50 protein-coding genes and 4 pseudogenes (1 of these 54 only partly in view) are annotated in these 57671 nt (G+C 50.4%); 18 read left to right on the top strand and 36 right to left on the bottom strand.

The window, feature by feature from the left end:
- Nucleotides 1–318 precede the first annotated feature (318 nt).
- Complete coding sequence (locus tag RI501_RS03075) at nt 319–1092, top strand: C40 family peptidase (protein WP_313820304.1); 774 nt, start codon at nt 319–321, stop codon at nt 1090–1092.
- 54 nt (nt 1093–1146) lie between these two features.
- On the opposite strand, the gene RI501_RS03070 is transcribed toward RI501_RS03075, so the two are convergent.
- Together RI501_RS03070 and RI501_RS03065 are read right to left on the bottom strand one after the other, a co-directional pair.
- The gene (locus tag RI501_RS03070) at nt 1147–1575 is read right to left on the bottom strand and encodes a Spx/MgsR family RNA polymerase-binding regulatory protein (RefSeq protein ID WP_057733755.1); all 429 of its coding nucleotides are present in this window, start codon (nt 1573–1575) and stop codon (nt 1147–1149) included.
- 498 nt (nt 1576–2073) lie between these two features.
- On the bottom strand, nt 2074–2229 hold the full coding sequence (locus RI501_RS03065; RefSeq protein WP_313823122.1) for a helix-turn-helix domain-containing protein: 156 nt from the start codon (nt 2227–2229) through the stop codon (nt 2074–2076).
- A 124-nt stretch (nt 2230–2353) separates the two neighbouring features.
- On the opposite strand from RI501_RS03065, the gene RI501_RS03060 reads away from it, so the two are divergent.
- On the top strand, nt 2354–3523 hold the full coding sequence (locus tag RI501_RS03060; RefSeq protein WP_313819991.1) for an IS256 family transposase: 1170 nt from the start codon (nt 2354–2356) through the stop codon (nt 3521–3523).
- Nucleotides 3524–3537: 14 nt separating this feature from the next.
- Here RI501_RS03060 and RI501_RS03055 read toward each other — a convergent pair whose 3' ends face one another.
- The 5 genes and pseudogenes from RI501_RS03055 to RI501_RS03035 form a co-directional block, all read right to left on the bottom strand.
- Complete coding sequence (locus RI501_RS03055) at nt 3538–4413, bottom strand: AraC family transcriptional regulator ligand-binding domain-containing protein (protein ID WP_313820303.1); 876 nt, start codon at nt 4411–4413, stop codon at nt 3538–3540.
- Between the two features lie 11 nt (nt 4414–4424).
- On the bottom strand, nt 4425–5207 hold the full coding sequence (locus RI501_RS03050; RefSeq protein ID WP_313820302.1) for an SDR family NAD(P)-dependent oxidoreductase: 783 nt from the start codon (nt 5205–5207) through the stop codon (nt 4425–4427).
- A 250-nt stretch (nt 5208–5457) separates the two neighbouring features.
- The gene (locus RI501_RS03045) at nt 5458–7278 is read right to left on the bottom strand and encodes a glycoside hydrolase family protein (RefSeq protein ID WP_313820301.1); all 1821 of its coding nucleotides are present in this window, start codon (nt 7276–7278) and stop codon (nt 5458–5460) included.
- 167 nt (nt 7279–7445) lie between these two features.
- Nucleotides 7446–7829, bottom strand: a complete 384-nt coding sequence (locus RI501_RS03040; RefSeq protein WP_313820300.1) for a MarR family winged helix-turn-helix transcriptional regulator — start codon at nt 7827–7829, stop codon at nt 7446–7448.
- Nucleotides 7830–8342: 513 nt separating this feature from the next.
- Nucleotides 8343–9170, bottom strand: a pseudogene (locus RI501_RS03035) (alpha/beta hydrolase).
- A gap of 289 nt (nt 9171–9459) precedes the next feature.
- On the opposite strand from RI501_RS03035, the gene RI501_RS03030 reads away from it, so the two are divergent.
- The 3 genes from RI501_RS03030 (at nt 9460) to RI501_RS03020 (ending at nt 11651) form a co-directional block, all read left to right on the top strand.
- Nucleotides 9460–10491 (top strand): aldose epimerase family protein, encoded by a 1032-nt coding sequence (locus tag RI501_RS03030; protein WP_313820299.1) that lies wholly within the window; start codon nt 9460–9462, stop codon nt 10489–10491.
- A gap of 132 nt (nt 10492–10623) precedes the next feature.
- A complete protein-coding gene (gene rpsN / locus RI501_RS03025) occupies nt 10624–10893 on the top strand; it encodes a 30S ribosomal protein S14 (protein WP_057733768.1) in 270 nt (89 codons plus the stop codon).
- 236 nt (nt 10894–11129) lie between these two features.
- Nucleotides 11130–11651 (top strand): hypothetical protein, encoded by a 522-nt coding sequence (locus RI501_RS03020; RefSeq protein WP_313820298.1) that lies wholly within the window; start codon nt 11130–11132, stop codon nt 11649–11651.
- Between the two features lie 60 nt (nt 11652–11711).
- Here the strand turns inward: RI501_RS03020 and RI501_RS03015 are convergent, their stop codons facing one another.
- From RI501_RS03015 to RI501_RS02995, 5 genes are all read right to left on the bottom strand, one after another.
- Nucleotides 11712–13985, bottom strand: coding sequence for a glycoside hydrolase family 65 protein (locus tag RI501_RS03015; protein ID WP_313820297.1), 2274 nt, complete (start codon nt 13983–13985; stop codon nt 11712–11714).
- Nucleotides 13986–14112: 127 nt separating this feature from the next.
- Nucleotides 14113–15483, bottom strand: a complete 1371-nt coding sequence (locus RI501_RS03010) for an SLC45 family MFS transporter (RefSeq protein ID WP_313820296.1) — start codon at nt 15481–15483, stop codon at nt 14113–14115.
- A gap of 558 nt (nt 15484–16041) precedes the next feature.
- Complete coding sequence (locus RI501_RS03005) at nt 16042–17007, bottom strand: LacI family DNA-binding transcriptional regulator (RefSeq protein ID WP_313820295.1); 966 nt, start codon at nt 17005–17007, stop codon at nt 16042–16044.
- Nucleotides 17008–17133: 126 nt separating this feature from the next.
- Nucleotides 17134–18450, bottom strand: coding sequence for a sensor histidine kinase (locus tag RI501_RS03000; protein ID WP_313820294.1), 1317 nt, complete (start codon nt 18448–18450; stop codon nt 17134–17136).
- Nucleotides 18440–19132, bottom strand: coding sequence for a response regulator transcription factor (locus RI501_RS02995; protein WP_313820293.1), 693 nt, complete (start codon nt 19130–19132; stop codon nt 18440–18442). Before RI501_RS02995 ends, RI501_RS03000 begins: the two co-directional genes overlap by 11 nt.
- A 611-nt stretch (nt 19133–19743) precedes the next feature.
- Here RI501_RS02995 and RI501_RS02990 point away from each other — a divergent pair.
- Nucleotides 19744–22464: a YfhO family protein gene (locus RI501_RS02990; RefSeq protein ID WP_313820292.1), complete on the top strand. Its 2721-nt coding sequence runs from the start codon at nt 19744–19746 to the stop codon at nt 22462–22464.
- Nucleotides 22465–22528: 64 nt separating this feature from the next.
- Here RI501_RS02990 and RI501_RS02985 read toward each other — a convergent pair whose 3' ends face one another.
- A complete protein-coding gene (locus RI501_RS02985; protein WP_313820291.1) occupies nt 22529–22708 on the bottom strand; it encodes a hypothetical protein in 180 nt (59 codons plus the stop codon).
- 188 nt (nt 22709–22896) lie between these two features.
- The gene (locus RI501_RS02980) at nt 22897–24090 is read right to left on the bottom strand and encodes a cation:proton antiporter (protein WP_313820290.1); all 1194 of its coding nucleotides are present in this window, start codon (nt 24088–24090) and stop codon (nt 22897–22899) included.
- Nucleotides 24091–24344: 254 nt separating this feature from the next.
- On the opposite strand from RI501_RS02980, the gene RI501_RS02975 reads away from it, so the two are divergent.
- Nucleotides 24345–24545, top strand: a complete 201-nt coding sequence (locus RI501_RS02975; RefSeq protein ID WP_313820289.1) for a YjzD family protein — start codon at nt 24345–24347, stop codon at nt 24543–24545.
- A gap of 530 nt (nt 24546–25075) precedes the next feature.
- Nucleotides 25076–25987, top strand: coding sequence for an AEC family transporter (locus RI501_RS02970; protein ID WP_313820288.1), 912 nt, complete (start codon nt 25076–25078; stop codon nt 25985–25987).
- A gap of 180 nt (nt 25988–26167) precedes the next feature.
- On the opposite strand, the gene RI501_RS02965 is transcribed toward RI501_RS02970, so the two are convergent.
- The 10 genes from RI501_RS02965 to RI501_RS02920 form a co-directional block, all read right to left on the bottom strand.
- Nucleotides 26168–26860 carry a GTP pyrophosphokinase gene (locus RI501_RS02965; protein WP_313820287.1) on the bottom strand — a complete coding sequence of 231 codons (693 nt, stop codon included), beginning with the start codon at nt 26858–26860 and terminating at the stop codon, nt 26168–26170.
- A 12-nt stretch (nt 26861–26872) separates the two neighbouring features.
- Complete coding sequence (locus RI501_RS02960; RefSeq protein WP_313823121.1) at nt 26873–28084, bottom strand: MFS transporter; 1212 nt, start codon at nt 28082–28084, stop codon at nt 26873–26875.
- A 390-nt stretch (nt 28085–28474) separates the two neighbouring features.
- Nucleotides 28475–28930: an IS200/IS605 family transposase gene (gene tnpA / locus RI501_RS02955; protein WP_313820286.1), complete on the bottom strand. Its 456-nt coding sequence runs from the start codon at nt 28928–28930 to the stop codon at nt 28475–28477.
- A gap of 254 nt (nt 28931–29184) precedes the next feature.
- A complete protein-coding gene (locus RI501_RS02950; RefSeq protein ID WP_313820285.1) occupies nt 29185–29562 on the bottom strand; it encodes a DUF1634 domain-containing protein in 378 nt (125 codons plus the stop codon).
- Complete coding sequence (locus RI501_RS02945) at nt 29562–30407, bottom strand: sulfite exporter TauE/SafE family protein (RefSeq protein ID WP_313820284.1); 846 nt, start codon at nt 30405–30407, stop codon at nt 29562–29564. Before RI501_RS02945 ends, RI501_RS02950 begins: the two co-directional genes overlap by 1 nt.
- Nucleotides 30408–30752: 345 nt before the next feature.
- A complete protein-coding gene (locus RI501_RS02940; RefSeq protein ID WP_313820283.1) occupies nt 30753–31610 on the bottom strand; it encodes a LysR family transcriptional regulator in 858 nt (285 codons plus the stop codon).
- 13 nt (nt 31611–31623) lie between these two features.
- Complete coding sequence (locus RI501_RS02935; RefSeq protein ID WP_396442506.1) at nt 31624–32520, bottom strand: alpha/beta hydrolase; 897 nt, start codon at nt 32518–32520, stop codon at nt 31624–31626.
- The gene (locus tag RI501_RS02930) at nt 32507–33796 is read right to left on the bottom strand and encodes a PTS transporter subunit EIIC (RefSeq protein ID WP_313820281.1); all 1290 of its coding nucleotides are present in this window, start codon (nt 33794–33796) and stop codon (nt 32507–32509) included. The genes RI501_RS02935 and RI501_RS02930 overlap by 14 nt, the downstream gene beginning before the upstream one ends.
- 153 nt (nt 33797–33949) lie before the next feature.
- Complete coding sequence (locus RI501_RS02925) at nt 33950–35053, bottom strand: hypothetical protein (RefSeq protein ID WP_313820280.1); 1104 nt, start codon at nt 35051–35053, stop codon at nt 33950–33952.
- A gap of 201 nt (nt 35054–35254) precedes the next feature.
- Nucleotides 35255–35728 (bottom strand): S-ribosylhomocysteine lyase, encoded by a 474-nt coding sequence (locus tag RI501_RS02920; protein WP_313820279.1) that lies wholly within the window; start codon nt 35726–35728, stop codon nt 35255–35257.
- Nucleotides 35729–35930: 202 nt separating this feature from the next.
- Here RI501_RS02920 and RI501_RS02915 point away from each other — a divergent pair, with 202 nt between their 5' ends.
- Complete coding sequence (locus RI501_RS02915; RefSeq protein WP_313820278.1) at nt 35931–36926, top strand: LCP family protein; 996 nt, start codon at nt 35931–35933, stop codon at nt 36924–36926.
- A gap of 143 nt (nt 36927–37069) precedes the next feature.
- Here RI501_RS02915 and RI501_RS02910 read toward each other — a convergent pair whose 3' ends face one another.
- The 6 genes and pseudogenes from RI501_RS02910 to RI501_RS02885 all read right to left on the bottom strand — a co-directional run bounded on the left by RI501_RS02910 (nt 37070) and on the right by RI501_RS02885 (nt 43163).
- Nucleotides 37070–37903 carry a DUF1129 domain-containing protein gene (locus tag RI501_RS02910; RefSeq protein WP_313820277.1) on the bottom strand — a complete coding sequence of 278 codons (834 nt, stop codon included), beginning with the start codon at nt 37901–37903 and terminating at the stop codon, nt 37070–37072.
- Between the two features lie 286 nt (nt 37904–38189).
- The gene (locus RI501_RS02905) at nt 38190–38453 is read right to left on the bottom strand and encodes a metal-sensitive transcriptional regulator (RefSeq protein ID WP_313820276.1); all 264 of its coding nucleotides are present in this window, start codon (nt 38451–38453) and stop codon (nt 38190–38192) included.
- Entirely contained in the window at nt 38453–38779 is a 327-nt protein-coding gene (gene trxA, locus RI501_RS02900; protein WP_313820275.1) for a thioredoxin, read from the bottom strand. The genes RI501_RS02905 and trxA overlap by 1 nt, the downstream gene beginning before the upstream one ends.
- 123 nt (nt 38780–38902) lie before the next feature.
- A complete protein-coding gene (locus tag RI501_RS02895) occupies nt 38903–40255 on the bottom strand; it encodes an FAD-dependent oxidoreductase (protein WP_313823119.1) in 1353 nt (450 codons plus the stop codon).
- Between the two features lie 597 nt (nt 40256–40852).
- Nucleotides 40853–41755: pseudogene (locus tag RI501_RS02890) on the bottom strand (alpha/beta hydrolase).
- Nucleotides 41756–42308: 553 nt separating this feature from the next.
- Complete coding sequence (locus RI501_RS02885) at nt 42309–43163, bottom strand: DegV family protein (RefSeq protein WP_313820274.1); 855 nt, start codon at nt 43161–43163, stop codon at nt 42309–42311.
- A 487-nt stretch (nt 43164–43650) separates the two neighbouring features.
- Here RI501_RS02885 and RI501_RS02880 point away from each other — a divergent pair.
- The 3 genes and pseudogenes from RI501_RS02880 to RI501_RS02870 form a co-directional block, all read left to right on the top strand.
- Nucleotides 43651–44166 (top strand): annotated as a pseudogene (locus tag RI501_RS02880) (Nramp family divalent metal transporter); the annotation flags it as partial.
- Between the two features lie 92 nt (nt 44167–44258).
- A complete protein-coding gene (locus RI501_RS02875; protein WP_042521211.1) occupies nt 44259–45119 on the top strand; it encodes an IS982 family transposase in 861 nt (286 codons plus the stop codon).
- Nucleotides 45120–45127: 8 nt separating this feature from the next.
- Nucleotides 45128–46003 (top strand): annotated as a pseudogene (locus RI501_RS02870) (divalent metal cation transporter); the annotation flags it as partial.
- A 72-nt stretch (nt 46004–46075) separates the two neighbouring features.
- Here RI501_RS02870 and RI501_RS02865 read toward each other — a convergent pair.
- The 4 genes from RI501_RS02865 to RI501_RS02850 all read right to left on the bottom strand — a co-directional run bounded on the left by RI501_RS02865 (nt 46076) and on the right by RI501_RS02850 (nt 50197).
- A complete protein-coding gene (locus tag RI501_RS02865; RefSeq protein WP_313820273.1) occupies nt 46076–46951 on the bottom strand; it encodes a hypothetical protein in 876 nt (291 codons plus the stop codon).
- A gap of 160 nt (nt 46952–47111) precedes the next feature.
- Nucleotides 47112–47861, bottom strand: coding sequence for a glucose 1-dehydrogenase (locus RI501_RS02860; protein ID WP_313820272.1), 750 nt, complete (start codon nt 47859–47861; stop codon nt 47112–47114).
- A gap of 152 nt (nt 47862–48013) precedes the next feature.
- Nucleotides 48014–49432 carry an NAD-dependent succinate-semialdehyde dehydrogenase gene (locus tag RI501_RS02855; protein WP_313820271.1) on the bottom strand — a complete coding sequence of 473 codons (1419 nt, stop codon included), beginning with the start codon at nt 49430–49432 and terminating at the stop codon, nt 48014–48016.
- A gap of 192 nt (nt 49433–49624) precedes the next feature.
- Nucleotides 49625–50197 (bottom strand): TetR/AcrR family transcriptional regulator, encoded by a 573-nt coding sequence (locus RI501_RS02850; protein ID WP_313820270.1) that lies wholly within the window; start codon nt 50195–50197, stop codon nt 49625–49627.
- A gap of 183 nt (nt 50198–50380) precedes the next feature.
- On the opposite strand from RI501_RS02850, the gene RI501_RS02845 reads away from it, so the two are divergent.
- A protein-coding gene (locus RI501_RS02845; protein ID WP_096109514.1) for an IS5-like element ISLpl3 family transposase occupies nt 50381–51156 on the top strand; the annotation gives its coding sequence in 2 pieces (ribosomal slippage) (nt 50381–50705 and nt 50705–51156; 777 coding nt in all).
- 409 nt (nt 51157–51565) lie between these two features.
- Here RI501_RS02845 and RI501_RS02840 read toward each other — a convergent pair.
- On the bottom strand, nt 51566–52768 hold the full coding sequence (locus RI501_RS02840) for an NAD(P)/FAD-dependent oxidoreductase (protein ID WP_313820269.1): 1203 nt from the start codon (nt 52766–52768) through the stop codon (nt 51566–51568).
- A gap of 328 nt (nt 52769–53096) precedes the next feature.
- Between RI501_RS02840 and RI501_RS02835 the strand changes: the two genes are divergently transcribed.
- The 4 genes from RI501_RS02835 to RI501_RS02820 all read left to right on the top strand — a co-directional run bounded on the left by RI501_RS02835 (nt 53097) and on the right by RI501_RS02820 (nt 56220).
- Complete coding sequence (locus tag RI501_RS02835; RefSeq protein WP_313820268.1) at nt 53097–53744, top strand: SDR family oxidoreductase; 648 nt, start codon at nt 53097–53099, stop codon at nt 53742–53744.
- Between the two features lie 250 nt (nt 53745–53994).
- Nucleotides 53995–54924: an ABC transporter ATP-binding protein gene (locus RI501_RS02830; RefSeq protein ID WP_313820267.1), complete on the top strand. Its 930-nt coding sequence runs from the start codon at nt 53995–53997 to the stop codon at nt 54922–54924.
- On the top strand, nt 54911–55615 hold the full coding sequence (locus RI501_RS02825; RefSeq protein ID WP_313820266.1) for an ABC transporter permease: 705 nt from the start codon (nt 54911–54913) through the stop codon (nt 55613–55615). Before RI501_RS02830 ends, RI501_RS02825 begins: the two co-directional genes overlap by 14 nt.
- Nucleotides 55616–55629: 14 nt before the next feature.
- Nucleotides 55630–56220, top strand: a complete 591-nt coding sequence (locus RI501_RS02820) for a TetR/AcrR family transcriptional regulator (RefSeq protein ID WP_313820265.1) — start codon at nt 55630–55632, stop codon at nt 56218–56220.
- A gap of 446 nt (nt 56221–56666) precedes the next feature.
- Here RI501_RS02820 and RI501_RS02815 read toward each other — a convergent pair whose 3' ends face one another.
- Nucleotides 56667–56954: a hypothetical protein gene (locus RI501_RS02815; protein WP_313820264.1), complete on the bottom strand. Its 288-nt coding sequence runs from the start codon at nt 56952–56954 to the stop codon at nt 56667–56669.
- Nucleotides 56955–57154: 200 nt separating this feature from the next.
- On the opposite strand from RI501_RS02815, the gene RI501_RS02810 reads away from it, so the two are divergent.
- Nucleotides 57155–57671, top strand: the 5' portion of a protein-coding gene (locus RI501_RS02810) for an IS30-like element ISLsa1 family transposase (RefSeq protein WP_011373852.1). The gene runs 404 nt beyond the window's last position; 517 of the gene's 921 nt are visible here — the first part of the coding sequence; the start codon lies at nt 57155–57157; its stop codon lies beyond the right edge, outside the window.

Here is a 57671-nt window from a genome sequence, read left to right as displayed (position 1 = left end):
TTTTCCTAACCCACCACTTATCAAATCCATTTTTTCAATATGTATATTCAGCATAGTTTATGCAAAAAGGTCCCAATATGTAGTTAATTATGAAAACGATACCTTCGAAAACTGACCATCCCCGCAGCCGCCAAAAGATTGACCCTATCGTGATGAATTTCCCCTAGCTTAACGCCAACTTAAAATATGACATCTCTGCCCTAAAGCGTAATCGCAATGATATTTACCCGCAATTACTCTGTAAAGCCCAAGGACTATCTTAGGAAATGTACTCAAGCAACCGACTAAAACTTTACATACGAGGGATGGATAATTGCGATGAAAATCAAACAACTTAGCCTGACGGTCGCTGCCGCGGCAGCCTTCTTACCCGTCTGGGGACTGACCACAACCGCGTCCGCCAACACCACGAACACCATTAACAGCACCAGTAACATGTCCGATACACAATACGTGCGTAAAAGTGCGACCGGTTGGACTTACAACCTCGGGGGCACGGCCAGCAACATGACCTTTGGCAAGAAAACCCACTACCTAAAGAACTACCCCCACACCACGTGGCACGCCACCAAGAAGCGCTACATTACCAAGAAAAATGGCGTTAAGTATCTTTATTACTACGTCACGAATGGGCGCAAAACCGCGTCGGGGTGGATCTGGCACGGTTACTTACAAAAGAAGAGCTATCAACACACCAGTTCGAACACCACGACTAAGGGAACCGGGTCTTACGCATCCATTTTAAAGGTTGCCCAGGCCCAGCTAGGTAAGCCGTACGTCTACGGCGGTAACGGCCCAAGTTCCTTCGACTGCTCCGGCTTCACCAAGTACGTCTTTAACCACGCCATTGGCCAAACGTTACCCCGAACGGCGCAGGCCCAATACAACGCCTACGACCACGTCAGTGCTAGCAACGCCAAGGCTGGCGACCTGATCTTCTTTGGGACCAGCACCAGTAACATCACCCACTGCGGGATTTACCTGGGGAACCACAAGATGATTGACGCCCAACTTCGCGGTGTCGTCACCGAAGCCACCAACGTTTCCTGGTGGCACACCGTCGGCTACGCCCGTCCCGCCACGTTAAGCTAACCCGTTCCACAAAAAAAGCGGCTTACCATAAGGTAGCCGCTTTTTTGTTCTATTCTATGCTGGTGAGACGTTCAGGGACTTCTTGGTCCCGTTTAAAATCTTGAAGAAATTAGCCAATTCCTTCTTCCGGTAAGAGGCCGGCACAAACTCCCGAATGGTTTCCAGATCGAAACCGGTGGCTAACTTATTGCGGTCCACCACGATTGGGTTCTTTAAGATGCCCGGATTGGTCTGTAACAATTCAACCAATTCGTTCATCCCCATGTCTTGGACCGAATTAGGTAAGGCCTTATAGGCTTTGGAACGCGTCGAAATCAAGTCGTCCGTCCCGTCTTCAGTCAGTGATAACATGTATAGAATTTCATCCCGGGTTAAAGGTTGTTTTTTAATGTCCCGTGCCGTAAAGATGGCATCGTGATTTGCTAACCACTTCATTGCTTTGGTGACAGCGGTTGTTTTAGCGTGAAAGTACATTTTGATCATAGAATCGCCCTCCAATGATGTGCTTGTCGATGAGGTACTTGAGATTTAGCACTCTTTTGTTTGAGTGCTAATTTATGTTAATCATTGTACACCACAATCGGCGATGATGAAACCCATTAGTCTTAACTTACTGACCTTTTAACCTTTTCTCAATTTTTAATTGAAAAAAGCGGGTTTCTCAAGGCTATACCCCCACTTTAGCAGGCGAATCAGAGGACTTTTTGCCGGAAACGTGAAGTTTTCTTGAAGATACTCCTAAATTGAAAACCTTTTACCGGTAGTTTCTTAATTGTCTCCCGAAGTTGCCTAACATCGCTCTAGATGCTTACCCTTAGTCTACCGAACGGACAGCACCAAAAACTTGATTGATATCAAGTTTAGCGCTGATTTTCCGTTTAGGCTTAAACGCCACCCAGCACTTACAAATTGTTCTGATTGAGCGAATCCTAAGTTAGTGTCCCTAGCTGCCCGCTAACACTAGTCTCACATCACTTGCCTTCAGTTTGCTTTAAGCTGTTGCCGGTAGTCGCTAAGGCTGATTCCCGTCCAAAGCGTAAACGCCCGTAAGAACGAATTAACTTCCAAATAGCCTAAAAGATAGGCAATCTCATCAGCAGACAATGTCGTATTTTGAAGATAGCTTTTAGCCAACATTTCACGCACAGGGAGCGTAAAATATCTTGTGTAAACGCTGATTCATTTATGTAATAGAAAAGGGAACGTCTTCCCTGTATGATTAAAGGTACCTACACCACAATCACAAAGGAGACGTTCCCATATGAATGAGCTTAGCACAGAAATCATGTCAGCACTAGCGAAAAAGGAAGATGTTGGTGAAATTATTCGTCAGGCCGTTGAGCAAGCCGTTAATGGCTTGCTTAAAACTGAACTCACAGCCTTCCTAGGCTACCAGGCATACCAACGTCCAGATCAAGCTACTAATTACCGTAACGGTGTTTATGAACGCCAATTGACGACAAAATACGGTGAGATTACCGTTCAGGTCCCACGGGACCGAGCAGGTCAATTTGAGCAACAAACGATTGATCGTTATCAGCGACGGACTGACAGCCTGGAAGATATGGTCATTCATCTGTATCGTCGGGGAATTACGACGAAAGAAATTGCCGAACTGATGGAAAAGATGTACGGCAGCTATTACACCCCAGCCACCATGTCGAACATTACGCAGAATGTGGCCGAACAGGTCGAACGTTTCCATCAGCGAAAGTTAGCTGATAAGTACGCAGTCGTGTACGTCGATGCGACTTACGTGCATCTACGGCGGGATACGGTGGAGAACGAAGCGGTCTACATCATGATTGGCATTCGTCCCAATGGACGTAAGGAAGTTCTCAACTACACTATCGCACCAACCGAATCAAAGACTATCTGGGAGGAACAACTCCAAACAATCAAAGACCAAGGCGTCCAGCAAGTCCTTTTATTTGTGGCCGACGGTGTCATTGGCTTAACCGATGCAGTCACACAATACTTTCCCAAAGCAAAGCTCCAGCGTTGTCTCGTCCATGTAGCTCGTAACTTTACAGCCAAGGTTCGGGTCAGTGACCGTAAGCCGATCAATGATGCCTTTCGTGATGTTCGCCAATCAGCTACGGCAGTAGCTGCAAAACAAGCCTTAACGGTTTTTATCGATAAGTGGGGTAAAAAGTATCCTAGCCTTAAGAAGCTTGCGCAAGAGGAGAATTTATTTACCTATTACGCTTTCCCCAAGGCCGTTCGTCATAGTATTTACTCAACCAACCTAATCGAATCTTTTAACAAGGTCTTCAAATCCAATCTCAGGAAGAAGCAACAATTTCCAAACGAGGATTCTCTAGCAAGGTTTACCGTCACTCAGTGTTTAGATTATAACGACCGCAATACCAATCGGACGCATCGCGGTTTTGCCAGTTGCCGGGACACTTTCGACTCAATGTTTGAGTAAACTAACTTAGAAGACTAGTCATACAAAGACGAGTTTACACAAGATTCTTGACACACCCCACGCACACCATTAAGCTGTTTTTGAAAGCTAGTCGCTTCGTTTTTTAGTTTACGTTGTAACGTTCGTTTACTAACGTTCAATTTACCAGCAACGTCTTCAATGGTACTTTCGCCCGCCGGTAATAGGTCAACCAACGCACTCCGCACTTGGGCACTAAACGACTCATCCACTTCCAGTTCGGCTAAACGGCGCTTTAATTCGGGAGTTAGGTAGGACCGTAGCGCCGCGTTATCGGTTAAAAACGGGCGCTCAAGATCAGCCAATTTAAACGTGATGCTGTCGACCTCGCCCACCGTCGGGTTAACCTTCAGGGCCGCGCTAATTGGCTGGGCAATGTCCGGAAACGTCGTGGTGATTTTCAAGGGAACAACGTTTTCCTCAGTTGCCTTGGTGATCAAATTGATTAAAAAGAGTAGCTCACTAACCGTGTAAAATTTCGACGTAATTGACAATGCGTTCAACGATTTCAACGTCACCGTGACCGCTTCCCGTTCTGTCCTGATTTGATAGCCAATGGGACCAATCAAGGGTTTGTATTGCCCTAATCGCTCAATGAATTTCATCCCGTTCTCGCTACAATAAGCGGCTAAGATGGGGGCCGAAAAAGTCTCGATATCGTCGTACGTCGCCAGGGTTATCAGGGTTTGCGGATTGGGCGCCTGCTTGGCGATGGTATCCATTAAATGATAATACTCCTGCTCAGTCAATCTGATTTGTTCATGCGTAAAAAGATTCTCAGGCAGTTTCGCCGCCTTTAACACTTTCTCCACGTTAAACCCATACTGGGTTAATAACTGCCGGTATTGACCGTTGATAATAAACTTTTTCATGAAAACTCACCCTAATTTGAATTTGATTGTTGGTTGGCGACAAATCCCATAATTGCCTTCTTAGGCAGGATAGGCATTAACCCGACGAATGGGCGCTGCATTGCCGATAACCCCGCAAAGACGTTTAATTTGCCGGCCAACATTCCCTGGTACCCCGCTTGGGCAACGTCTGCCGGTAATGCGCCGTGGGCAAACATTTTAGTTTGGGTTAATCCCCCCGCCTTGGCAAAGCCCGTTTCAATGGCGCCCGGCATCAACGTGGTCACGGTCACCCCGGTATCCTTGACCTCATAAGCAATCGCATTGCTGAGCGATGTCACGTAAGCCTTAGTAGCGTAATACTCCGCCTGTAAGGGACCCGGAATCAAGGCGGCCGACGACGACACATTTAAGACCTTACCCGCCCCCCGTTTAACGAACTCCGGAATGAACAGCTTCATGAGTTTAGTAGGTACTAACATGTTGACTCGCATCATTGAAACGTCTTGCGCCATCGTGCGTTCGACAAACACGCCTTGCCCACCTAAGCCGGCATTATTCACCAGATAATCAATTTGAATGCCCTTAGCCGTCACGTGATCAAAAATTTGTTCGGCAGCCGTTTCCGTCGAAAAATCTACCACAATGGTTTCCACCCTTACAGCATAACGGTTTTCGACCATGGCCTTTAAGTTCGCTAGTTTCTGCGGATTGCGTCCCACGAGAACTAAGTCCTTACCAGCCGTCGCAAATTTTTTGACAAATTCACGGCCTAATCCACCAGTCGCCCCCGTAATCAAAGCTGTTTTTTTCATTTGAATTTCCTCCATAAATCGTTTGTGTTCTTAACTGATGGCTATACTATAATCCGCTGATTGGCTTGGCAGAACATCAATCCACGACAAGGATGCATCAAATAGCACCACGTTGCTACCAATTTGTGCCCACCCCACGTTAAGAGGCCTTAAAATCAGTGTTTCAACCTACCTGCATCCCATACCTTGGTCAACTCAAAAAAAGTAGCCTGCCACCCGTAGGTAACAGACTACTTGTTAAGTTGACCGTTTAAGAGTTTAAATCAAAGGCACTGGCCCGTGTCCAGAGACCATTAGCCATCTGGTAGTACACGGTTTGGTTGCCGTTAGAATCCGTCCGGTAAGCCCGGTGCGTAATCGTTACGCGCCGGTCGCTGATATCGGCCGTGGTCCCCTTTTGCTTAGCCAAGGCCGAGTCGTTAAAGACCTTGTTGTAGACCGGATAAATCTTCATCAAGTTGAGATCCCGGCTGTACTCTTCAATATCGATCTTGTCGAACTGCAGAGCCCCCTTACGAATCCAGTACTTCGTGGTTGAATTCTTGGAGAAGCGAATCCGGTACCACTTGCCACTATCGGCCGTGGCCCGCATATCCAGGTAAACCCGCTTGTTCTTTAACTTCTTCCAGTTGTACTTCATGATGTTCCAGTTTTTGTGACCGCGAATGTGATTGTACAGCGAGTAAGTCTTATAGTTCGACTTTAGCTGGGCATGTTGCGTGTTCAACCCACCCACGTAAGTTTCTTTCTTGTTGGTCTGAGGCCGTTTCTTGAGCTTCTGCCCCTTATTCGGCTTGACCGTGGTTTGCGTGATGGTTGGCGTCGAGACTGACGTGGCCACCGGCTTGGCGACCTTGATCTTATTGTGACTAATCTGCATCCCCGCACCCGTCAGGGGGAAGTTCCCCTGGACGAACGGAATCCCCTTCTTTTGTGTCGTCACGTTGTTGTTTTCAATCGTCACGTTGGTCATTGGATTGTCCGTCGTCCCACTATCCAAGTAAACGTACTGCTTGGTAGGGTTGACGTTAGTAAACGTGTTATCCGTGATATTCAGGTTAGTCATCTTGTAGTCCGGTTGGGAGTTGTACAGGTAAATGTAGTTCCCAGAACCCAAGACGTGTTGGTTGATGAACTTATTGCCCGTGATGTAGAGGTCCGAGACACACTTAAAGTGAATCGTGGCCACCCCATCATCGAGCAATGGCTTAGGATCAACCACCGTGTTATTGGTAAAGTAGACGTCGTGAATAATGCCGGCTTGCCCCTTGTTATACACCGCGTGTTCCCCAATGGGGTTCGGCGCGTAGGATTGCACCTGCCCCGACTTCCGGGAAACCGGGAGGAACTTGTTATGATCCACCGTCACGTTATACGACGGTAAATTATCGTATTTATCGCCGGCCAACTTGTAAGACATGGCCTTCTTGTTCGAATAGTCGACCTGAATGGCTTCCTTGTAGTCCATCGAGCCGTTAAACCCGGTAAAGACCGAATTCTTAACGGTCACGTCATGGCTCCCATCGATATCGATGTAGTGCCCAGTAGGCGATTCCGCATTATCGAAGACACAGTTGTTAAACGTCACGTCCTGAGCGTGGTGAATGCTTTGAACAAACACACTTTGGCCCGCAGAGGTGTTATCCCCCTGGAAGGTTGCCCCGTTCCAGGTGACGTTCGCAATCCCGCCATCGTAACCGGCTTGCGGACTAGGATAGGCGATGTTCAGCCGTTGACCGTTGGTAATCCGGAAAACGGCGCCCTTATCAAAATTAAACGTCATATTGCCGTGTAACACAATGTGCCCCGCGTTAAAGACGTAGGTCCCCTTTGGCACGTGCACCGTGACCCCATCGCTATTATCATACTTATCAATCAGTGCCTGAAAAGCATCGTTATTAATGGTCTTCGAATCACCGACCATGCCTTGATGAACCGCATTAACCGTAGTTGCCGCGTGAGCGACCACCGTGGTGTTTGGCGCTAACGTCGTGTTCCAAGCGGTAAATCCGAGCAGCGTCACCCCCATCGTCACGGCTGCTAGCAGGTAGTGCTTACCCCTCAATTTCAAAAAACCCCTCCATTCGTTTCCAAAAAATCCTTCAACACTTTCATTATAACTAAGACATGAAAGCGTTGGGTCAACTTAACCCAATTGTTACACGATTGAAAGATTTTTGCGATGGAGAGGCTTTTAATTAATTGCTGTCTATTAAGTTAACTAGTTTAATAACATGACTACATCATCTTCGAAATATCGGCATGCAGTTGGTTTAACCGGTCGACGACTTGGCCGCGAACCTGGGTGTAAACCTTGACGCCTTCTGGGGTCAGCTTCAAGTTATGTTGCCGCCGGTCGACCTTCGAAGCAATACTTTCGATTAGGCCCGCCCGCAACAACCGGGAGATTTGACCGGAAATCATGGATTTGGACACGCCAATTTGGTTAGCAAATTTCGTTGGCGTGAAATCGTCTCGTTGATCCGTAATGGCGTGTAGCAAGTTGAATTGTTCCAAAGAAATCGTAATTTCGTCGGTTTTGATGGTCGTTACCGGCCGCATAATTTTTTGTAATTGGGAAAACCATTCTAAAGATTGACTCAGCTCGTTCGTTTGCGTCATAGATACTACTCTTCCTTTCAAATATGTCATTTCGGTTTTGAAGATGTTACTATTATTACCCACTAACCATTCATTATAACCGTTATTTTCAGCATTTATGTTACCGTTTGATTAATAGTTTATAGCATTGTGAATGGAAACTCTAGTATTCTGCCCGAATTTAACGGGGATTTAACGATTTCTGCGTCGTTGAAATCTACTTGTAACCTGCGCCTGCTGCACCGCAGCAATTTACGGTCGAAGCGCCGGGCATTAGACCAGTAGCCATAACGGTCACTGGCAGTCACTACGGCCACCATCGTCAGCGGGGATGCCCCTATGAACAACGCTCACAACGGTGGGTTCACCGCCATCGACGCTATTCTAAACCCGCAAGGTTAAATCGAGCTAAACTTTTCAAGGGCCGGGGACAAACATCTCAGGTGCAGTGGCGCCAAACCTTTGGTGTCACTACTAGTTTTGCTTAACATCGTCAGCCAAACAATCCCAGTACCGGATATTCATACTCCCCAGCTAATTGCCGTTGGTCCCATTCTCGTTGACCCACAACAACTGGGCAATTAATTGCCACATGGTCAACGCAGAATGCAACCGTCCGTGCCCGATCCCCCAAACGGGATGTTCGGTGTACTGAATCGGGCTATGGGCAACCACCTCGCGTAACGCCGTGGCCTGGTGAACCGGAACTTGGCCGTCCGTGGCATGCCGGGCTAAGCGACCGTACACGTTATGAATTTCGGCGCCCGCATTCGCCCATAAGTTATGCCGCAAGGCGAGTAACCGTTGGTAAGCGGGATCTTGCTGGTCAGCCTGACTTTCGTCGACCGGCGTCCCCAAAAGAACTAACCGGCGTAAGCGGGGCAATGACGGATCCGCCCCGTCTCGGACTAGGCTTTGAACCATGGCGCTACCGCCCCATGAATGGGCCACCGCATTGTAGCTGTTTACCCCGTAGCGCCGGTGCAATGCCCGCAAAATCTGGGTAACCCATCGGATTTGCTACTGGTAGCCTAACGTCAGATTCCGATCGAAAAGAACCTGTACCGTGGGGTTGTCCGCCTGTCCCGTCCAAGTTCCTTGAAAATGTAAATGATTCTGGTAATCGACGCGAACCGTCAAGACCTTCGCGGCATACCCTTGCCGAGCAAACCAGCGCAACATCCCGTTATAGGTCCACGCATTACCACCCCATCCTGGAATAAATACGGTTGGCGTTGGGGAGGTCTGAACGTCGGTACGCGCCGCTTTCGGCAGCGGCCGCACCGTTCGACGGCTCAACCAGTGGTAGCCTAACCAGCCACCTCCAAGGACTACCGGTAACCAACGCCATTTATTTTCCATACCGTACCCCTCCTAAACTCATCCATTATGCCAGTTTTTTCAATTGTACACAAGGTAAGCCCCAAATTACGTGTCTCATTTTCCCGGAACACGCCCGCTATGTGATTTATCTGTATAAATCGATTTTCAGATAAAATCCCATTATATCAGGAAACTAATCCAATTAACCCCGGTTGGCCACGCCAAACACCGCCGAAAATAATTTGACAATTATCCGGACGAAAAATAGAATAGGTATAATAATGAAAGCGTTTTATCGACTAAATCCGACAGAATCGAGGAATCGTTTATGCAAACGACCGCAACGAAATGGGACACTTACCAAAACCAACCCGTTACGCAATACCAAATCGAAAACGATCACGGGGTAAAATTGGGCGTTCTAAGCTGGGGGGCCACCCTTCACGAGCTCTTGGTCCCCGGATCTCACGGCGAACACAACATGGTGTTATCTTACCATAAAATGGCCCACTATCTCGACAATCCGTTCTACGTTTGCATGGGCATCGGCCGGACCGGTGGTCGCATTACGCGGGGAACGGTGACCATCGACGGGCAAACCCATCACTTGGACACCAACGAGGGGCCAAGCACCCTGCACGGTGGCCCCCACGGATTTGACACGGTTAACTGGGACGGCGAGCTCGACGATAGCGATCCCGAACTCGCTAAGATCATTTTGACGCACACCTTCAAGAGTTCCGACGATTCTTACCCGGGTGATCTGACCGCCAAGATTATCTGGACCCTGGACAACCACGACCAAGTCACGTTAACCTTCGAGGGCACCGCTACGGCGACCACGGTGTTCAACCCCACGTCTCACCTCTACTTCAACCTCAGCGACGAAACGTTAATTGTGGGAGAAACCTTGCAAGTCAACAGTCACGAACGGTTAGCCCTCGATGACGAAAAACTCCCCACCGGGAAGATGTTGCCAGTGGCCGGAACGCCTTACGACTTCTCCCACGGGCAAAATCTGGGCGAGGCCATCGATGCCTTACAGGGAATTCCCGAAAAGGGCTTCGACGACGTCTTTCACCTAACCCCCGCGGCGGACGGAACGATTGCGAAGTTAAGCGATCCGAAGTCCAAACGCTCCGTGACCATGAAGTCTGACCGCAACGCTCTGGTGGTCTTCACGGCGAACTCGTTCGACAAGTCGCTGAAGCTAGCCACCGGTGCCGGCCAACCCTATATGGGGATTGCCTTAGAGCCACAAACGCTACCGGATTCCATGAATCACGACGGGTTCGGCAAGGTCACCTTACCCGCGGGTAAGACTCAGGTTTACCACGTTTCCTACGATTTAACTTACTAATATGCCCCCTGCGACGCCACCGACTTTCGGTGGCGTTTTCTACTGGTCGGCCTAAAAGATTGACACCAAATACCCCCCATGGTACTCTAGTAAAGCGTAATTATTATCATTTATTTGGAAGGAGCTTTACGCATGGCAAAAAAGTCCAAGATTGCAAAGGAAAAGAAGATCGAGGCCACGGTCGCCAAGTACGCGACTAAGCGGGCAGAATTGAAGGCAGCGGGCGATTACGCCGGACTCGCCCTCTTACCCCGGGATGCTTCCCCAGTACGGATGCACCACCGCGATCACTTAGATGGTCGGCCTCACGCCTACATGCGGAAATTCGGGTTATCCCGGTTAAACTTCCGCGACTTAGCGCACAAGGGTCAAATTCCTGGCGTCAAGAAGGCTAGCTGGTAATCACCCCAGCTGATTCACAATTGACGTGTCTCGCTGGTATCTCACCCAGACGCGTCGATTCGGTGATGGGCCGTTGCCCGGTGTTGTAACGCGACCCTCACTTGGGGGAGTCTCTCCCCCGTCCTAACCCAAACCTAACCTGGTTCCGTCCTCGTGACGGGACCTTTTTTCGTTTGACAGGCTCCCTAGCCTTTCGTAGACTGGACACTAGACTATTTTCTCAAAGGAGATCCCCTATGTCAGTTGAATCCATTGGGTGGGAATTTGACGTCTTACAAGCCAACTCGTTTGACGATAACTACCCCCGCCTCGAAGCCGTTTTCGTGGGCATCACCCCTGCGGTGGCTTACGATGCGCAAAACCAACCTAAATTTAACCGTCCCATCGAACGGCGCTTACGCGACCTCGAAAAACAATTACGGCGCGACCACCAAGCGGACCTCTCCGCGTTGGGCAGTGCCGATTTAGCCCACAATGCGACCATTATTCAAAAATTGGTAGCGGACTACCACACCCAGATCACCCAGCAAATCTTGATTGCCGGGCAACTCGAACTCGAAAGCCTAACCCTCGCCGGCGAATGGCCCCTCTTCTGGGACCAAACCTCACCGTTGGTCCAACAAAAGGACCACGAACGTGAACCGATGCCGTTCAGCGAACCAACATCGGCCCCCGAGGCCCCTCACGACGGTTCAACGACTGATACCACGGGCGACTCAGACAACTCGGGTACGGACAATCCGTATACGCCCGTTTAACCACAAAAAATCGACTGACCCCCTCACTGGAGAGTCAGTCGATTTTTTTGAATTAATAAGTTATTCGACCACTGTGTTTGGCTGTAGCGAAACCGTCTTACCCGCCACGTCGATGTCCAGTGGGTCGCCACTCAATAACTTGAAGTGCGCACCAGCTTGGTCGACGCTGACTTCGATTAGACGGCCCCGGAAGACCTGCCGGAAGGAGAAACTGTTCCACTTCTTCGGCAAGAATGGCGCGTAGTGGAGCTGGCCGTTGCGAACCCGCATACCGGCAAAGCCTTGAACCACGGCAATCCAGCCACCCGTCATGGCCGTGATATGCAGCCCGTCGGTCGTATCATTGTTGTAGTTGTCCAAGTCCAACCGGGCCGTGCGTTCATACAGCTCGACGGCCTTGTCTTCGTAGTGTAGGTCGGCCGCTAAAACCGAGTGGATGGCCGGGGAGAGACTGGATTCGTGCACCGTCAGGGGTTCGTAGAAGTCAAAGTTGGCCTTCTTCTGTTCCGTCGTGTAGTCGTCGATAAAGTCCCAGATTCCTTGTAGGACGTCCCCTTGCTTGATGTACGGCGAACGTAAGATCTTATCCCAAGACCAGTGTTGGTTGATTGGGCGTTGGTCGGCCGGAATGGCACTAACCGGTTCGATATCCTTGTCCAAGAACCCGTCGTGTTGGACGAAAATGTTCAGATCCTTGTCGTATGGCAGGTACATCCGGTCCACGATATCTTGCCAGTGGGCCTTTTCATCAGCGGATACGGCCAGTTGCTTGGCGACGTCGGCGTCAACCTTATCCAGGATTTCCAACGTATACTTCAACGTCCATTGCGCCAGCATGTTGGTGTCCCAGTTGTTGTCGACGTTGTTTTCGTACTCGTCGGCCCCGGTGACCCCGTGAATCATGTATTGGTTGTTGCGCTTGCTGAAGTGGACCCGGTCGGCCCAGAAGCGCGAAATTTCAGTTAAGACCTTGGCCCCTTGATGCAGGACGTAGGAATCGTCACCGGTGTAACGGGTGTAGTTGTAAATCGCAAACGCGATGTCGCCGTTGCGGTGAATTTCTTCAAACGTGATTTCCCATTCGTTGTGGCATTCGATCCCGTCGAAGGTCACCATTGGGAACAACGCACCCTTTAAGCCCTGTTCCTTGGCGTTGATGTAGGCACCCGGTAATTGATTGTAACGGTACATCAACAGGTTGCGGGTAACCTTAGGATCCGTGATCCCCAGGTAAACCGGGAAGGCAAAGGCTTCGGTGTCCCAGTAAGTGGCGCCACCGTACTTTTCACCGGTAAAGCCTTTCGGGCCGATATTCAAGCGTGAATCTTCACCGTAGTAGGTCGAGAACAACTGGAACAGGTTAAACCGAATCCCCTGTTGTGATTCATCGTCACCGGTAATTTTCACGTCGGACTTTTCCCACCGTTGAGCCCAGACCTGGGTGTGGGCAGCCAATAAGTCGGCGTAGCTTTCCTTAGCGACCCGATCACTCAGTTGGTGCATGGCCGTGGTGAGGTCCGTTTGGGTCTTGTAATCGCGCGACGTGACTACGATGACCCGCTTTTCTAAGGTCGTGGCCGTTTGGGGCGCCAACGTGCCTTGGTAGACCGTGGCCACTTCCTTGTCGTTCGGTTGAGCGATAGCCACGTTATCTAGGTCGCTGACCATCCGCATTTCCATGCCGGAGGTAAATTGAGGCGTGCCGAATGGGTTCGGCGTGGTCTTAGCAATCACGCTCCCGCGGTCGGCTTGTTGGTCCGTTGCCAAGACGTCCCAGAACCGTTCGTCGTAGTTAGCTTCTTCGTTCATCACGTCGGCGTCGATGGCGGGCAGTAACTTCACGTCCACGTTCGTGGCGCTTAAGTTCTTGACCGTGACTTTTTGAACGGAGAGTTCCTTTTGAGCCACACTCAAGAAGCGTTCGAAGGTCAAGGCGACCTTGACGTCCCCGCGCTTCAGCGTGAACGACCGGGTCAAAACGGCCGTGTGTAAGTCGAGGTCCAGGGTAAAGTCGCTGATCTGGTCTTGGGCTAGGTCGACGCGTTGACCGTTGATTTCAATTGGTAATTTGATGAAATTGACGGCGTTGACCACCTTCCCGAAGTACTTCGGGTAACCGTTCTTCCACCAGCCGACCCGGGTCTTATCGGGGTACCAGACCCCACCCAAGTAGATGCCTTGCAGTGAATCGCCGCTGTAACCTTCTTCAAAGTCACCGCGCATGCCCATGTAGCCGTTTCCTAGGCTGGTCATGGATTCTTGGAGCCGCTTATCTTTAGGGTCAAAGGTGTGGGTCACGACGTTCCAAGGTTGCACATCGAAGATACGTTTCATCGTTGAAAACTCCCTTTCTATGAATAATTCCGTCAATCGTTGTTGAACATTTTGTAAGAATTTGAATGACTAATCCACAACGATCCAAATATCAGCGTTGTGGATTAGCGAGTTAATGTTTAAATGATTAAGCCTTGTAAGTTTCCTTAATGGTGAAGACGGACAATGCCCCGATCGCCATGATGATGCCGGCTAACAAGAACATGTTGGCTTGGGCACCACCCAATAATGGGAACAGTGCGAAGCTGGCCAGTGAAGCCACGATTTGTGGTAAGCAAATCGAGCCGTTGAACAAGCCTAAGTAAGTCCCCATGTGGGCCCCAGATAAGGCGTTGGTAACCATGGTCAGTGGGTACGTGTTCATTGCCGCCCAAGCAATCCCGACTAAGATAAAGGAAACGATCAAAGCGTATTGGTTGTGGATGAAGAACACGGAGATAAACCCAACGGCCCCTAAGCCTAAACTACCGGCGTAGCCCAACTTGTGGGCGCTATTGGGTAACTTAGCTAAGACGTAGGACCAAACCACGGCGGCAATGGATTGCACGGCGGCTAAGACCCCGTACCAGTTCCCGGCAGCTTGGTAACCCGCGGAAGCGGCGTTGGTAGTGTTCCAAACGTTGGCAGCAATGGCCCCAGCGGAGTAAGTCCAGAGGTACTGGAAGGCGACCCAGCAGAAGAATTGAACTAAGGTAACGGTCCAGAAAACCTTCGGTGCGGACTTCAGTAACGTCCACCAGTTCCCACCGGTCGTGTTATCTTCCTGGCTGATACCATGGTACTTGGCGTACGTTTCGGGATCGTATTCGTGAACCCGGAAGATGGTGAACAGACTCGTGATGACCAATAAGATGGCGCCGACGTAGAAGGCAATCTTCACGGTGTCGGGCACGACCCCTTTAACGGCCACGTTCTTCAAACCGAAGTAGGCGAATAGGAATGGTAAAATAGCGGCTAAAACGGCCCCGGTGTTCGACAAGAAACTTTGAATCCCGTAAGCGTAACTCTTCTGATCGTCGTTGACCATGTCCCCGACCATCATCTTGAACGGTTGCATCGCAATGTTCGATGACAAGTCCAGGAAGGCCACGGTGATGGCCCCGAAGAGTAACGCGGCGAGTGACGCGTACCCGAAGCCCATACTACCGGAGTTCGGTAACAGACACATGACGATAACCGCCACGATGGTACCTAACGCTAAGTAAGGCAACCGCCGGCCACCTAATTTCGGTGCCCAGGTTCTATCGGAATAATACCCGACGATTGGTTGGACGACCAATCCAGCCAGTGGTGGTAAAATGAAGAACCACCCTAAACTGTTGGGGTCGGCCCCAATGGTTTGGAAAATCCGACTCATTTGCGAACTTTGTAACGTAAAGGCCGTTTGAACCCCCAGGAACCCAAAGTTAATCATCCAAATGGTACTGGCTGATAAGTTTGGCAACCCCGTTTTGGGATTATCGACCGTGGTAGTATCCTTAGACACGACATCTGCCATGACACAAAACCTCCTTAACCCAATTAAAAACCTAAATAATTGCTGAAACGCTGCGCTATCTTCTGCGCAACCGATTACATTATTTATTATGGCACCGCTTTCATTTTAATGCAACCGTTTGCGCAAAACTTTTCGTTAAAACTTTGGACCATTCCAATTGCTAATTGGTTGGTCTGACAATTAAAAGCACCACCCCCATGGGCGTTTACGCGCTTCTGGAGTGGTGCTTAACTGACATTAAATTTTTTAACTGAATCACGACCACCGCTTAAATCATGCAATAATGGTTCAAACCAATTTGCGTGTTTGCAGCAAACCGTCCGTTATCGATTCGAACTTACCAGGGGCAACGGGTGCCGCCCCTCTTTGGCCACTATGGTTGAAACGTGCTTACAAGAACAGCTCACTGCGCTTAACCCCACTAGGCTTCTGTTGAGGTTGAATCGGGCTTACAAGGGGCAACGGGTTCCGCTTAACCCCATCACATAATTCATCCAAGCCCAGGATAAATCATGTGATGACGTTAATGCTCACCCGCTGAGCACCCCTTGACGCACCTTAGTTTATCGCATACGGAATTCGGATTTGACCCGGCGTTGGTGTTTCTAGCGGTTCCTTGTCGCTGAACAATAACACCGCCGCCGCTGACCCCATCTTTTCGGGGAACAAATCTACCGAATGCAAATCCGCATCGGTTAACCCTTCCGGCAACGAATGGTTAAAACTCACCACCGGAAATTGGCTAACCCCATACTTTTCGCGGAATAACCGGTAAAATTCGATGCCGTTAAAGTCATCCGTTGCCATGATGCCGTCAATCTCTGGATGTTGCTTAATAAACGCCCTGACCCGGTTGGGTTCCCCCAACTTGCAGACCAACGGCTCCACGTTAAACCGAGCCGCCACCCGGTCGTACCCTTCCCGTCGTTGTTGCTCATAGGCCCAGTGGTGTCCCGATTCGACAAAGACCGGATGCTTAACGTTCAACTGGTCGAACAGGTAAGTCGCCGCACCAATCCCGGCTTGCAGGTTGTCATTATCAACGAAGAAATCATTGTGGTGTTGATCCGGTTGACCAATCGTCACAAAGCGCAAGTGTTGTTGCCGCAGATAATCGGCAATTGGATCGTCTTGATGCGCATAGAACAGGATGAAGCGTTTGATCTTTCCTTGGGCCACCATCGACTTGACGTTCGCCAATAGCTCTTCGGCCGTCGAACTAATGGCGACCGAAAGCACATAGTGGCGCTGGACCAATTGGGTGTTGATTCCTCGGAGTAAGTCAATATAGAAAGGATTTTCGGAAAGGACCCGTTCCGTATTCGGGAACACGACCCCGACCGCATTGGCTTCCCCCGCCGTTAGGTTTTTAGCATTGTAGTTAGGTAAATAACCTTCAGCGGCGGCCAGCTTCTGAATCCGCTCACGGGTGGCCTGACTGATACGTGGATTATTATTCAACGCGCGTGACGCAGTCGAGACCGAGACCCCGGCTTTGGCGGCAATATCACGGATAGTTAACATGTGCATGCTCCTTATACCTGTACCAATTTCGATTTAACTTAATGAACAAAGCTTACCATATTAAAATATTTCTGCAAACTGTTCCCCGGCAAAAAAGGCTCAGCTGTTAATCGCTGAACCTTCGTGCTATTTTCGTTTACCATGATGACCATTTTGCGATGAGTTCAGCGGCAAGGTGGTCACAAATTGGCTGCCTTGTGGCTGATTGTCACGCACCGCGATGGTTCCGTGGTGGAGATCCACAATCCAATGGGCAATGGACAGTCCCAACCCGTTGCCCCCCGTCTGGCGAGAACGGGAGGTGTCGACCCGGTAGAACCGGTCGAAGATCCGTTGCCGGTCGCGGCCGGTCACCCCGATGCCTTGGTCGGCCACAATCAGCTGCCACTTCCGCCCCACGACCTTGGCGGTAATGGTAATGGTACTGCTTTGGGGCGAATACTTGAGGGCGTTATCGATCAGGATGTTCATCAGTTGGTGAATCAGGTCCTGGTCAAGGACGGCTTTAAACGCGGGAACTGGGGCCAAAACCAGGCGTTTGCCCTGACTGGCCGCAATTTCGGTATAGGGCTCCACCGTATCCTGCAGAAAGTCCGCTACCGCGGTGGTCTCAAAATTGGTCTGTAAGGTGTTCGAATCCGAGCGGGCCAACGCTAATAGATCGTGGGTCAGCTTCTGGAGCCGCTGACTTTCACTATTCGCAATCGCAATGTTGGCCGCCTGGTCGATAATCTTATCGTTAGGCTTGGTCAGTAAAAATTCTAACTTGTTTTGAATGATGGTTAACGGCGTCCGTAATTCGTGCGCGGCGTTCCCGACGAATTCGGTCTGACGCCCCCAGGACTTGAGAATTGGTCGCATGGTTAGCCGCGACATCCAAACGCTCATCAGGATCGACAAGAGCCAGAAGATGCCCATGGTAATCAGCATAATGCGCGTAAAATTACGCATTGCCGCCTTTTGCGGATCGATATTTTCCATAATCAGTAGGTATTTTCCCGCCACAGACTTGTCGGTAACAGTCTTGGGCGCCTTAACCAATAGGGTACGGAAATTGTACTTACCGTTGACCTTGATCGTCTTCAACTGCCCCACCTGCGAACGGTTAAGCTGAATGTCCTTAAGGGTATCGTACCGCGAACCTAATTGCACCTTGTTAGTGATTTTTCCGTGCTGATTGAACACTAACGTAGTGGTCATGAACGGGTGCTGGGTCTGACTGTTTCCCTTGAAGGGGCCCTTATGTGGCCCGAACGGCTTTTGTGAAGGTGCCTGTAGCCGCGCGGATTTTTCTACTCGTAAGGCCTGGTCGGTGCTGGTCAGCATAGCACGGCTAAACAGCACGAACACAATCACCCCTAAAAGAATGAAGATCAGGGAAAAGCCGATAAAATTACTCAGGAAGAGCCGCCGGCGTTGGGCCCGATTCACTTTATTGCTCATCAGGGGCCTCCACAATGTACCCGGCGTTGCGAATGGTCCGAACGGAAAGATCACTCCCCGCGCGCTTCAATTCCTTGCGTAAATTACTCATGTAGACTTCCACCACGGAGAGGCTGGTCTCGGAATCAAACCCCCACAAACGGTTGAAAATCTGTTCCTTGGTGATAATGGTCCCCGGGTTCGCCGCCAAATAAGCCAACAGATCAAATTCCCGTCCCTTCAACGTCAGCGGGTCGCCGTTAAAGGTGGCCAGATGCTTGCTGGTATTGATTTCCAACTGACCCAGGCGAATCACGTCACTATTGTTCAGGTGCCCGGTCCGCTTCAATAACGCCTTCATCCGGGCCAAGAGCTCCTCGCGGTGAAACGGCTTAGTCACGTAATCATCGGCACCGTCATTGAACCCTCGCAGCTTATCGGCGATTGTGTCCTTAGCTGTCAAGATCAGCACCGGCGTGGCGATCCCCTGATTCCGGATGTGTAGTAGTAGATCTAAGCCACTTTCACCGGGAAGCATCAGGTCTAAAATAATGGCGTCAAACACGCCCTGACTCGCCAGAAACTCTCCCTGTTCCCCGTCATAGGCGGTAGTCGGTTCACAAATAGGTTTAATTAATTCAACAATATCTGCAGACAATTCTCGTTCATCCTCAACAACTAATACTTGGGCTGTAGCACTCAACGGGCATTCCTCCTTCAAATCCTTGTTGGTCCTTAACCGGGTGGTGCCCCGCACCGGTTAACATTTACTTTTTTATACACACGTCAGCCTGACCAATCGATCCTTAAGCCATGCTAAAATTTAACCAGTCGGTTTTTTAATCAGCTTAACGGTGGTAGACCACTACCGGTGACGTCAAAAGTGAGGGCATTATTCCCCACTTTTGCGTCGGTTCCCCTTCATCAGACGGCGTATGCGACACTAAAGTGAGCCGGTCCGTCGTTGGCGGGGTCCGCAGTTAGCCAACCGTTTGGTCACTTAAAATTATAGTCTACCTGACCAAGAATAACGGGACCTTAAGTTAATTTTGTGACCAAAGGCCTAAATTTAAGTGAAGATTGCCCCATTGTTTAGCCCCCTACCCAAGGGAAGGGGTAAACTTTGTGCAACGTTAGTGACGTGTTATGCTAGATAGTATACAGGCAACGACTAGTGAAACCCGTTGCCTTAGACTCGGTAAGTGGCTGGCCCCATCGTCAGTGGTCGTGAGGGCGACCACGCTGACCCGTTTTTTGACGGTCAAGCCCACGGGTTTCACCATACTTTTAATTGTTATCTACGGAGGGGTTGCAATGAAACAGCATCGAGATACCCTGACGGCACTGAGAGTTAGCCGCTGGGTATATGGGGGGGCATTTTTGATTCCGTTCGCCATCATGGTGGTGGTCTTTTGGCACCTCAAGATCACCCCCTTTGGTCACCGGAATCTGTTATTTAGTGATATGGGCGCTCAGTACGTTCCCATTTTGGAATACCTGCGCACCACGATTTTACACGGCCAATTCCACCTATTCTCCCTGTCATTAGGTACGGGAAGCGGGCTAGTACCACTCTTAACGTACTACGTCCTCAGCCCGTTCAACTTATTGATCTTTTTATTTCCCGCCGCTCAAATCACCACGGCACTGACCTGGATTATCATCCTCAAGATCAGCACGATTGGGTTAACCATGGCGATCTTCCTGCGGCACGCTTTTCTTAAGACGGGCTGGTCACTACTGCTTTTCTCAACGGCCTTTAGTCTGTGCGGGTTCGTCACCATGTACTTCTACGACATGATGTGGCTAGACGCCCTAATCTGGTTACCTATCGTGGCGCTAGGGCTCCATCGCTTGGTGCACCATCACCACTTTGGCCTCTACACGGTCAGTCTGACCATCACGATCCTATCAAACTACTACATGGGGTACATGACCTGCTTGTTCTCCGTTCTTTACTTCATCTACTTGACCGTCGAACACCAATCAACCCCGACACCGTTCAGAACGGTGTGGCAGATGCATTGGCCGGCCATTCGCCAATTCATCATCGGCTCCGTCTTAGCTGGTGGGATGACCATGATTGTGCTCATCCCGACGGCCCTAGGCATGTTGTTGACGGGGAAAAGCACCGTTATTACCCAAAACTACGCGCCGTCTCCTTTATTCGGTCCGGAAGTGTTGGCCCAGTTCGGCCCGGCTGGCAGTACCTACGGCGGTCACTTATACCACACCCCGTCGGTTTTTATGGGGACGCTCATGTTCCTGTTGCTAATCGTCTACTTCGTTTCACCCCGAATCTTGGCGGTTGAAAAGAAACGTTCGATGTGGCTGCTGATTGCCATGGGACTCAGCCTATTGATTACTATCCTCAATACGGCTTGGCACATGTTCCAACAACCCGCGGGTTTCCCATTCCGAAACGTGTACTTCTTTACTTTCATCGCGATTGTCACGGCTTACCGGGCTTGGCAAACTCACCCGGCCCAGACCATGAACGATCCCCAAAAGGTTCTGGCGTTGGTCTGGGGAGCGGGCTTGTTGACCATTGGCTTTATTTCGGCTCGGATCTTGCCTAAGCTCTACGACAAGGTGGAACCCACCTATAACAATTCGCTTTACCTACACAGTCAACCGGCCTTCCACCTACTCTGGTTAGCGTTAGGCCTGCTCCTAGTGAACACCATGCTACTCTTCGTGAGTGAGTGGCGACCCGTGCGTATTGGGTTAATGGGACTGGTTATCTCCGCCGAATTGGGCGGCAGCTTCCTGATTGGCACGCACGGCATCGGGTTCGGCTCGCAGACCGCCTTTACCAAGGCCTATAAAGCTGACACGGCCCTCCTTAAACAGGTGGGGGCCACTAAGACCAAGCCTAATCTCCACCGAATTGAGTACCTACACTCAACAATTGGGCGAGCCTATCAGGGGGCCTATAATCACTATAACGATCCCCTACTTTTCAATTATGCGGGGATCAGTTCTTACGCCTCAACCTTAGAAGAACAGGCGCGTGTCTTTCAACACGATCTGGGCTACTTTAGCCCCAACGTGCGCCGCATCAGTCCTCAGGGGTACACCCACGTCACGGACACCCTTTTGGGCATCAAATACCGGCTAAATTCCTATAAGACGCCACCCATCACGGCACTGACCACCTATGCGGGAATTGGGTTTGCCGTACCCGACCGGTTGGCCCGAGTGCAACTTTACGACCAAGATGCGCTAACCAACCAACAAAAAATCTTAACCGCTCTGGGGGTGCAACCGAATACGCTGGCGTCGGCGTCAATCCTCAATGTCAGTCATCGCCTGGCCACGTCTAAGGATTACACTAACGTGCCGGATAAGACCACCGCGAAGATTGATGGTGATCGATACCTCCAAACCATCACCTTACGGGTCAACGCTACCGGTCTCTTACACGGTTACTCTCCGGAAAACAACGTGATCTATTCCAGCCTAAGGGTCAATGGTAAGAAGGCCAAGCCCCTTACCAATGCCGATGGCTACCGTTATGTGATGAACTTCGGCCAGCATAGCAAGGGCACCGTCCTCAAGATTAGCTACCTCACGGCCAATCCCGACGCCGGAGACCATAACCAATTTGCGTCGTTGAATCAGGCCGCTTACCGTCGATTGACCAAGCGCCTAGCTCAGCAACGCTTCAAGTTAGGCCCGACCAGCGGCGTTTCCTGGATCTCCGGGACCGTAACGGGCACCGCCGACCGGCAATTGTTGTACGTTGCCATCCCCAAGACACCGGGATGGACGGCCAAGGTGAACGGTCAACCCGTGAAGATTCAGTCGGCCATGCACGCGCAATCAATCATCCCCGTAGTCAAGAATTATCCGGGAATGATTGGGATTCCGTTGCAAAAGGGCGAGAACAAAGTGACCCTTTCGTACCAGACACCGGGATTAAAGATTGGCGCGATCATCAGTCTCGCCTGCTTCGCGTTATTCCTGGTTCTCTGGTTCATGTCAGAATGGCTCCGTCCCCTGGAGGCGCGCCACGCACAACCTAAGGACTAACTAGATTTCTTCTAAAAATAGCCCTCCCGCTACCGGTTTTTAGCCGTTAGCGGGAGGGCTATTTTTAGGAACGATTCAACGGGTAAAATACCCCGATGGCCACCCACATTAATCCAATTAAGACACCTAGCGGATCACTCAACATTCCGGCAAAGAATCGTAAACACCCATCCCCCACCAGAAAGACAATTCCGACCCAGAAGGGCCAGTTCCGGTAAAATTTATGGTTAAAACTTACTCTCATAACTTGCTCCCCTATTTCCATTAGATCCCGCATTGCGTTTGGTTAACGACCACTAGTTCCCCGCTTAATGGTCAACATTATTGATAGCCTTATTTTAACACTTCTGGCCATTCAGCTGGTGAGGCACGGACTACTTACTTGCTTCCACCAAAAAAGGCCACGCGTTTTGGCGTGACCTTCTGACTTAATTAATCTTTTAACGGCCGCACCTTGGAGCGGTCCTTTTGTCCCTTGGTCACCTGATTCATGGTCCACCGTAGCAGGAACGGCGCAACCAACGTGGCCAAAATAATGGCAGCCACGATGGCCGAATAACGAACCGGCGACATCAACTTCGCTTGGTACCCAATCTGGGCGATAATCAGGGCCATTTCCCCCCGGGAGACCATCCCAGCACCGACCGCGGTGGAACTCAGCCACGAGAAGCCGGCCAGCTTGGCGCCTCCACCGGCACCGACTAACTTGGACACCACGGCGACTACCGTTAACACTAGGATAAACCCAATCTGCTTACCCAGACCGTTAAAGTCCATGTTGAGCCCGATGCTGACGAAGAACACGGGGATGAATACCGCGTAGCCGACCGGTTCGATGTGGCGGTCAACCGTCGATTTAACGGACGTTTGGGAAATCGCGATCCCCGCGAAGAAGGCCCCCACCACATCGCTCAAGCCGACTAATTCGGCCACGTAAGCCATCCCGAAACACAGAATGATGGCCATTAGGGTTTCCCCCATTGGAATCAAGAGCCGGGTCCCCATCTTGGCCATGTACGGTGCCAGCCACTTGACCACGAAGTAAATGGCAACGAAGTACACGATTTGCATCAACGTCGTCACCAGGAGATTGCTGGAGGTATGCCCGCCAACCGCGGTACCGGTGGTCGAAACCAGAACACTCAAGATCACCACGGCTAACACATCGTCGACCACCGCGGCCCCCAGAATGGTGGTCCCTTCCCGGCTACTGAGTGCGTTCATTTCCTTTAAAACCTCTACCGAGATGGACACCGACGTGGCGGCAAAAATCACCCCTAAGAATAAGCTTTCCGTCAGTGGTAAGTGGTAGAGCTCCGCGACCCAAAACGTCCCTAGAACCGGCACGATGACGCCTAGAATTGCCACGAACACACTGGGTTTCAGGTAACGTTTCAACAGTTGCAGGTCACTTTCCAGCCCCGCGATAAACATCAAGACAATGACCCCGATCTCGGCGAACCCCTCTAAGCCATGCGTCAAATGTAACCACCCCAACATGGCTGGCCCCAGAACAATTCCCACTAATAGCTGACCAATCACCGCCGGAATGCCGATGCGTGTGCTAAAGTGCCCGACAATGGTGGTTGCCAGTAATATCAACGTTAAATTTCCTAATAATTCCATGTTGGCCCTCCTTTTGGACACAAAAAAAGCGTCCACTTCTCCCGTGGTCGCCCAACCCAAGGCCAACCTCATTCTTGAAAAGCAGTCGCTTCAACCCGTTTATAGTATTCAAATAATTATATCTGGTTTACTGGGTGAACGCAACCCTCACGACTTCGCCGGGAAAATTACCCGACCGCAGCAAATCTTAACTACCGATTAACACCCAATCGTGTTAAACTAATAACGATTAACGAGATTGTGAGGTGACGCGGATGAAGTGGCTCGCATCAAATATCGTCGTGGTGATCTGGTCTGTTATTTTCGGTGAAGTGATCGGTTATGTCGGTCAAGCACTAGAAGAGATGACTTATCAACCTCTGCAAATTGGCGTGACGATGGCCATCGCTGCCCTTATCGCGGTCAATGGGATCGCGTTACTGGCTCGTAGTGATCAGAAGTCTGCGAAGAACTAGCACCATCCGCCGCTACCCAACGGCCACGCTGGGGAACTCCGGATAACTAAAAACGACCGTAAAGCCCACCGGTTTTGCGGTCGTTTTGTGTTGACCTATGATTTTGAACCCATGCTTTCTCCCCTAGCCAGTTTCTTAACTGGTCCGGAATTCGCTGACTCGATCGATCAACCTTATCAAAAAAACTAGACCTACTTTAAAATAAGTCATCATACTGAAACGCTCACTCACACAGCGATAAATGTGTCTGGAAAGTTCTCCATCAAAATTTCACCATCAGCGTGAGCTGGAGGACCAGTCAGAAATGGGCTCAGGAGTGAAATTTGTGTTGGCCGGTGTTCTTTACCGGCTCGAACCTCAGACACAGGTCGGTCTTCAAGACCTGTCCTGTGGGCTTGAAGCCGTGCCCACTCCGTTCCAGCCCGTTGCTGACCGGGTTAGTCCGGAGGCGCTGAATCCTCTAACTTAGCCTTTTAAGACAGGCTCCAGACTTACCCTAAAAAAAACGTTTCACGGAAGGAAGTTTCTTTGTGCAACTCGGTCAATTAACGAATCAAATTATCCTGATGTTCGGCTTGATGCTCATTGGGGTGCTCATCAATAAATGTCACTTCATGCACGCCCAAACCGCTAACGACCTGACCAACATCTTACTCTACGTGGTCTCCCCCTGCTTAATTATCGGAGCCTTCGAACAGCCCTTCTCGGGATCACGCCTGCATCAATTCTTGCTCGCCGCCGCAGGAACCCTCATCTGGTACGTGGTGGTGACCTTACTCGCCCGGCTGATCTTTGGTCACCTTCACGACCCCAACCTGCGGCGGATCACCCAATACGGTAGTATTTATTCGAACGCCGGATTCATGGGAATTCCGCTCATCAGTGCGCTCTTCGGCAGTACCGGTGTGTTCTACGCCGTGGTGGCCTTAGCCGGGTTCAACCTGTTCAGTTGGACGCTGGGTGTGCGTTTATTCCACGCACCAGCCACCCACCAGTACCGACAAATCCTGTTAAACCCTAACATTATCGCCATCGTGGTCGGCCTGCTACTCTTCGTGAGTGGTTGGCACCTGCCCGGGACCCTAAATCACATCGTCACGGCGGTCGGATCGGTCAACACGCCGTTATCGATGATCGTCATCGGTAACAGTCTGGCACAAATCACGTTTAGCCGGCAAATGCTTAACCCCTGGCTCGGGCTAACGTTGCTCTTACGCAACCTGGTCTTTCCGCTACTGGGTGCCGGTCTCTTAACGGTCCTGGGGGTCAGCGGGATTGCCTACACCACCACGCTAATCATGATTGCCTGTCCGGTAGCCGGCATCGTGGTTCTCTTCACCCTGCAAATTCACGGCGATGCCGCCCCCGCTATCGCCGTAATGAGCCTCTCGACCATTCTTAGCTTGATAACCATCCCGTTAGTGGTGGCGCTAGGAAGTTAACGCCTCAGGACCAATAACGTCATCAAGCGATGTTCTGGGCTACGTCTTCGTCCCCTTACTCGTCCGGTGTCGAACCGAGTGCCTAAGGGTTATTAGTTCCATTAAACGAAAGTGACCATTCTTCCTGAATTTGGAAGAATGGTCACTTTATCGTTAATGCTCACTACTCACCTGGTGATTTTAAACCGGCTTGGGGCCCGCCGAATTCTCGTTACGCCGAATTTGATTCTTAATGGCGTTCATATCGTGATCCAATTGGTGCACCAGCTGCGCCTTTTCGAGGAGTTCTTGTTTAAGCTCCGCTTGGTGCGCCATCTGTTTTTTGTAATTCAATTCGTGTTCAAGCGACGCCCAGAAATTCATGGCAATCGTGCGAATCTGGACCTCCACCTTGACCTGAATCGTCCCGGCCGCTAGAAACACCGGCACCGCTAAAATTAGGTGCAGGCTGCGATAACCGTTGGGTTTAGGATGGGTAATGTAGTCCTTGCGTCGCAAGATGCGGATATCCGGCTGACAAGCTAATCGTTGCTCCATCGCCTGGATGTCGTCTTCGAACCGCACGATGATTCGAATCCCGGCGATGTCGTGCATCTCGTTAGGCAGAGTATTTAAGTTAAAGTCAAAGTGCTTGCGCTGCACCTTTTCTAAGATACTTTCGGGCGATTTGATCCGCGATTGCAGACTATCGACCAAGCTATGACCGTTTTGAATCTGGTACTCCTGATCAAGATAGCGAATCTTGGTGCGCATCACCTGGATGGCACTGCGGTAATTCAACATTAATTGGCGAAACTGATCGATGGCCTGTAACGACGTGGGGTCGTTGACGAAGGCCGCGGGTAAATTCTCTTTGGGTGTTTCCTCAGTCATGACTGTAATCTCCTAAGCCCGTTGCCGCCAGTGCCGGATTTCGGGAACCAGCCACCACAGCAACAGAAAGTTTAATAGTAAAGTCAGCGCGGTAAAGGTAAAGACGCCGCTGTAGTTGAACCAATTGGCAATCAGCCCACCCAACAGGGACCCCAGCATACTTCCCAGCGCCTGAAATGATTGGTTCCAGCTAAAGACGGTCCCCGTCAGCTCCTGCGGCGAGTTCTTGGTCAGCATGGTCTGCACCACCGGGAACAGCGCGCCGTCGGAAATCCCGATCATAAAGCGAAAGACTCCCAGCAACCAGACACTGGTGATAAAGCCTTGCGGCAAGTACATCAAAACCGCAAACACGTAGCCGAAAATCAGCACGCGTTGGGTTCCCCGCCGGTCGCCGTATTCACCGAGCTTCGGGGCGGACAACAACGTTGAGATGCCGGGTAACGCCGCGATGATTCCGGCCACCACGGTCACCGGTCCGACACCGTGCATGAGCTGCCGCACGTACAAGCTGATGATGGGGGTAATTGAGTTATTGCCCATCTGGATAATCATGGTCGACGTTAACAGGACCAGAATCAACGTCGGATTCTTGAAGGATTGCAGGACATTTCCCCGCTGGGCCTGTTGGTCGCGGGTCACGGGTTGGAAATGCTCGTGAACCATCGTCGCACTTAACGTAAAGACAATGAGCAACAGGATGCCGGTGAGCACAAAAGTCCAGCGAATGGTAAAGACCTGGGCCAGAATCCCGCCTAAGACCGGTCCAATCAAGTTACCACTGACGTAGCCCGTGGTCAGAACGCCCAGCGCTCGACCGCTCTGTTTGCGCGGTGTTTCCGCAGCAACTAGCGCACTGGCGTTGGGAATGTAGCCGGCAAAGAGCCCCTGTAAAAACCGCAGTCCGATCAGTTGCCAGACGTTGGTGACAAAACCCATGGCGCCAATGACCACGGCCATCCCCAACGATGATCGCAGCAGCATGAGCTTCCGGCCTTTGCGGTCCGCTAACCGACCCCAAACGGGCGATACTAACGCAATCACCAAGAAGGTCACCGCGTACGTTACCCCGCTATACATGGTCAATTGGCCCTTGGTAAAGGTTCCTAGATCATCCACGTACAATGACAAAAACGGCATAATTTCACTGAATCCCATCCCGGCAATGAAGGTTCCCAGCCACAATACGGCTAAGTTCCGACGCCAGGCTTCCTGTTGCTGCATTCCCACGAGTTCGTTGGTCCTCCTTTTCTATCCTACAAGGCCGGCGTCTATCCTGTAAATTAATTTAACAAGGTCGCCCGGTCAGTTCACAAATTCTTAATACTGATTAGTGTAGCATAGTCCCTCACCGACCGCTTAAATAAAAAAGAGTGAGGTGAAAGGCGCTTAGCTGGCTTACGGGGTTAAACGGAACCAACTGCCTTTTGGCGCACGTTTCGACACCAAATATCCGGAGACAGTCAAGACCACCCGTAAAACGGGTGGCTTGCTCACGGGCTATAAGCCCGGTATGTACTGCCAGCGTCTCAAGGCGCTGGCTTTTTGTCAAAAGCCAAATTGCATCAATCACTGTGGCGGGCCGCTTTAAGCGGCGTGCGGAATGCTGGACCTCTAACCCTTAAAAGGGTCGGTATATTCCTTGGTCGTTAATTTATCAAGCGCCATGTCATGCTTCTCTTGATCTTGAATATATTTCTTGATGGTCGCTTCGTTCATGCCTACTGTTGTGACATAATACCCTTCTGACCAGAAGTGCCGATTGCCGAATTTATACTTTAGATTGGCGTGTCGATCAAACATCATTAAGGCACTCTTCCCCTTCAAATATCCCATGAAGGACGAGACACTTAGCTTTGGTGGGATACTGACCAACAGGTGAACGTGGTCCGGCATCATATATCCTTCAATAATCGTGACACCTTTATATTTACACAGAAGTTTGATGTATTCTTGTAAATCACGTCGATATTGATTGTAGATAATCTTCCGTCTATACTTGGGGGTAAATACGATATGATATTTACACAACCATTTCGTATGTGCTAGGCTGTTGAGTTTATTGGCCATAGTTTATAATCTCCTTTCAAATTACAATGTTGGCTTCAGACACCTCTATTGTAATTCGATGGGGGATTATTTTGTATAACCAATTGTTATCCACCCGCAAAGCAGGTGGGTTTTTGTTTCGCGCGCTTTAGCGTGCTCAACCGGGCCTAAAGGCAACTACTAAAAAGCCCGAGACTTTTGTCCCAGGCTCTTGGCGTCAACTAATTTTTGTTGGGTGTTGCTGAACGTTGGCAAACGGGCATCCCATTTCAACGTTACTTACCGTAAACCCCAATCACTAATGCAATAATCAGGATAATCAGGACCGTGGTGGTAATGGCCACGTAGAGGTGATCCTTTTCCTTATAGAAAGCATAAATCGACACGACCACTCGGAGCACAGGCGTCAAGATCAAGCAATAGACGCCCAGCATCATAATGGCAAAGGGCTTTAATTGCCAGGTGCCCAGCAAGATGGCCCCCATGCTTAACGGCATCGTGGTTCCCGGGTAGCCGGAATGGCCGGTCGCCAGAAACATCACCAACCCAATGGCCATCACAATTGCCGAGAAAATCACCCCAACCTGTAAGATCCGACCAATAATGGTTTCAACTTGCGCCATTTCTTGCGCCGTTGCTGGTTTTTCTGTCATTAGAAGTGAACCCCCAATCCCTTAAAGACCATCTGACCGCCAATGTAGAGCAAGACCGGAATAAAGACAATGCGAATCCAACGCGATGGTAAGATCTGCATGATGCGCGACCCTAAGACGGCCCCGACTAAAATCCCTAAGGCCATCGGCACGGCGATGGTGGGCAAAATTGATCCGTTGAAGAAGTAGACCGTAGCGCTGGCCGCCGCGGTAACCCCCATCATCAAGTTCGACGTCGAACTGGACGGCTTTAACGGCATTTTCATGAAGGTGTCCATCGCCATGACCTTGAAGGCCCCGGATCCAATCCCCAGTAGCCCACTCGCCACGCCGGCTCCGAACATCACGGAGAATCCGGCCGGCACGTTTTCAACCTGGTAGTCGACGTCCTTCATCTCGGCTTTATCGTAGTACGAACCGTTCAGTTTGAGCTTAGTCGCAATCTTATCCGGTTCGACCCGGTGCAAGACTTCCTGACCGCGCCGCAACTTGCGGTACATGTTCCAGCTTGAAAACACCAACAGGCAACCGAATAGTAAGTACAGGTACTTGGGATCCAAGACGCCGGTTAGTAATGCCCCGACGATGGCCCCGATGGTGGTCGCAATTTCCAAAAACATGGCCACCCGTAGGTTCAGCACGTTATCGCGTAGATACGCGATGGTCGAGCCCGAACTGGTCGCAATCACGGCGATAATGCTGGCCCCGATTGCGTATTTAATGTTTAACCCCATGCCCAGGGTGAGAATTGGCGTGATGATCATGCCCCCACCGATTCCTAGAATGGCCCCGGCAATCCCGGCGAACACCCCTACGCCTAACATGATTAAGGCAGTTTGTCCCATGAGTTAACCCTCCTCAATTCGTTTCTTAACACCTTTGATTATCAACTTTTCCGGGGGTGGGAGCAAGCGGGACCGCCCGATCGACGGGGCGTTGGTTGTGTACGCTGCACAAAAGTACTTGCTATTTAAGCAACGATTTAAATTGAATTATTACGATATTGTGATTTACATCTCAAAAGATTAATTCGTGCTCTGTCCCGTTTTTTAAAACCAGCACTACGCACCAACGCCTTGCGGTGGCCGAAGTAACCGATTGCAAAAAAGGCAGCCTTGACATACTTAAAAAGTATGGCAAGGTTGCCTAATTTGTATCTAGAATATATCTGCTTAGCGACTTGCAGCCGCCTAGTAACTCTCGATAAACCGTTGCAGCAGGGGACCAGGCGTCACCTGCGCGGGCCAGACCAACTTAAGGGTGGTCCGCCACGGGCGGTAACGAATTGGTCGGATACTGGTTTGCGGATTGCTCCCCTGTTCCGCCACGGATTGCGGGACAATGGCAACTCCCATTTGGGCGTTGGCCCATTGAACCGCCGTTCGGGCGTCGTCACAGGTGCACGCGATGAAGGGGTTAATGGCCTTCTGACGGAAGGTCGCTTGAAAGAGTCCCTCGAACCGTCGGTAAATAATCAACGGGACCGTTGCCAAGTCCTCGACCTGAATCGTCGCTCCCGCAAAGTGATCGTACTTATGAGGAACCACGGCCGCCATAGCTTCGGCGGTCAATTCTTTACTGGCCAACTTGGGACCGCTAAAGGGGGTCCGCACAATGGCCACGTCAATTAGCCGTTTCTCCAACCGGTCGATCAACCCATAGGTATTATCCTCGAACAAACGAATCTGCACCTTGGGGTAGTGCCGGGTCAACGTTCGCAACTTCGCGTTGGGAGTGGCTCCGATTGACGATGAGATCACCCCCACCGACAAAACCCCTGCCAAGCCCTGGCCTAACGACCGCACCTGGCTATCCGCGCGATTCCGTAAATCCAGCAGCTGTTGGGCGTAATCCCGTAAGAGTTGCCCGGCCGGCGTCAAGCTAGTTCCACTGGACGTTCGGTGGAGTAATTGTACCCCTAATTCGGCCTCGAGCTGCTTAAGCTGATAACTCAACGGCGGTTGCGCCATGTGGAGCTGCTGCGCGGCAGCCGTGATTTGTCCAGCGTTCGCCACGGCCAGAAAGTATTCAAGTTGTCGAAAGTTCACGAAAGGGGCCTCCTCACTGTAGGTCGGTATCGCGGGCGTCAGCGGCCCGACTAATCTGTCGCCGCTTCTTAGTCGGTGACTTCTCCGGGACGTTTTCTTGCAGGAGATATTGACGAATTAATAACACGATCTGTTTATTTTGTGGTAAATCCGAATGGGTCGTATCGTCGCCCGTCACCGTAATTTGAGTGTAATGCGCCACGTAGTTTTGGAAGACGTACTTCCCCTGGTTAACACTGTTGACGGGAACGGTCCCGTCACTGGAATAGTTTTCCGTTCCGGCCACCGAGTACACCGTCAGCTTCTTGGGCAAGTTACGGCGGCCAGCAATCAATTCTTTTAGCATCGCAGTCTGCGTCGTGGTACTGTCAGACTCCATGTTGTACGGCGTCGCGATGGTCATTAGCCGATCGATCGTCACGTTTTTAGTCTGCGCGAAGTACTTTTCCAAAAACAGGCTCAGAATTAGCCCCCCGTTGGAATGTCCCAGTGCCGAGAAATGGTTAAAGTGGTAGGTCTGCACGAGGGATTTAAAGGCAATATTCAACCACTGCGCCTGCTTATTGATGTTCGTGTACCCGTCATGGTTATTTTCAAAGGCAATCACGATAAACGGTTGGTTATCGCCCCGCCGAATGCTGCCAGTATAGGATAACTGCCCGTTGGTGGCCACCTTGACCTTCAACACGCTATGAGCGGTCTTGGTTTCCTCTCGTAACTGGGTAATCAGGGTATCGAAACGGTCCTGACTAGCACTCGACCCCGGGACCATGATGGTCGGATCTAGCGGGGTCCGATAATTGGTCTTATAGTGGGTAATTCGCTGTTGCAACCACAACAGGCTAGGGATGAAGACGGCGAGCACCAACACGATCGTCAGGCTCCCGATCATTAGCTTACGCTTCATCATCGGTCGCCTCCTGATCCGCTTGATTCAACAGTTTGACAAACGGCAAATAGATTAGCACGGACGTTGCCAAGCACACCAGACTTAGTAATAGCGCTCGCCAATCGCCGCCAGTTCCCAGAAAAGCCATCAACGGTCCCGGCGTCGTTCTGGGCATCGGGTAAGCCATTGGCGGCACCAGCTTCCAGGTGATGGCACACCACGCTAACACGATGTTGACGGCGGGCGCAACCAGAAACGGAATCAATAAAATCGGATTGTACAGCACCGGCAACCCCAATAAGGTCGCATTGTTTAAGTTCACCAGGTTCGGCAAAAATGTCTGGTTGGCGATGTGGCGATAATGCACCTGCCGTGACCCTAACCAAATCGCAATGATCAGCGCCAGAGTCATCCCAGCGCCCCCGAAGTTCGCGTAGGCGTCCCCCAGGGTGTGTAAGGTTACCGGATACGGCGCATGCCATACGGAACCGTGCTGAACCGCGGCGGCCAAATTTTGCAGGGACCGCACCGAATTATTACCGGCCAGCCCAACCGGTCCAATCAATCCCAACCACCACAGTAAATTGTTGAACGACGTGACGGCCAGAATCATGATGCCATAATGTCCCGGGTTGGTGATTAGTGCACTGGTCCCTAGATAGACCAGGCCGTTGAGTCCGCCGTCCGTTAACCAGCTGAGCCCGTAGCCCATCGTAACGGTGATGACCAGCACAATCACGAGCGACCAAGCAACCCGACCGGTCAGCGTTAGGTGCGCAACCCAACGCCAATGCGTGGCCTTCGCCAATAGCCGGCTGACAAACCACCCGACGCTGAGTCCCACGACAATTGCCAGGAAGATCCCCTGCGGTCCCAGATTATTTTCGACGAACTGTGCCCCGGGTTCCCCCGCGCGCTTGGTCTGATCGAGCACCGCATAGTTAACGTTCAGCGTCAAAAAGGCCAAAGCGCTCAACAGGCCGACCGCTAGACCACTCCGCTTATAGGTTAAGGCAAGAAAGTAACCGGTCGCAAACGCCACAATCACGGCGACAACGTTGTTTACCACGAGTCCCATGACCTGAAAGGCCTCCCGCCACAGCACCAGCCCCGGTAACCACTTGCCGATATGATAAATTTGAAAGAAAAAGCCGTTGGCGGCTAGGCAACTTTGCCCGATTGCACTGATTAAGGTCATGACCAAGATGAACGGGTACGTGACCCGTAAAGCCTGCTTAATCACCTGCATCGCCCGCCAATGGCTAACGTATTGGTTAAAACGCCAAAGAGCTTGCATCGAATTCCCCCTACTTCCGTCTTCACACCCATTATACGTGCTTCACCGCAAGCGGGGGATTAAACGTCTCATGAATTTATTTATATTTTAAGGTATCCCGACTAGGGACGTGGCCGTACTGACTCACCACGCCCCACAGCCTTGATCGTCGCCCTACCAGGTGGTGCGATTCCCCACCAAGACTTCGGGATGGTGGTTACTCAAGAGGTACGCCTGACCCTTTTTATTGAAGTCTAAGCCCTCGAACTCTCGCCGGGAGGCAAACCGCGTCCAGTGCACCTGGCGACTGGTTAGGTGACCTTTCCCCGCCAACTTCTTCACGGGTAAGTTCACAATCGAATCATCCGCGACCAGATACAGGCGATGATTGCGGGGATTATAGCCAATGCTTTGCACGCGGGTCCCCGGTCCCCGGGTCAGAATTTGGCGGGTCAACCGAAACTTCACCCGATGATCCGTGATGCGCCCCTGATAGATATAAGCCCGGTGCCCAGACGGACAGCTCCAGAAATAGGCGCGACCAGCCCGGTCAAAGGCCAGGACGTGGCCGCCAGGGACCGCATACCGCCCTTGTTTTAGCCGAAAGCGAATCTGGTGTACCGGTCGTAATTTCTTGGCGCTAATCCGGTTGATATAACCGTACTGATTAACGGGAACGCGGGGAGCCTTTTCTCGGTCGCACCACATATACAGGTGGTGGTTCCGTGGATTATAAGCTAACGATTGCCCGTGCCCCGTGACGAACAACGGACCCACTTTAATCGCCCGCCGGATCACCCGTTCTCGCTTACTGTGATTGGCCGCCTTGGTATAGACCTTCTGTAACTGCCGGGGCGTTGCGTGCAGCTTCGCTAACTTGTGCTCATCGATCCGCACAATGCGCCCCTTATTCTTCAGCTTAGTGGGACAATACACGACATACAGATACCGGCCAGCGCGAGTCAGACTCTGCGGATTGCCCCAAGCCTGCCGATGATACCCAGGATACGGTAATAAGTACTTGGTTTTAAACGTGATCTTGCGCCCCTTAATGGCCCGTAACGTGTCGACGCCGTGCGGGTGCTTAGCGTGTGCATAGTGCTTGGGCACCTTCACGTAGTGGACCTGTTTATCGTTTAAATGGCGCGTTCGACGCAAGGATGTCGCATACAACCCATTGGATTTCTGGTGCACAATTGGCATCGCGTGCGCCGAAATGGTCAAACAACTGATTAAGCCGATGGTGGCTAACACACCCCAAAACTGTCGCCAACGCATCCTAACCATCCCCCTCTTTATTTTTCCCAATACCCACGAAGCTTTCCGAACCGCCCCAACGGTTGCGGATGTTAAGTTCAGTATACGCGTCACCCGATTAGCTGATGTCTAGGGACACTAACTTAGGGTATTGACTTTACTCCAATAGAAAACGGGCAACCAGTTAACTGGCCACCCGTTAGGATTGATGCTCAAGCTTAATTAGATGACTTCACGCGTGAAGGGATCCTTCGAAATCCCCTTATCTAGAATGTCCACACACCATTCCTTAGCGGAGAAAAGGCTGTGGTCCCGGTAGTTCCCACAACTGTACTTGTCGGTCCCTTGAACGTCCTTCCACTCCGTATTGTAGGCAATTCGGTGCAGTGCCGCCTTCAACGCCTTAGCCACTTCTTCGGTGGATTGTTCACCCCAGGTAATCAAGTGGAACCCGGTCCGGCAACCGAATGGCGAACAGTCAATTACCCCGTCCATTTCGTCTCGTAAGTAACCCGCTAGTAAGTGTTCGATCGTATGTAACCCAGCGGTGGGGATTGCGTTTTCGTTAGGTTGAACGAGCCGCAAATCAAAGTTCAAAATCACGTCACCCTTCTTACCCGTTTCCCGCGTAATTAAACGTACGTAAGGTGCCTTAACGGCGGTGTGGTCTAACGTAAAACTCTCAACTTTTGCCATTATTCTGCCAACTCCCTTTGCTATTTTTAACTTAATCGTTCCCTTTTACTGTACACCAAAACGTCAAAAACCACGAATATTTTTAGTTTTCTTAAGAGCCCTAAGAAAGGGAAAAGTTTAGCCTAATTGTGGTAAAGTCTTAGCCCTTTATCCACCACTTTGCTTATACTTAGAGGCGAAATCATCGGAGGGGGAACCACACATGAATGATGAAACGCCGTTACCACCACGGCAACCACACTTCAGCCACCGTAGCTGGGGAAAGTGGCTTCTTTTAGGAATTTTGATTTTACTGATTGGCGGGGGCGTTTACGGTTGGCGGGCTTACCAGGCCGCCCAAAAAACGTTCTCCCAAACCTATCACGCACTACCCAGCAAGCCTAGTGACACCACGATTACCAGCGGAAAGCCCTTTGCCGTTCTCTTATTAGGAACCGACACCGGAGCGTTGGGGCGTCACGACGTGGGCCGGACCGACACGATGATCGTGGCCACCATCAACCCACAGCAGCAAACCGCTAAACTAACCAGCATTCCCCGGGATACCCTGGTCAACATCTGGGGAAGCCGCCAAGACGAAGAGAAGATCAACGCCGCCTATCCGTTATACGGGCCAACAACCACCATTAAGACGGTGGAACACCTGGTAAACATTCCCATTCACTATTACGTTCTATTGAATATGGGCGGCCTAGAGAAAATGATTAACGCGGTTGGTGGGGTAACCGTGACGCCACCACTGACGTTCCACTACGAACAGGCCAACGTGGTCAAGGGCCACAAGATTCACCTTAACGGCGCCCAAGCGCTGGCCTATTCACGGATGCGTGACGACGATCCGCTCGGCGACTATGGCCGCCAAGCCCGGCAACGACAGGTCATTAAGGCCTTGGTCCTCAAGGAAGTTAGCCTATCATCACTGACCCGCTACCAATCCGTTTTGGGATCGCTGCAGAGCAATATGCAGACCAACCTCTCGTTTAAAGACTTAGTCTGGTTACGAACCAAGTACGGCCATACCAGCCGCCACATCCAGTCCCAGACGCTGCAAGGCCAGCCGGCAATCATCAACGGCATCGACTACCAGATTGCTTCGCAAAAGACCATCCAAAAAATTTCTAGTGATCTGCGCAAATCGCTGAGTCTCACCCCCGTGTCGAGCTTTCAAACCGACGCGCTGGACCCCAGTGGTTTTTGACCCGTGGCTAGCGTCCGTCTTGAACGCTTAGCCAACTCGGTGCTATCACCCGTACAACCAGACAAGGATGTGCGGACCCACTAATTGCTAATCAGCACAGTAACCAAAACGACTCCCCGGCAGATGTCAGGGAGTCGTTTTCGTTATTTAACGTTAGAGTTGTCTTCATCGTTAGCCGACTGCCGCGTTTGCCAGATGTGCCAACCGATAATTAGAATGCTCAGGTCCCCCAGAATGGTCCCCAAAGCAATCACCAGATTTCCCGTCGCGGTCACCATCAGACTCGACGTGGGGGCAATCCGGGCCATCAGGGCCAATAAGGTCGTAATCCACACGTCGGCGGTCAGTGCCGGCAACCACGATGCCGTCTGGCGGCGTTGCACCCCCACGATTAATCCCGTAACGACCACGGCAAAGGCAAGCAGAAAGACGCTGCCCCCTTTACGGGTTAGATACACCAACCCCGCCGCCGGAACCCACCGTGCCGCAACGCTTAGCGCCGCCAGCAAAGCGACTACGATAATCCCCCAGCTTACTAGGCGTCCCCGCGGGCTGAACTTGGGCGCTAACCAAATCCCCAAGCCTAACGCGATCACCAACAGGCCGTATTGAACGGCTACGAGCGATAGTTGTAACGGAACCGCCGGTAAGACGACCGTGGGTAAAATAATGCCTACGGTGAACAAGATAAACGGGAACCAAAGATCACTAGTTAACCACCACGGTCGCGGCCATAACGTGGCCGTCAGGGTACGAACCGCCTCTTCTGGTGTTCCGCCGAAAAATTGACTGGCGTCTTCTTGGCGATTCTGCGCGACCAGTAACCCCGTTAAGAGGTCGTGAATTTGGGCGTCACTAGTAGGTTTCGGTTGCTGGGCAAGCAGGCCAGCGAGTTGGTCCCAATACTCGCGATTCGTCGGGGTCAATTGTTCCCGCAACGCCGCGTTTTGTGCTGTCATGGCTGGGCGATTTGCCACGTGTGCCACTCCCTTCTGAAATTACTACTAGTTCCATGATAGGGAAAATTCACGTAAATTGCCACTAAGTTATGAGAACGGAACAAAAGGCGATTAGCTGGTAAGCATGAACGACGGTTCGTAAGACGGACAATCCTGGACTTGGCTTGGCTGGCGACTTTACGGGGTTAAGCGGAACCAGCGCCTTTTGGCACACGTTTCGGCACCAGACGTTCGGAGACGATAAAGAGTCTGCGACTTTTGTCCCAGACTCTCACTACTGATTGGCAAAGCAGATATTTTTAACCTAGTGATTCTTAACGACTAATTCTAAAGCCGCTTCTAATTGCGCTTGTTGGTCGGTGTCAAGTTGGTCCGCCGTGATACACTGCTTGACGTTTTCCGCCACCACGACCCCCATAATCCGTTCAACGCTCGACCGTACTGCTGCCAACTGGGTCAGAATATCCTGACAATCGCGCCCTTCATCGACCATCTTCAAGATGCCCTGAAGTTGGCCATCGGTTCGTCGCAACCGGTTCTTCAACCGGGTGGCTGTTGGTTGTCCCATTAGGCCTGCACCTCATCTAGCTTTTCATCCAAATACTTTTTCAGCGCCGCTTTAGGATGGTACCCCACGACTTTTTCCACCGGAGCACCGTTCTTAAAGATTACTAGTGACGGAATACTCATGATACCAAGTTGTTGCGCTAAGTCCTGGTTCTGGTCCACGTCAAGCGACGCAAACTTCACCTGGTCGCCATATTCTTGATCCAAATCCTCTAGGACGGGAGTCTGCATCTTACACGGCCCGCACCACGACGCCCAAAAGTCCACCACGGTCACGGCCGTACCGTCACCCACATGTTCAAAATCTTTACTCGTAATTGCTTGCATTGTCTGGTCCTCCTGTTTAACTAATAAGTACATTATACCCCAGGGGGTATCGTTTGACCAGCTTTTAGTTTTGGGCACAAAAATAGTGTGACTTAATCATCACGCTACGTGGTTAGACTTTAATTATTGTTGATCGGCTGCTTGAACGTGGTGCGCTGCCGCCGTTAAACGTGGGTGATTGTTCCCCCGTTGCGTTTCTTTTTCCACGGCCATCTGGGCGACCAAGTTCAGGTAGTTGAACGGATCGTCAAAGTTTGGCTGGAACAGCATATCCACGAAGGACAGGTCGTCGATCGTGTTACGGTTTTGGATGGCAATCGAGATGGCGTTCGCCGATTGGGCCACTTCATGCTTACTAAACAGCTGGGCCCCCAGGATTCGCCGACTATCCCGGTCGTAAACCAGATTGATGGTCAACTTATCCGTCGATGGCATGTATTCTGGCCGCCAAGTTCCCTCGAAGGTCACCATGTCCGCGTTGAAATCGTTGCGCTTAGCGTGGTCCAAGGTTAACCCAGTCGAGGCTAGCGTGTACCCGAAGAGGTTCATGGCTGACGTTGCTTGGGTCCCCATGTATTGTTGGATGTTCCCAAAGACGTTGATTCCGGCCAACATCCCCTGCCGTACCGCGTTCGTGGCTAACGGCGTGTAGGCTGGTTTGCCCGTTGGGTTGAAGTTTACCACACTAGCGTCCCCACAGGCGAAGATGTCGGGATTTGACGTTTGCACGTAGTCGTTAATGATGATGGCCCCGTGACGATCCATGTCCACCTGACCCCGTAAGAGTTCGGTGTTGGGCACAAAGCCCGTGCAGACGATGGCCAGGTCGGCTGTGTAGTCGCCCTGTGTACTTTCGATGACCAGTTCACCCTTATCATCACTGGTGAAGGACGTTACCCGGGAATCCAAGTGGACTTCGACACCCTTGTCCTCTAGTAAATTAATCACTTTATCAGAGAAGTTCTTGTCCACATAGTGGTTCAAAACAATGTCTCGTGATTGCAGCAACAAAACCTCATGGTCGGTTCGTGCATAACTTTCGGCCAATTCGGTCCCAATATACCCAGCCCCAATAACGGCAATGCGCTTATTGTCCTTAGCCGTTTCGTAAATCGCCTTGGCCTGATCGTAGTTCTTGCAGAGTAGGACCTTATCTTCATCGATCCCAAAGATTGGTGGGACCGTCACCGTGGAACCCGTGGCCATGATTAACTTATCATAGGTATCATTAACCATGTCCCCCGTGTCCATGTTAACCGCCTCTAACGTCTTCGCTGTCGCATCAATCTTCAAAACGTTAAACCGCGTCTTGATGGTTGCCCCCAGCGACGTTAATTGCTCCGGCGAAGAATAGAACATGTCTTCCAAATGCTTAACTTGGCCGTCTAAATATAATGAAATCCCACAGGATAAGAACGAAACGTTGGTGTGCCGTTCATAAATGGTCACATCAGTTTCGGGATGATCCCGTAAAATTTATAGCGCCGCATTCGTTCCGGCGTGTGTACTACCCACAATGATGACTTTCATGTTTACCCTCCTACATGAAAAAAACGATTCTACCAGCAGTCTACTAGAAAGTTAGCAAAAGATAAACGACTTGGCTCGCAAAACCCGGTATTTTACCCCCAAAGCCTCACACATTATCAAAAGTGACGGGTATATGTGCAAAATGCACCTAAAATAGTTAATTAAATCAGCGTTAAAACCTGATTTAAGTGGCTTAGGCGGCACTCTTCATCCTTTTCAGGTGGTCAATACCATAATTTTTGCCTACCCAACCTGTTTTAACCTACCAGCGATTAAATAGTCCCATTATCTTTCAGCATAACAGCTTTGCGGACAAACGGTCTAACCATTTTGTGATAGCCGTTACAATTCGCTTGCAAACCACCGTTAATCTGACTATGATACCCATAGTTAGTTCGTGATACGTTCTGACCTTAAGCACTGTGATAGACACGGGAATCACTGTCTATAGATGCACTCCCCCCAAAACAAGTGATTTATACGAGCAGATTCCTAATTAAAAACCCCGAACAATCCGCATGTTGTTCGAGGTTTTTTGTTGTCTTAATGAATGAATTTGGATGGCACCAGTTGCTGGGATTGGGTTGCGCGAAACAGGAAGTCAAAGACCAGTTCCTGCACGTGGGGGTTGTCATGCAACCGGCTGTGTTCCGCCGTGGCGCCGCGAAAGCCTACTTCTCGAAAACTCGCTGGGATCGAACCCAATAGGTACCGCAACGACCGCGCCGATGCCGTGGAAATGTAACGGTCTGAATGCGTTCCGTCATTGATATCCCCGTAGATGTTCAACACATCCGCGGCGGCTGGGAAGTGCTGGCGGTCCCGGTAAAGGTCCGCGTAACTGGGGAATCAAAAATTCTTGGGGTAGACGATCTTAGGGCGACCGCTCGCCGCCAACGAATTGGTGTTGTGACTTTCGTTCATGCCAATCACCCCGTTAAACGGTCCGGCGATTGTCACCAGCTTTTGGAGCTGCGGTAGCCAGGAATCTTGTCCGTAAGCCTCGGCATAGGCCACTAAGGCGACGCTCCCGGCAGAATGTCCCACAGCGTTATACGCTTGCACCCCGTGTTGCCCCCGCAGATAAATCATGACTTCATGAAGCCACCGAACCTGAAAGGATAGTCGCGCCTGGTTGTTGCCAAACGTGACCTGAATCAACGGATGGGCAACCGAGTCGTCCCAGCGGCCACTGACCTTGAGTTTACCAGCGTGCGTAATATGAATGGTTAACGGTTGATGGTACCCGAACTTCACGGCGGCCGTCAGCATTTCCTTCATGGTCTTCGAACTGCCCCGCAGCCCGTGCACGAAAATCGTGGGCACTTGTGGCGTGATCGTCGGCCGCTGCCGCTGCCAACGGGCCAACTTGCGGTGGGTCCGCAACCGGCCAATGGCACTAGTCGCACCCGATATGACTGCTAACTCGACTAAACTCAAATCCATTAACTCATTATCCTCCTGAAGCAATCTAAGTCCGTTAATCGCGGCTATGATTACTCGCTTACTTGACAGGAACTCGTGATAAGTCCCCTACTAGATTAATCTCATAGCTCTATTATACGGCCAAATGATGGTTTGTCAGGTCTTTTTTCGCCAGGCTAGTGAAGTCAGCAACGCTTAGGAAAGGAATCATTAGGACGTTTCGTCTCAAAGCAGCTTAACAATTTAGCACATTTCGTTTAGTGGTTCAACTTGTTTGGGGCACAAGTAACGTTCACCTTATTATTAAGATATTTATCGAACCAATCAATTGCGCCCAAACATCGGTAAGGGTTACACTACAGTCAAGTTAATAGCTGTGACGCTGTTAACTGAAGTTGCACCAAATTCTTATTATTCTAACGAGCGGAACTTAGCACTCCCCCAAAGTCTTAAACTCTGCTCGTACCCCCCTCAAGCCACGATAGCGCATCCGCCATCGTGGTTTTCTTTTGGGCAAATCAAGCTTGCCAATCCCCCCTAATCAGTAACGAGCGGTTTCGAATTCAGGCTCGATCTAATCGAGGACTTGCACCCCGATGCCGATCAACCCCGGCCCGGTATGCACACCTAGGGCAGGAGACACGTCGCCAGCATACCACTGCAAGACCTGCGGGTAAGCGGCCTTTAGTCGTTGGAGCATTTCCTCACGTAAGGTGGGATTGACCCCGTCGACCACGGCGATGTTGACCTTCGTGGCCGTGCCGATGGCCTGAGCAACCAAATCCATTAACTTTTTCAGCGTCTTTTTCTCCCCACGAACCTTGGCAATGGGATAGTAGACCCCCTGATCATCGCAAGAGATGATGGGCTTAACATTGAGTAAGGTCCCCGCCATCCCGGCAACTCGGCCAATGCGGCCCCCGGCCTGCAGGTACTTTAAGCTGGGCACGTAGAAGAAGACCTTGGTCTGGGCCGTCACTCGTTCGACCTCGGCCACAATCTGGTCAAAGGTCAGCCCCTGGTCGCGCAGCTGAGCGGCGTAAATGGCCGCAAACCCACTGCCGATCCCCACACTGCGGGTATTGATCACGTGGACCGTCAGCGGTGAATCCTCCGCTAGCAGCTGCATCTCCTGATAGGTTCCGGACAGCTTGGCTGAGATGCTAACGGCGATTACGTGGGTGTACCCTGACGCTTGGATCTGATCCAGCGCCTCGATGATGCGTTTTCCCGTGGGGCTGGCCGTGCTCGCCGGTTCGAGCGCTTGCCGCCGGTAAAATTCGGCGGGCGTAATGGTGACCCGGTCCTCATAGACCCGATCACGAAAAATCACGTTCATCGGGGCCAATGCCATATCGGCGGCGTGGAGGACGTCACTGGGGACGTCGGAACATGAATCAACTAATATTGCAATTTTCTCTGCTGCCATAATGATGCCTCATTTCTTAGTTTTCAGTCAGTTAGCGGACGCGTCACCCGCCCGCTTAATTAAAACGATTATAACGCATTCATCTAGTTTTTGGAACTAGCTTATTTTGCTTTATAAACGACGTCTTCTAATTATCGTCTAAACAATGAGGTCCCCCAAGTTTTTTGTTCTACTTTAGGGCGATTTAGGGGGCCCATATTTTTTTGAAAAAAAGTTGTGGGCCACACGGAACCGTTACCATCTCGACAACTTATAATATTTTTACGGTAAAAATCTTTTTAGGTAGTCCTAAATCAACAACAGTGACAGTTGACATCCCGCCCAATTAGCTTATACTTACGGTTGAATTGATAGCGGGATTGATCATGAGTTTAGTCGATGATCCGTCGGAACACCACTCATTAATTAGTCCCGTTGCCACGTAGAAAAGCAGCAGTCTACGGACTACCTGAATTTCTAAAACTGAATAGAAAAGAGGGGTTTTTCAATGAAAAATCGCGAAACCGATGCGAAAACCAAGCATCACATGCTCGAGTCAACGGGGTCCGGCCAAAAGAGTCTCGACGAAGTTAACGGAAGTGTGGATGTGCCGCAAAACGCCGGCTTCTGGCGAACCTTAATTGCCTACACTGGTCCGGGCGCCCTGATTGCCGTCGGGTATATGGACCCAGGGAACTGGATTACGTCAATCGGTGGTGGGGCCAACTACAAGTACACCCTGCTGACCGTCGTTCTGATGTCGAGTCTGATTGCCATGCTTCTTCAAGCCATGTCGGCTAGACTCGGGATTGTAACGGGGAAAGATTTGGCGCAACTGACCCGTGAACATACGGGAAAATTTACCGGCATCATCTTATGGATTATTACTGAAGCCGCCATCGTGGCCACGGATATTGCCGAAATTATCGGGTCCGGGATTGCCTTAGAGTTACTCTTCGGCTTCCCCCTGATTGTCGGGATTCTGATTACCGCCGCCGATGTTTTGCTCTTATTAGTCTTAATACCCGTTGTGCTAGTTGAAATGGGACAATTAAAGTACATAAAAAGCCTGGCAGGCTTACACTTTTAAGTATCCTAAACAAAGAAGTGTGAACGATGTCAAGCCAATATTATCTTACTCAACCTACAACTATCGTGCAAGCACCTTGGCAACCCTGGGTTGCGGTTGTAACGCCACTATATCAACGTTATGTTTCCTGCAAAATTCGGCAAAGAAAGAATGCTAATCATGCCAAAATATCAGATGTAACTATCATGGCTTTGATGTGTTGGCAGGTATCACTTGGTATCACTAATCAATGTGCTTTTTATCGTCTGTTAGTTGGGTTAGGGCTGACTGGTTTGCCAGAACGATCTCGTTTTAATCGACGGTGCACAGCTATGGGCTGTCTGCTCCAAACCCTGCGGGTTGGTTTAGTTAAACACTGTTTACCATCAGTGACTTACACCATCATAGATAGTTTTCCAATCCCATTATGCCAATCAATTCGTAATCATCGAGCCAAAGTTTTACGCTCACTTGCTGACATTGGCTATAATGCCACCAAGAAACAATGGTTCTATGGTTTAAAGGGACATTTTCAGGTCACCAATCAAGGCATTGTAGTGGCCTATTCAATTTCAGCTGCTTCAATTCATGATATTCGTTTAGTGCCAGAATTGATTGACCAATACGCTTGCTCACATGTTTTGGCCGATGTTGGCTACCTTAGTCAACCACTAAAAGATCAATTAAAGCAACGACACATTGATTTCTGGACACCCAAACGCCGTAACATGCCCCAATCACGACTGAATAGCACCTTATTGAAGCGCCAAAGGCGCATGATCGAAACTCTATTCTCTAAATGGCAGGTTTTATTTCAGGTTGAACATAATCGGGCCCGATGTCTGCGTGGTTTCAAAAGTCGATTAGAACAACTTTTATTCGTAGATACCTGGCAGCTAATTAACTAGCACAACGGGTAGTCTTAATGAAACTGGGCTTCCGGAAGATCGAAGCCATCGTGGCCACGCTAGTTGCCGTGATTCTCTTCGTCTTCCTATATGAAGTGATTCTCTCACAACCCCATATGGGACAGGTCTTAAAGGGCTACCTCCCTTCCACCGACGTGGTGACGAATAACGGGATGCTCTACCTCTCCTTAGGGATTGTTGGGGCGACGGTGATGCCCCATGACCTTTACCTGGGGTCATCGATCTCGCAAACCCGGAACTTCGACCGCAAGGACCGCAAGAGTGTGGCGCAAGCCATCCGGTTCACCACGATTGATTCCAACATTCAATTAACGCTGGCCTTCGTGGTCAACAGTTTACTGTTGATCTTAGGGGCGGCCCTCTTCTACGGTACGAACAGTGACCTGGGTCGTTTCGTGGACCTGTACAACGCGTTGAGCAACAACCAAATCATGGGGGCCATCGCCAGTCCGATTCTGAGTATGCTGTTCGCCCTAGCCCTATTAGCGTCCGGGCAAAGTTCCACGATTACCGGGACCTTAGCTGGCCAGATCATCATGGAAGGCTTCATCAACCTGAAGATGCCATTATGGGCTCAACGGTTGCTGACACGGTTGATTTCCGTGACGCCCGTGGTCGCCTTCGCGCTGTATTACCACGGTAACGAAGCCAAAATTGAAAATCTGCTGACGCTTTCTCAGGTCTTCTTGAGTATCGCGTTACCGTTTGCCATGATTCCACTGGTGCTGTTCACCAGTAACCGTAAGCTGATGGGGGAATTTGCGAACCGCAGTTGGGTCAAGTACCTCTCCTGGTTCGTCACCGTGGTGCTCATCATCTTAAACATTTATCTGATCTTAAATACATTAGGCATCGTCAAATAAACGATGCCATTAAAAAAAGCATTTCACGCGTCTAGGTGAAATGCTTTTTTCACGTTGTCCTGATTTGAACCGTCACTGGCGTCGAAGAGCGGCCAGGATGTCCCGCCCCCGGTGCTCAATGGCATAATTAATGTTGACTAGAAATTGCTCAATCTCTGCTGCGGTTTGGGGTAGTTTCCGCTCCGTCAAATGCTGCTGCCAGAAAGTTTTAACCTGGTCATCATCATCTACGTAGTCCCTTAAGTAGTGTTTTTCGAGAAAGGCGTCCCACACCCCGCAAGTGGTGAGAAATAGCTTTAATTCATTCAACCCTAGGTCCCAATAATCCCCGCCGCCCCGGCAGCTATTGAACCCCTTCGGTACCACGACGATATTCCCAATGGTGTGGGTTAATCGGGCAAACCGCATTAGTTCGATATTACCGTGAACTCGCTCAAACTGATTGAAATTTTGCATTAAAAACTCGGGCCAAATCATCCGCTCGGTCAGGATAAACTGAGGATAGTTTTCCCTAAAATACGTTAGGTACTTGGGGTCAATCTCTAAATAATCCGGACTATCAAACGGCGGATACCCGATTTCCGCTCTGAGCGGTCCTTGGTGTTTCCGCAACGGCTCAAAATTATCGGCCCGGGTGGATCCCTCGGGGGTAAACACATTTGGATAATTAAGCTGGAGCAAGCATTTATAAGTGGTCCAAAAAGAATTCATGACATCCGTATCAAGATGTCCAGATAATCCGAATAATTTCTTAAAGACGTCCTGAACCACCTGATAGTTCTCAAATTCTTCACGGCTGGCTGATTCCGTAGCGTAATCGACCCCTTGACCCTTTCTTCGAACACTGGCTTTCACCATTAAAATATTCTTAATTGCTTGCCGATCATACCGCTCCCCTAGAAAAATCTTTTTCAGATCATCATTCCAAGATAACTCCTCAAGATTCACCCCTGTCACCCTTTCATCATTAGCCCTGCGTCTCGCCTACCTGCTTCCCCATCTCGATTAACCGTCCTTATCTTACCCCCCTGCACATTTCAGCCAATTAAAAAGACCCCGTTTTCCAACGGAGTCTTTGGCCTGATTCGCTAAATTTAAAAGAAAAGGACTAAGCGCGTTGTGCCCCGTCGACCGTAAATTCGGCCCCGTTGGCAAACTTCGATTCATCGCTTCCCAAGTAGACACAGACTTCCCCAATATCCTTGGGTTCACCCATGTGGCCCACCGGAATGGTCTTAATCAGCTGTTCCTTAGCGGCCGCCGGGACGATGGCCGTGTCGATCCAGCCAGGGTGGACGGAATTAACCCGAATGTCAATTCCCCGGTGGGCAAGGTTCAATGCCGTGGCGTGGGTCAACATCCGAGTGCCCCCCTTGCTGGCAGAGTAAGCTGGGGCGGTTGGCAACCCGACTAACCCGGCCACGGAAGAGACGTTGATGATGGAGCCCTTGGCGTTGTTGGTCTTTTGCATGGCCTTGATGCCGTACTTCTCACCCAAGAAGTTGGCGGTCAAGTTAATATCGATGACCTTCTGCCAATCAGCCAGTGACAGGTCTTCAATGATGGGGCTCATGCCCCCGATACCGGCGTTGTTCACCAGAATATCGAGTTTACCAAACTTCGCTAAGGTCGCCTCAATCACCTTTTGCCAATCGGCCTCTTTGGCGACATCCTGTTGCACGAACAGACTGACGTCGTCACCGAACTTGGCCACGGCAGCCTTCCCACCATCCACGTTATGGTTGGCGGTCAAAACCACCTTAGCGCCTTCACGCACGTAGCATTCCGCAATTCCTAAGCCGATACCTGCCACGCCACCCGTAATGATGGCGACTTTCCCGTTTAACCGATCTGTCATCTTCAAATTCACCCTTTCTGAAAGTGCTTACATCTCAGATTAGCATACTCGCCGTTAAATTTAAAATAATTGGCCCCACGCATTGATTAACCCCCAACTTGGTCCCACTAAAAAAGCCGGGGCAACCGAAAATCCCCGGCTTGTGCAACCACTTAGTTTAAATGAAACGGCAAGACTAACCCGCCAAATTCGTTCTCGTTGGGCTTGTCGCGCTTGACCACCAGCTCTTGGTTCACAAAGCTGGAGATCCCTTCGCGGCCTAGTTCGCGGCCGTAGCCGGACTGCTTGACCCCACCAAATTCGAGTTCAGGTAACGAACTAAAGAAGGTGTTGACGTAGACTTGACCGGTCTCAATGCGCGACGCCAGCTGAGCCCCGTAGTCGCCGCTACCAGCAAAGACGATGCCCCCCAACCCGTAGTTGGTGTCGTTAGCCAATTCAACGGCCTCGTCATCATCCTTAACCTTATAAACCTGGGCGACCGGACCAAACATTTCCTTGCCGTAAGCCGGGTTGTCCTTGGTGATGTTCGTCAGGATGGTTGGCAGGAAGAACTGCCCGTCACTTTCCACCGGATCGTGCACGAAGGCGAGCGTGGCACCACCAGCCACCGCGGCGTCTACTTGGGCCTGCAGTTTCTCCTTGGCCTTCTTGGAGTTCATCGGCGCTAACGAGGTCGTCGGGTCCAGCGGGTCACCCAACTTCACGGCGGCAAACGCCTGCTTCAAGGAAGCCAAGAATTCGTCGTAGTGGTTTTCGGTGACGATGAAGCGCTTGGATGACGTGCAGACCTGTCCGGCATTGTACAGCCGCGCCCGCGGGGCAATGCTGTTAACCATCGTCATGTCGGCGTCGTGAGCCACGATAAAGGCATCGGTCCCCCCGAGTTCCATGGTCGTCTTTTTCAGGTGCTTACCAGCCACTTCGGCCACGGCGGTGCCGCCCCGTTCGGAGCCGGTTAAAGCCACGCCCTGAACCCGATCATCGGCGACCACTTGGGACACTTGGTCGTAGGACAAGAACAGATTAGTTAGTGACCCGGCCGGTGCTCCGGCCCGCCGCACAGCGTCTTCAAAAGCTAACGCCGATCCCGGCGTGATGGCCGCGTGCTTTAAGACAATTGGATCCCCAATCGCAAAGTTCGGCGCAAAGATCCGCATGATTTGGTAATACGGGAAGTTCCAGGGTTCCACGGCCATTAACACGCCTAAGGGGTGGTTTTCTAGCTGCGCGTCCCCGGCAATCGAGGCAATCTGCCGCGGTTGCAGAAATTCTTCGGCATGATCGGCGTAGTATTCCGCAATCTCGGCACACAGGATAACCTCGCCTTGCGCTTCCACAAAAAGCTTGCCCATTTCGGTAGTCAGGACCTTAGCCAAACTATCGGTTTCGTCACGGAAAATCTGGGCCAACTTATGTAGCACGGGCGTTCGCGTCGAGACGGGATCATTACGCCAGCGTTTGTAGAGCGCTTGTGCTTGCGCTAAGGCCGCTTCGACCTCCGCGTCAGTCGCTTCGGGATAGGTTTTGACCACTTCATTCGTATAAGGATTCGTTGTTTGATAAGCCATTTGTGTTTCCTCCTTGTTCGATCACAGTGTCTTTTCACAAATTACCGACTCACTTGCAATCACTATACACCCGCCGTTCAGAAAGCGCTATCATTTATATTTGTGATTTTAATTTCAAGCTGGCCGCGTCGATTTCACTAGCACTGAGGCCACAAAAAAAGCAAGCCCCCACAGACTTGCTTACGCATTGCTTTAACTTAATTTCCAACGGTCTAGAATACCGTTAAACAGCCGGTTAGCCGTGGTAATCTGATCTAAGACCGTCCGGGGACTGGCCTTAAACCCATCATTGGCCCACTTATTAATCAGGCCAATAGCTCCCGCCGCAATGAATTCTGCCGACGTGTCAATCACATCTTCCTTCAAGTAACGGTACTCGGGCATGGCATGTAGTAAAATGGAGAGCCGTGCCGCGACGAATTCGTTAGTTGACTGTCGCCAGACCCCATCATCATAGGGATAGGCGTTTAAAAATAGCTTCGAGTGATCAGCAATTCGTTCAAACAATTGAATCGTTTCCGGTCGCCAGTTCTCTAAGGTGATGGTCAACGGTTTTTCACGGCGTGGTGCCTCAACGATGAACCGTTGATAGACAAACGCTAAGAGTTCGTACTTATCCGCAAAGTAGTAATAAAACGTCTTCCGGTGTACTTCCGCTTCGTCCGCAATCTCGCGAACCGTAATCTTGTCAAACGTATTGTGGTTTAGCCAAGGACTCCGCAATTCGTTCCTTAGTTTCTGATGCAGCCATCGTGATACCTCCAATCATCCGTACTCTGGTTTAACGGCCAGGGTGATCCCCAACCATCCCCCGGGAATTAGTTGACTTAGCCAATCACATTGAGGGTTGCCCACCCAATTGTCAAAATTTAAAATTTTCAGATTAGGGACTGTCTGAAAACTAAAAATTCAGGTATAATCTGAGGAAAAACGAATCGAGGCATTCCGATGACAACACCTAAACGATACGAACTGGAAGATGCTCAGTGGGACCGAATCAAAGGATACTTCCCGCCATACCGGACTGGCCGTCCATCAAGCCTAGACAACCGTACCGCCCTCAACGCTATCCTCTGGCTCATGCGCAGCGGGGCTCCTTGGCGTGATCTACCTGAACGCTATGGCTCTTGGAAAACGGTGTATAGTCGCTTCCGAGCCTGGGTAAGTTCAGGCTTGTTCGAACAGGTTTTTCTCGAATTGATTGACAATCCCGACATGGAAAACTTGAGCTTAGATTCAACGATCGTTCGAGCGCATCAAAAGGCCACTGGGGCAAAAAAAACGCCGAATGTATGGTCGAAAATCAAGCTATTGGACTAAGTCGAGGTGGCCGAACGACCAAGATTCACGCACTCGTTGACGGATTAGGGAATCCCTTGGGTTTTCGCCTAACAGGTGGTCAAGTACATGATAGCCAAGTTGCCAGTGAGTTGCTGGAAGGCTTCGATATTTCTCAATCAAATATTATCGCGGATAAAGCCTATGGCACCGCGAAACTTCGCCAGTATATTAAAGATAAAGCAGCCGTCTATACCATTCCGCCAAAGGAAAATACCAAAGACAAGTGGACCTGTGATTACCACGTTTATTGTGAGCGCCATTTGATTGAGAACTTCTTCAATCAGTTGAAGAACTTTCGTAGGATTGCAACGCGTTATGATAAGCTCGCTCATGTTTATCTGGCTACGGTTTACATTGCCTCAATTTGCATCTTACTTAAGTAGTTTTCAGACGGACCCTAGTTAGTTGCTAATTCGTTATGTATATAAATGACATGACTTACTCATTGAATAGGCCTAATTATAGCATAACTACTGCTCTATTGTACGACACTTTTGCGTGCAATGGATAGTAAAAACAGAATTATCCCTAAAATCGTTAAGGGGGTTGTTATGTCGCTTGAAAACGCGCAATCGCGATCGTCCAAGAATGTTCCGGCATTTCCTGGGTTTCCGGTCAACTTGACTAACCTAACCGCTCTTTAAGTTATCAATCGATTAGCCAATTTAACTGGAAGTTGTAACTGTTCCGAAGAAGTGCGGTACCTCGAAACGGAACCTTTTCCCCATTTTAGCATATCAAAAGCGGGTAGGCTACCCAGCCTACCCGCTTTTTCGATTTATTTTGTAATTTTTAGTGATACAGATCGAAACGTCCTTTGGCGAAGACGGTACTCAAGTGGGCGCTTTCAAAAAGTGAGCGGTCCGTAATGATCTTCTTCAGGGCAGATGCAGGGTAACCCTTCACCTTACGGTTACTGCCACCAATCTCCCCAATTCCGTCCCGATCACTCAGGGAAGCCACGGTTCCGCTGGACTTGTAAACAAACTTCTGAGTCCCACTCCCCCGTAACTGTAACGCGACGTTCTTCGCGGCCTGACCACCGGCAGCTAACGCAATCTGCGCCGTGGTTGGATAAGGACGATCACTACTTGGATCCATCACCGCGGAGACATCCCCCACGATATAGACTTCCGGATGGCCCTTTAACGACAGGTCCGGTTCGACCACAACCCGATTACGGCGCTGTTCGAAACCGGAATCGGCGATGACCTGCGAGCCACTCACCCCAACGGTCCAGACAATGGTGTTGGCCGCTAATTCGTGTTCCTGATCATCTTCATCGGTGTACACAACCGCTCCCGGCTTAATCTCGGCAATGGCGGAGCCCAGCTTCATCTCAACGTTGTGCTTAGCCATAAACCGCATGGCGTAGTCCCCCAGCGACTTGTCAAACATCGGCAAGATGCTCTTGGACCGTTCCAGGCACACCAGCTTAATGGCCGGCGTGTTGTACCGCGTCTGTAGCTTCGGCAACGACTGGGTCAATTCACCCAGCAGCTCAATACCGGTAAAGCCAGCACCACAGACCGCTACCACCAAGTCATTAGGATCTTGGCTTTCGCCGTAACCCTTAACCTTGTTTTGAATATGTTGATAGACGGCTTCGGCGGTCGCCAAATCATCCATCGGCAAGGCATTTTCCGCGGCGCCCTTTAAGCCAAACGTTTCGGACTGGAACCCCAAACCCACAATCAGATAATCATAAGTAATTGGGTCGTGGGTCGCCAACGTGACCTGCTTGTGGTCCACGTCAATGTTCGTGACCGTATCCCGCACAAAATCGATCCGGTTGCCAATCACGTCGTTAATCTCATACGTAATCTTGTCTGAGGCAATGGTCCCCGCAGCGACCTCGTGTAAATTCGTTTTTTCGGTGTGGGTTCCCGATTTGTCCACTAAGATAATCTGGTTATCATTAGGCACTTCGCGTTGTAGAAACTTTACGGCCCGCATTCCCGCATAGCCGCCACCTAGAACTAAAATCGTTGCCATATTAAACGACTCCTTTGTCATTAAGTTCTCCCGCACGACGGTTGGTCCGTGATACGCAGCAAAACTAAACCGGTTTCATTTTAGATTCAGCCGACACCGTCCCCCCGTTGAAACGACGACCTGACCATCTCGGGATATTTAAGTCCATTATACGGCTTATCACGTGAAAAACCATTCAAAACGGCTCCATTCGGCCAAAAAAAGTTGTGCACAACCCATATGGGCCATTTAGGGTCAAAACCGGAAGTCGTTTTAGCTGACAAATGCGTCAGTAACAGATAAGGTAAGCATTAGTTAAGTTACCTAAGTTATAGGAGGCCTTTTAATCATGACAACTTTAGTAATCGGCGCACACGGGCACGTCGGGCAGCAGATCGTTCAGCAATTAGCGACCGCGGGCGAGACCGTCTACGGCGGGATTCGCAACGCCGAACAGGCCGCCACGATCCAACAGCTCGGTGGTCAGGCGCGCACGGTGGACCTCATGGGCACCGCTGAGGCCCTAGTACCGGCCATGCAGGGGGTCGACACGGTGGTCTTTTCCGCCGGCTCCGGTGGCAGTACCGGTGACGACATGACCTTAAATATCGACCTGGACGGTGCCATCAAGGCCATGCAGGCGACCGAGCTGGCCCACATCAATCGCTTCATCATCGTCAGTGCGCTAGGAACCGGCGACCGGGCCTTTTGGGCCAAGTCCAGCATCCGGCCCTACTACGTGGCGAAGTTCTACGCCGACGAATGGCTCCAACACCGCACCAACCTGGATTACACCATCGTGCGGCCGGGCCTGCTGACCAACGAAGCCGCCACCGGTAAGATCACCACCAACCCTGGTGACGACGGTACCCGGCAAATCACCAGAGCCGACGTCGCGGCGACCGTCGCGGCCATCGTCAAGCATCCCCTGCCGAAGCAAATCGTCACCATCGTTAACGGTGACACACCGGTCGACGACGCGATCGAAAAACTTTAGTTATTCCCTCCTGAATCATTAGTCACCAAAATAGTCTGAGAACCCCAAATCGCTTTAGCGCTAAGGGGGGCTCAGGCTATTTTTATGGCTAATTTTAAGTGGGGACGTTGTTAGTAATGCAACACATAATGCTTTACCGTCTGCCCACCATAAGCTTTACTTCCCGGTTGACATCACGTTCAATCTGGGTTAAGGTACCAGAGTACTCATATAGGTACTCTGGTACCTTAAAGAAAGTGAGCTGTTAAATATGAACGCGATAGAAACAAAAGATCTGACTAAACAATATGGTGGGTTGACGGCTTTAAATCAGGTTAATCTACAAGTTCCAACTGGTAGTATCTATGGTTTTATTGGACTGAACGGTGCCGGAAAAACGACGACGATGCGCATTTTACTCAACATGATCAAAGCAACTAGCGGTTCAGTTCGTCTGCTGGGCGAGGATGTTCAGCACGTTAAAAATGATTTTTGGAATAAGATTGGCTATCTAATAGAAACCCCTCAGTCTTATTCGCAGCTAACCACCTATGAAAATCTAGATCTTTATGCGCGGCTGCATGAGATTCCCAGTGGCGTTCGCGCGGATAGAATTGAACAGTACATGGCCGAATTAGGACTCACGGCCTATCGTAATCAGTGGGTTCGTGAGTTGTCACTAGGAAATCGGCAAAAAATAGGATTGATTAAGGCGTTAATTCACGAACCGGAATTACTGCTCCTCGATGAACCAACTAATGGTTTGGATCCTCAGGGATTAAACCAAGTTCGACTCCTTTTGCAGAAGTTGGCTAAAAAAGGGACCACCGTCTTTCTCTCGAGCCACATCTTAGCAGAAATGGAACAGATGTTAACCCATGTCGGCTTTCTGAATCACGGTCGTTTGATTCGCCAAACTGACTATCAAGACTTCTTGGGCCAGCGTCAGCAACCCCTGATTGTCACTTTTGTGAATGCAGACGAGACATTGCGGGCCCAACGCGTTTTAAGCGCAAGCGCTATTCGGAGTACCTGCGCAGACACGACGCTAACCATTCAAGCCCCTACTAAATCCCCCAAAATTATTCAGGCCTTGGTGACGCAAAACATTGTCCCGATTAGTTGGCAAAAGAAACAGATTAGTCTGGAAGATCAATTCTTAGCAATGTTAGATTCGGAGGATTCCAATGCACATAATTAAACAAACGGCCATCGTTATTTCCATAGAGATGCATAAGATTTTTAGAGCCGGCTTCATCCCAATTTCTGCCGCGGCTTTTCTGTTCTTACTGCTCGTCAAGCACGGTCAAAATTGGGCGGACTTCACTAACAGTGGTTTGATGTTTATTGTCGCGCTAATTGGTTTAGTTGGGTTTGGTGCCCTCAGCTCGTGGGTGTTTGCCCAAGAATTCACCGCCCAAACCTTTAAAGACTTGTTGGCCTTACCCATTTCACGTAAAACGATCATTGCGGGAAAAATGCTGGCGATCGAGCTGTCAGAACTGGCAATTACCGTGCTAGAGGTTCTTTTACTATTGGGAACGGGATGGCTCTGGTTGCGGACACCCATTCCGGCTGGACAGTGGCATCTGATTACCCTGGTGGTGCCCAGAACCTTTGTTTATAACGTTCTACTCTCGCTCGTTTGGCCGTTCATTGCCTCTTTAACCCGTTCTGTCTTAATTCCAACGGCCCTTTCGTTTGCAACCATGATTGTTGCGGTCATGTTTGCGGGGCAAACAGTGGGACAATATATCCCGTGGGTAATTCCCAGTTATGATTTGGCTAACCCCGGCTTTTCAAGTTCGATCGGCTATCTTCTAATTGTGTTAATTGGCCTGATAGGTATTTACGGTACAATATACGTGTGGACGGTTAAGGATCAACAATAATTGGAGGAACTTTTATGGCAGACCGTAGATATGGTAAAGAATTAAATCATGCGATTCTTTCCGCTGCATGGAAACTATTGGCAGAACAAGGCTATGCAGAGCTCACAATGTCGGCAGTTGCTGAGCAAGCACACACAAACAAAAACACTATTTATCGCCGTTGGGCCAACAAGCCCCTTTTGGTGGCAGCGGCATTAGAACATCAACACATTTCGGTGGATACCACGCTACCAAATACGGGCACACTACGTGAAGACTTAATGAGCCTGCTGTCACGGTTTATCCCCGTCATCTCCGCAATGCCAGCGACGACCTGGCAAGCGCTGATTAGTGATTTGCTGGCGACATCCGTGGCTAATTTGAATCTAAGTACGTTGCAGCTAGTCGTGAGCGACGAAAATTGGATTACCCAACAACTACCCGATATTCTAAACCACGCGATTAACCGCGGCGAGATTCAACAAGCCGCCAATCCGACACAGAAATCTTTACCCGCGGTCATGCTGATTCGACAACTTATCTTCACGGGGACGTTGACCTCAGCGCAAGTGACAGATATCGTGGACAACATTTTATTACCCGTTTATTGTCGACCGACACACTGATACCTTTGACGCTCAGACAACCTGCGATAATCCCTTACCTCAATTTGGCATTCACCCCCAAAATTACGAGTGGCGTTTAAAACTTTCTTTTTCTAGTTCATCAAGCATCACGCGAAGGGGGCAATGGTCTAGCGAGCAAATTTACCGCTGAACGGATTAGCTAACGCCAAGCAGCGTTAAGCACTCTTAAATGGCATGATTCCGAAAGTATTTCGGTGTCATGCCATTTTAGATTGCCCCGTCTACTTGACTCAGAGCAATCCCCTTCTTACTGTATTTTGGACGCTATGAACAAATTGAGTGCCCCTAACAAACGTAATTTCTGAGTAAAGTCTAAAAAGTTGCTCAGACAAAAAATCAGTAACGGTCCCGCCGCTACTGGTCTTTAGTCTTCTAGTCTACTGTTTGGTTTGGAGGAAGAAACTTGAGAGGGGGAAAACTGGGGGTTATTTCAGCTGGCTGTCCTTGTGCTTTTGGTCTAGGTTCAACGCACTGGCATCAACCGCCGTTTGGACCTGCGTCGAAAGTTGCTTAGCACTCGTCCGTTTGAGGTGGATTTTCGTCATCTGAACCGTGGCGGCGGGCCGCTCATTTAAGGTGATCGTGGCTTGGACGGGTTCGGCCGTCACCGTGGTCTTGGTTGCGGCGGAAGCTCCCGCGGAAGTTGCCATCAGCATCGTTGCCGTCATCGTTCCTAAGAGTACCTTTTTGATCATTGACGTTAATTTTTTCATAATTACCACTCCTCAATGGATTTGTTAGGGTTAAGCTGTTCGCTTTCGATGTATTAGTTATACCATCGCGCGCCCCACCAAATCTTGAAGCTTCTTTAAGCTGGCAAATTCTATAATTAATCCGAACAGAAATTAAAAAGCCCAAAGCAATCACTTACAATGGTAGTAGCTAATTCCAACCAATATAGGGAGTGATTACTTTGGGTACATCTACTTTATCACGTTTTCAACGTGGCGCACTAGCACAACTGGTCAATGAGGGGAATAAATCTTACCAAGTAATGGCTGACGCCTTAGGCGTCGCCAAAGCTACGATTAGCTATGAGTTGGACCGGGTTAAACCTTATGATCCAGAATTAGCTCAGCAAGATGCAGATCGCAAAAGGCGGAATTGCGGTCGTCGTTCGATGCTGACGGCAGCATTAGCGACTTTAATTACCAATCACTTACGATTAACCTGGTCACCAGAAACCATTGCGGCCGCTTATAACTTGAGCACTGCGTCAATTTATAATTGGCTTAATCGTGGCTGGCTCCCCTTCAAATTGACTGATCTACCCAATCGGAATGTCCGCCAGCACCGAGTGAGCGAAAATCGTGGGAAATTTACAAGTGGGACTTCCATCGAACAACGGCCAACAACTGTTAATCAACGGTTAGCTTTTGGTCATTGGGAAGTAGATACGGTGCTTTCTAGTCGAAGTGAGTCACGATCAT

Source organism: Levilactobacillus zymae (genome assembly GCF_032190635.1).
GTDB classification, from domain to species: domain Bacteria; phylum Bacillota; class Bacilli; order Lactobacillales; family Lactobacillaceae; genus Levilactobacillus; species Levilactobacillus zymae_A.
This window is presented reverse-complemented; position numbering and strand designations above follow the sequence as displayed.

Bases quoted from the DNA above. Each gene is read 5' to 3' on its own strand.
- RI501_RS03010 (WP_313820296.1), bottom strand. From the start codon at position 15,483: ATGGCAGATGTCGTGTCTAAGGATACTACCACGGTCGATAATCCCAAA.
- RI501_RS03030 (WP_313820299.1), top strand. From the start codon at position 9,460: ATGCAAACGACCGCAACGAAATGGGACACTTACCAAAACCAACCCGTT.
- RI501_RS03050 (WP_313820302.1), bottom strand. From the start codon at position 5,207: ATGAAAAAAACAGCTTTGATTACGGGGGCGACTGGTGGATTAGGCCGT.
- RI501_RS02930 (WP_313820281.1), bottom strand. From the start codon at position 33,796: ATGCAAGCTCTTTGGCGTTTTAACCAATACGTTAGCCATTGGCGGGCG.
- RI501_RS02915 (WP_313820278.1), top strand. From the start codon at position 35,931: ATGAATGATGAAACGCCGTTACCACCACGGCAACCACACTTCAGCCAC.
- RI501_RS02945 (WP_313820284.1), bottom strand. From the start codon at position 30,407: ATGGGACAAACTGCCTTAATCATGTTAGGCGTAGGGGTGTTCGCCGGG.
- RI501_RS03040 (WP_313820300.1), bottom strand. From the start codon at position 7,829: ATGACGCAAACGAACGAGCTGAGTCAATCTTTAGAATGGTTTTCCCAA.
- RI501_RS02905 (WP_313820276.1), bottom strand. From the start codon at position 38,453: ATGGGACAACCAACAGCCACCCGGTTGAAGAACCGGTTGCGACGAACC.
- RI501_RS02960 (WP_313823121.1), bottom strand. From the start codon at position 28,084: ATGCAGCAACAGGAAGCCTGGCGTCGGAACTTAGCCGTATTGTGGCTG.
- RI501_RS02835 (WP_313820268.1), top strand. From the start codon at position 53,097: ATGACAACTTTAGTAATCGGCGCACACGGGCACGTCGGGCAGCAGATC.
- RI501_RS02920 (WP_313820279.1), bottom strand. From the start codon at position 35,728: ATGGCAAAAGTTGAGAGTTTTACGTTAGACCACACCGCCGTTAAGGCA.
- RI501_RS02950 (WP_313820285.1), bottom strand. From the start codon at position 29,562: ATGACAGAAAAACCAGCAACGGCGCAAGAAATGGCGCAAGTTGAAACC.
- rpsN (WP_057733768.1), top strand. From the start codon at position 10,624: ATGGCAAAAAAGTCCAAGATTGCAAAGGAAAAGAAGATCGAGGCCACG.
- RI501_RS02885 (WP_313820274.1), bottom strand. From the start codon at position 43,163: ATGGCAGCAGAGAAAATTGCAATATTAGTTGATTCATGTTCCGACGTC.
- tnpA (WP_313820286.1), bottom strand. From the start codon at position 28,930: ATGGCCAATAAACTCAACAGCCTAGCACATACGAAATGGTTGTGTAAA.
- RI501_RS03065 (WP_313823122.1), bottom strand. From the start codon at position 2,229: ATGTTGGCTAAAAGCTATCTTCAAAATACGACATTGTCTGCTGATGAG.
- RI501_RS02875 (WP_042521211.1), top strand. From the start codon at position 44,259: ATGTCAAGCCAATATTATCTTACTCAACCTACAACTATCGTGCAAGCA.
- RI501_RS02820 (WP_313820265.1), top strand. From the start codon at position 55,630: ATGGCAGACCGTAGATATGGTAAAGAATTAAATCATGCGATTCTTTCC.
- RI501_RS02825 (WP_313820266.1), top strand. From the start codon at position 54,911: ATGCACATAATTAAACAAACGGCCATCGTTATTTCCATAGAGATGCAT.
- RI501_RS03055 (WP_313820303.1), bottom strand. From the start codon at position 4,413: ATGAAAAAGTTTATTATCAACGGTCAATACCGGCAGTTATTAACCCAG.
- RI501_RS03075 (WP_313820304.1), top strand. From the start codon at position 319: ATGAAAATCAAACAACTTAGCCTGACGGTCGCTGCCGCGGCAGCCTTC.
- RI501_RS03000 (WP_313820294.1), bottom strand. From the start codon at position 18,450: ATGAGCAATAAAGTGAATCGGGCCCAACGCCGGCGGCTCTTCCTGAGT.
- RI501_RS02975 (WP_313820289.1), top strand. From the start codon at position 24,345: ATGAAGTGGCTCGCATCAAATATCGTCGTGGTGATCTGGTCTGTTATT.
- RI501_RS02815 (WP_313820264.1), bottom strand. From the start codon at position 56,954: ATGAAAAAATTAACGTCAATGATCAAAAAGGTACTCTTAGGAACGATG.
- RI501_RS03020 (WP_313820298.1), top strand. From the start codon at position 11,130: ATGTCAGTTGAATCCATTGGGTGGGAATTTGACGTCTTACAAGCCAAC.
- RI501_RS02925 (WP_313820280.1), bottom strand. From the start codon at position 35,053: ATGCGTTGGCGACAGTTTTGGGGTGTGTTAGCCACCATCGGCTTAATC.
- RI501_RS03070 (WP_057733755.1), bottom strand. From the start codon at position 1,575: ATGATCAAAATGTACTTTCACGCTAAAACAACCGCTGTCACCAAAGCA.
- RI501_RS02855 (WP_313820271.1), bottom strand. From the start codon at position 49,432: ATGGCTTATCAAACAACGAATCCTTATACGAATGAAGTGGTCAAAACC.
- RI501_RS02935 (WP_396442506.1), bottom strand. From the start codon at position 32,520: ATGATGAAGCGTAAGCTAATGATCGGGAGCCTGACGATCGTGTTGGTG.
- RI501_RS02965 (WP_313820287.1), bottom strand. From the start codon at position 26,860: ATGACTGAGGAAACACCCAAAGAGAATTTACCCGCGGCCTTCGTCAAC.
- RI501_RS02860 (WP_313820272.1), bottom strand. From the start codon at position 47,861: ATGACAGATCGGTTAAACGGGAAAGTCGCCATCATTACGGGTGGCGTG.
- RI501_RS02985 (WP_313820291.1), bottom strand. From the start codon at position 22,708: ATGAGAGTAAGTTTTAACCATAAATTTTACCGGAACTGGCCCTTCTGG.
- trxA (WP_313820275.1), bottom strand. From the start codon at position 38,779: ATGCAAGCAATTACGAGTAAAGATTTTGAACATGTGGGTGACGGTACG.
- RI501_RS03015 (WP_313820297.1), bottom strand. From the start codon at position 13,985: ATGAAACGTATCTTCGATGTGCAACCTTGGAACGTCGTGACCCACACC.
- RI501_RS03005 (WP_313820295.1), bottom strand. From the start codon at position 17,007: ATGTTAACTATCCGTGATATTGCCGCCAAAGCCGGGGTCTCGGTCTCG.
- RI501_RS02830 (WP_313820267.1), top strand. From the start codon at position 53,995: ATGAACGCGATAGAAACAAAAGATCTGACTAAACAATATGGTGGGTTG.
- RI501_RS03060 (WP_313819991.1), top strand. From the start codon at position 2,354: ATGAATGAGCTTAGCACAGAAATCATGTCAGCACTAGCGAAAAAGGAA.
- RI501_RS02990 (WP_313820292.1), top strand. From the start codon at position 19,744: ATGAAACAGCATCGAGATACCCTGACGGCACTGAGAGTTAGCCGCTGG.
- RI501_RS02840 (WP_313820269.1), bottom strand. From the start codon at position 52,768: ATGGCAACGATTTTAGTTCTAGGTGGCGGCTATGCGGGAATGCGGGCC.
- RI501_RS02980 (WP_313820290.1), bottom strand. From the start codon at position 24,090: ATGGAATTATTAGGAAATTTAACGTTGATATTACTGGCAACCACCATT.